Genomic DNA, 57,671 nt, shown 5'->3' on the forward strand with positions numbered 1-57,671 from the left:
GTTCAACTAGTTTATCCATGCCTGTTCCTAATAAGATCGTTTTTTTCTTGGTCGAAAATTTTGATCTTGGAACAGGCACTTAGTTCCATTTTTTTATCCAGAGTTCAGGTTGATTAGGGAAGAGAGGAAGTTTTTTAGCATGATGTTTGGCTGTTTTTTAGACTGTTCAGATAACTATAGAAAAAATCAGCCCCTTGGGCAGGATTTTATCGACAATCTGTTTTATTATTTATTTATGGTATTTATACAGTAGTAATATCTCTGGAGTATATAAGATGCAAAAAAAAGCTGAGTTGTATCGTGGAAAGGCAAAAACGGTGTACACCACGGATGATCCTGATTTGTTAGTGTTGGAGTTCCGTAATGATACATCAGCATTGGATGGCGAGCGTATTGAACAGTTTGATCGTAAGGGGATGGTGAATAATAAATTCAACCATTTCATTATGAGCAAATTGGCAGAAGCAGGGATTCCGACGCAAATGGAACGACTGTTATCGGACACTGAGGTATTAGTTAAAAAGCTGGATATGGTGCCGGTTGAATGTGTTGTGCGTAATCGGGCTGCGGGTTCGTTGGTCAGACGCCTTGGTGTTGAGGAAGGTCTGGTATTGAATCCACCTCTGTTCGATCTGTTTCTGAAAAATGATGCTAAGCACGATCCAATGGTGAATGAGTCCTATTGTGAAACTTTTGGCTGGGTTAGCAAAGAGCATCTGGCTGAAATGAAAAAGTTAAGCTACAAGGCCAATGAAGTATTGAGAAAATTGTTTGATGATGCGGGTTTGATTTTGGTTGACTTTAAACTGGAATTTGGTTTGTTCAAAGGGCAGATAGTTCTAGGGGATGAATTCTCTCCTGATGGTAGCCGTTTGTGGGACAAAGAGACGTTGAACAAAATGGATAAAGATCGCTTCCGTCAAAGCCTTGGTGGCCTGATTGAAGCGTATGAGGAAGTCGCGCACCGTATCGGTGTTCTTTTGGACTAATTGCGCAAACGATTACTTGGGCCGAAAGGCCCTTTTATTGGTACCAGTGATTCTGGTTGTGATTTTTTCGCTGGCCTTTTATGATCAAATATTATCTGACAATATGAGTAGTTAATATGAATTAATTTGATATAGAATAGCCCCCTGCGTTGTAGTAATGAATTGTTTAAATTACGGGCAATTTAAGGTACGTTAATATTGAATAGGAATTCATTTATATAGTCGCTATATATTTGTAAAAATCATTATAATTCATTGGAATTATTGCTATTTTTCACTCTATTTATGATTTATCGTTTGGAATAAGTTATTTATTGTTCATTATTCATATTGAGAATGTATCTGACAATTAGGTTATTAAATGACCTGATATACCCTATAGATTTCAAGATGCATCGCGACGGCAAGGGAGTGAATCCCCGGGAGCATAGGTAACTATGTGACCGGGGTGAGCGAGTGCAGCCAACAAAGAGGCAACTTGAAAGATAACGGGTATAAAGGTATTGACATCGTAGAATAAGGTATCAAGTTTATTTTTCGGCTATTTTCTTGTGATAGCGTTTATAAACATTTCAATCAGATCGTGATAAATGCGGGTATTTTGCGATAATTGCATTTTGCTAAATGTGAACCAGATCTTGCTGTTGTGATTGATCTGTTATTAATAACCTTGATGTTGGCTGCATATACAGATGTTGCAAATAACATCGCTAATTTTAATGAGGTGCCATAACCTAAAGATGAAAAGCGTGATGTCAAAGAATTTAACTGTATGGCGGATATTGCTACAGAGTGCCATACCATTTAAGGGGACAGTTGTATGTGCGTTTTTGGCCTTAGCCGTTACATTATCGTGCGATCTAAGCGGTCCTTATATTATCAGGAATTATGTTGATAAGGCGACATCAGGAACGACTGTTGATCAACTCATCATGTTGGCCATCATTTATGTTTTTATTGCGTCGATTGGTGTTATCGGTAGTCTGGTAACCAGTTACATGAACACTAAGGCCGGTTGGGGCATTGCTGATATCATTAGATATAAGCTCTTTCACCATGTGATGACGGTTTTACCTGTATTGGAAATAGAACGACGATCACAGGGCGAGTTGCTGGAAAATATCGAAGGTAATGCTGATATTATAGGAAAAACGATTTCTAAAGCAGGTTTTAAGGCCATTGCTAATTTAGCGCTGACATTAGGGACATTGGTCATTATATTCAGCGTTATGCCTCAGGCTGGTATTGCCATAGGGGTTGTCGTCATACTGGTGGCGTATGTGCTGATTCAGTTAACCAGACTTTCTGTCCGTCGTTGGCTAATTGCGCGAAATGAAAAAGCCCGGATTTTTGGTTTTGTCGGTGATTCATTACATGCAATGGATGATTTACAGCCATTATCGCAGGCACATTGGCCTGCCGTTGCGTTTCGTAGGAAGCTGTCAATGTTGCTTAAATTTGAACGCAGCGCTTATATTGGTGGCAGGGTTTTTTGGCCAATTACTCAGCTCTTCTTTGCACTCTGTTTCGGTATAGGTTTTGGTTTTGGGCTTCAATTACTTGGTGAAAATAGCTTAAGCATCGGTACATTAACGATGGTTTATCTCTACGTTGATAAACTTCGGGAGCCGGTGGAGGATATGTCATCAGAAATAGAGCTGATACAGAAATTATTTGCTGCGTTGTCACTTTCGGCAAAAATGTTAAGTGAAGGTACCCCTGATAAATCATTAGATAATTTATTGCCTGATGGTCCTCTCTCTATTCATTTCGATAATGTTGATTTCAGTTATAACGGAGAAGAAACGCAGGTTTTGCATGGTGTTAATTTTTACGTCGCTCCGGGGAGTAAAATTGGCATCATTGGTAGAACGGGAGCGGGAAAAAGTACCATTCTTAATTTGATGTGTGGATTTGCGCGACCTGATTCAGGAAGAGTGACAATTGGCAATGTCGATGTCTCAACGATTAAACCGGAAGAATTTGCAAAAAAGATTGCTGTTCTTAGTCAACGTACTCATCTGTTTTCTGCAACGCTACGGGAAAATTTAACGCTTTTCAGTAATGAAATATCTGACGATCAAATTTGGGAGGTTCTCCAGGAATTAGATGCGCTTGAATGGGTTAGGGCATTACCTGATGGCCTTGATACACAGGTTGGTACTAATGGTCTGATGCTATCAGCAGGAGAAATTCAAATGATAGCGGGTGCCAGAGTGATGCTACAGCATTGTTCGTTAGTGATTATTGATGAAGGAACTTCTCAACTTGATCCCCGAACGGAAAAGAGTTGGCTGAAATTGCTTGAAAAGTTAAGCCACAATTGCACTGTCGTGATGGTTGCACATTGCCTTCACACGCTTTCGGTTGTTGATGAAATTATCATTATCGATGATGGGCGGATTCAACAACGAATCCCTGAAACAGAAATCGCAATGTTAACGAGTAATCATGGGCTCATGGTATGACTATATCCAATGTATCAACTAAACTTAAAATGTTACCGGCCTTGACTGAACTGATAAAAAAGTTTGCTCCTCTCTATTTCGTTACCATGTTTGTGTGGACACTGATGCATGGTTTTCCTCTGTTGATTGGTTACCAAATCAGCAAATTACTTGATAGAGCGATGAATGAGCCAACTAACCCTGTCGTCTGGTGGTTGCTTGCCTCTGCGATTGCCACAATGGTCTTGCGATCGCTGTTTTTGTTCCTGGGATTAACCTTTGACTTTACGTTAATCTTCAAAGTCAGTGCTTACCTGAAAGAGCGGGTTTTGTGGGGAGTGAGCCATTGTTCCCGTAATCAGAGACAGACTTTTTCTCAAGGCGATATTCTGAACCGTATTCGTGATGATAGTGATGAAATTGCGGAATTTCTGAGTTGGACCTCTGATTTTATTTACCGCGCATTACTTTTAATTATCGCATTAGTTGTGCTTATCAACACTGACATAATAACCACACTTGCTCTTATGCCTATGATTGTGGGCCTTTGGGTCGGGGCGATACTTAAACGCAAGGTAGGGAATTTACAGAAGAGTAAACGTCAATCGCAAGGGGATATTGCTGGCAAGATTACTGACGTCTTAACGGGGATACGCGACCTGCGCCTTGGCAACAAAATGGAGGGGCAGATTGAGAATCTATCACGGAAATTTGTCAATCGACGGGCGATTCAAGCCAAACATCAGGTATTTACTGACCTTCTTTCTGGGCTGTTCAAAAATATTGTCATACTTGGAACGTCGGCTGTTTTACTGATAGTCAGTAAACGGATCGTTGATGGCAGTTTTACTGTAGGGAATCTGGCACTATTTTTAACCTATATCGGTTGGATCAGTGAACAGATACTCTTCTTTGGTCGGTCGGTTGCCTATTATAAAAATGCTGATGTGTGTTATGGACGAATCAGACAGTTTCTGGCAAATAAAGTAGATAAAAAAGAGACCAAAGAATATGAGCAAGGTGAAATTCTGCATAAACTGAGCGTTAATCATCTGACATATTCAAAAAACCAACCCCCTGTTTCGTTTGAAGCAACAGCTAATCAGGTTATTGGCATTGTTGGTGATATAGGTTCGGGTAAAACCACCTTTTTGCGTTATCTGATTGGTCTGGAAAAATCCAGTTCTGGCAGTGTACTGTGGAATAACCGAGAGGTTCTGGGAAATGAAAATTGGTGGCGGAATCCACGTATCGGATATGCCAGACAGAAAGCGGGTTTTTTTGGTGGCACCGTCAGACAAAACCTCGCGTTGGGTGATAAGGATATTGATGATGATGTCATGGTACAGGCGTTGGAGGCGGTAGGTTTAACGCCCGGCTCATATGAATTGCCAGAGGGACTTGATACCGTCATTAATTCTGGCAGTGCCGGTCAATTATCTGGCGGCCAGCGTCAACGTTTGGCATTGGCCAGGATGCTATGTCGTCCCGCTGACGTTTATATTGTTGATAACTGCGATTCGTCATTAGATACGGATACAGCCCGTCGTTTATGGACTGTTTTACCTAAGCGCTGGCCAGGTTTATGGATTGTTGTTTCACAGAATGCTGATCTTCTCGCTAAGGCGGACCATATTGTTACCGTTCAACAGCGGAGAGAGTTAGCATAATCTACTTGATATCCACTCCTGGCTAAGTTGGTAGGAGTGGGTTTCAATAATGAAATGGTATATACTTTTTTATATCAAACGAGGAGGGATTATGGGTAAACAGTCTGTTTTTACTATGAAACTTGAATCAGATCTGCATGACTACTTCGTGGTTGCTACTGCGATGAACATGTGGGCATTTGCAATATGGTTGAGTTGGCAGTTCACTCTGCTATATTGTAAATATGAAAAGAGAGGTTGTTATGGTGAAAATTGCTGATTATCCACAAATGAAAAATTGTGCCTGGTATCTGGTTGAGGATACGGAGCTAACTGATCGTGATGCGCTTGCGTTTTACGAACGCAATTGGAAATATGTCGAAGAAGATAAGCTTGAACCTCAAGAGCGTCAGTTGATTGAACGACTCATCCATGAACAGGGGCATGGTTTTTTGAATGTCTAATTTTCGTCTTGAGCATCATAATCGTATTGCGAAAGTATTAAGTTCTTTATCACATGGATTTCTTGATGGCGCAAATTGCTATTTTGCAGGGGGTACTGCAATAGTTATGATGCTTTCTGAATATAGGGAATCGGTCGATATTGATTTTTTGTGTTCTTCACGTGAAGGTTACAGTAAGCTTCGTTCAGCCCTTTATGGGACAGATTTTTCCCCACTTTTTACATCACCTATGCCCACCATTGGAGAGATTAAAAAAGATCAATATGGTGTTAGAGGACGCATCAATGTTGATGGTGTTCCTATTAGGCTTGAATTTGTTAGTGAATCCCGACTGGATCTTTCGTTTGGCTCCCGTATTCTTGGTGTGCCAACGCTAGGTAAAGTAGATCTATTGGCAGCTAAACTCTTGGCTAACGCTGATCGTGGCCTTGATAAAGCTTCGCAGAGTAAAGATCTCATCGATCTCAGCATGATGCAGTCCGAATGGGGATGTATCCCCGTTGAAGCTTGGAATAAAGCGCGCTCTGCATATGGTATTACGGTTGATAAAGCTTACGATTCTGCCATTCAAATGCTGAATAATAATCAAGCTTATTTTGATAGGTGCATGAAGAATTTGGTTATTTCTGCTGAAAATCAGGAGAAGATAGTTAATACCCTGAAGTTGGAATTTGTTCCTCCTGAGCTAGATAGTTATTATCGCGATTATTAATCTAAGATAGTACTAGTATGAAGCAGAGCTAAATGAATTTTAAGTAAATATGGTCAGATTTGAGTAATTACATGCTTATTAAGAATTTAATTGTCACATTGGAAGGTGAAATACAGATATTAATAACCACATTGCTTAATGAGCAATGGGAAGCAGCCAGGGAATTAATGAATGAATCATTGCGTATGGCTGCTGATGATTTAGCTTTAACTGTATTGGCAGACAGTTTGTATAACTCAGATATCGATATTATTTATCAGCAGCAAGGTGCTTGTCATTTACGGCTAAATACTCTCAATGGAAAGTTTAATCTTTATATTGGGATTAAAGATCGGCAAATTGATTCTCTCACGTTATCTCGATGCCCAATACCTGATGCGTATGCAAAACAGGGTATTTTTATCGAAAAAACGTTAAAGACGTTTGGTCTTAGAGATGTCCCGGATGGTTTGGTATGTTTGCCATCACCATATAATGATGCCAAAGCACTTGTACTATTGCTTGCGGGTTCTGGTCCGCATTCGATGGATTATGATGTTGGGCCTAATCCACTGTTTCGTATGTTGGCACATGAATTAAGTCAATATGGAATTGCGAGTGTACGTTTTGACAAACGTTATTACCGTATCCGGCAGAGAAATATGAACCCTGAGGTTGTCGATCTCAATACGGAAATTGTTGATGATGCTTGTAATATTCTGACTGGTTTGATGGGACATGTTGAATTTCACGATGTGCCAGTATTTCTGGTTGGGCACAGTTTCGGCGGATATGTCAGCCCATTAATTGCAAAGAACTTACAGCAAAAATCGGGTTTAAATGTTACGGGTATTGCGATGTTGGCGGCGCCTTTCCGTAATTTACTCCGGGTGATTTTATCCCAATTACCTAGTGGGAAAGAGCAAGATACAGTATCTCTTGAGCGCTTTTTGTCAGTGCCGGATAGTTATCTCAAACAGATTGAGAATTATCATGCATTTGACTGCTTAAACAGCTTGCCTGCAATGCCGTTATTTTTTGCCCAGGGAGATCAGGATTTCCAGATTTTGCATAATGTTGATTTCACGATGTGGAAAACTGCACTGCAAAATAATAGGCAGGCAGAGTTCAAACTCTACACTGGATTGAATCATATTTTATTGCCTACAACAGGATGTGATGGTGGAGAGGATTATTTGCAACCAGGTCAGATACCGGAGCAGGTAATTGCGGATCTGTCTGCGTGGATCATCCACCATTCATCATGAAATAATGAAAGCGCTATTTATCTTTTGCCAGCAGTTTGACCCAATCGTTAATTGTCGGCCATCGCGCTAAATCTGCAAAGTTGACTGGATACCCCGCACATTTTAGCTGATCAACCAGCATCAGCATTTTTATCGAATCGAAACCGATATCAAAAAGATTTTCATCCTCCGGTATTATTTCTGCTTCCGGGTGAAGCGCTCTGATTTCTCGATGTAAAATTTCATAGATAAGCTGATTTTTCATTGTGTCTCCAAAAAGTTTTATGAAACAAAACAAGTTACAATTCTCTGATACCTTCGATTGGCGCTGATGCGGCTGCGCGATGTGATGGATATACACCAAATACTACGGTAATAAAGCAGGCTGCGAGGGAAGCGAGTAAAAAGGAGTAGAAAGAGAAACCAACCGCAATATCAAATAGTAATAAAATTCTGAAACCGATAAATGAGAATAACAATCCTAATAATGTTCCCAATAGTGAAATTAAAAATGCTTCGGTAAGAAACTGGTAAAAAATATCGGAATAACTTGCCCCTACAGCAAGCCGTATACCAATTTCTCTTCTACGTTCTTTAACACTGATTAAAATCGTATTCATCACACTGACGCCCGCAACAAAGAGGGTCACTGATGATATTGACAGTAGGAAAAGATTAATTTTTGACTGGGTCTCATGCAACGTTTTCAACAACTCGGTGGTATTACGTACCTCATAGCTTTGTTGATGTTTAAACCGTGACAACCGTTGTTCAAGAGCGTATTTAACCGGCTCAATATGAGAGGCATCTTTGGCTTTCAACACCATACCGCCAGGAGGTGTATGGCCGAACAGCCGTACCAAATAGCTGTTGCCTGGCAAAAATGCGGCATCATCGACGCCTGCATCCATGCCTTCGCCTTTCTGTGTCAGGATACCGATAACTTGCATTGAGATATCGTTGATCTTGATGCTCTGCTCAAATGCGGTTTCTTTTTGTGGAAAGAGTCGCTCGGCCAGAGATGCTCCCAAAACCACGACATTTGCCAAGGCAGCATCGTCTTGTGGTGTGTAAAAACGTCCACGATCAATCACCAGATTACGGATAATCGCGATATTTGCATTAGCGCCAATCAATTGAGCATCAGCAGAGCCTTGTGGCGAAACTATTGTTCCTGGCGCAGTATAAAATAGAGTGCTGTGGCTAATATGGGGGTTACCTGAAAGTGACGTTATATCCTCTTGCGTCAGATAATTATTATGGGAATCGAAAGCGCCGTTTTTTTGTCCCTTGTATTTTACTGAAATGATATTACTTCCCATTGAAGAAACCATCTTAACAATATGATGCTTGGTTTCTGTACCAATTGCTTGCATGATCACAATCGAAGCTACCCCGATGGCAATGCATAATAGAGTTAAGAAGACTCGTGTTTTATGAGCGGTAAGAGAGCGTACCGCCATTTTGAGGTTGAACAGGATAACGGTTAAATAAGCATTAAATCTTAAGGTTATTTTACTCATGCTCATTGAGCCACCAAACAACCACTGTCCAGATATAGCCGGCGTTTGGCATATTCAGCAACAACTTGGTCATGTGTTACTAGAATGATGCCGCATCCATTATGATGTAATTCAGTAAAAAGCTGCATGAGGTTGGTCGCATTAGTGGTATCTAACGCGCCGGTAGGTTCATCAGCAATAATAAACTTTGGATTGTTGATCAAAGCGCGAGCGACAGCAACGCGTTGCTGTTCTCCCCCTGATAGATGGCGCGGGTATTTATCTAATAAATTGTCGAGCTGGAGACGATCGATTAAGTAACGGAAATGTTCTCTGTCATAATTGAAGTTTCTTTTTAAGTAGTACATGGGCATCAAGATATTTTCATCAATACGGTAGTTTTCCAGCAGGTTATAATTTTGAAAGACAAAGCCAAAATATTTTCGCCGTAAAAGCGCCAATGAATGAATCTTTTGCTGAGTTACCGTGAGATCGTTAATAAGATATTCTCCCGCACTGGCGATATCCAAAAGCCCTATTATATTCAATAAGGTACTTTTCCCTGAACCGGAGCGACCAAGAATAGCAACATAATCATTCTGGTCTATGGTTAAGCAAATATCTTTCAGGACAAGATGCTGTTTACTCTCATTGCCGTAGGTTTTGCAGATATTATTTAGCGTTATCATTGTTACTACCTCCAAGATTATCTTGTTTGGAAAGTACAATGATCTGCTCGTTATTCTGCAATCCGCTGACAACGACTGAACGTCTTCCATTGTTATGACCGATCAATAATTTTCTTACTACGATGTTTCCATCTTTCATTTCACGTAAAAAATAGGTAGTTAGATCATCGTTCAAAGGTTGATGCCGTTTATTATTCAGTATGTCACTGGGTATGGTCACTACGCCGGTGCTTTCGTGGGTCACAATAGTGACATCCGCACTCATACTGGGTTTGAGCAGGAAATTATCATTAGGGACATCAAATAGCACGGTATAATAAACGGCATTATTAATGAGATCGGGCTTATACATAATCTTCTTAACATTACCGTGCCATATATGCTGATTTGTACTATAGATCTTGAAGGAAGCTTTTTGCCCCGTCACGATTTGGTTAATATCTGCTTCGGAAACTTTTGCATAAACAGTCATATTTTTGAGGTCGGCAATTTGCATGAGAACCGGTGTCTGTTGATTGACATTTAGCGTTTGCCCGGGGTCAACATGAATTGCAGTCACTACGCCAGCAATCGGCGAATAGATTTGGGTATAACTGAGGCTGACTTCTTCACTATGCAAAATATGTTCATTTTGCCTGATGTCTGCTTGGAGGCTTTCAATTCTGGCCTGGCTTTTTTTGACGCCAAAAGCAGCCTCATCCAGTAGCTGCTGGCTGGTTGCGGAGTGCAGGTTAAGCTCTCTTTGGCGCTTTTCCGTGATGACCAGAAGCTGATAAGCATATTGTTCCTCCTGCAACATGGCTCGCAATTTTTCTAATCGCGCTCGGCTTGCCTCAACTTTAGTACGATAAAAAGTATCATCAATGCTAGCGACCAGCTTACCTGCTTCAACGCTATCCCCGACTTCAACATATAACTTGGTTAACTGGCCTGAGATTTGGCTACCAACATTGACCTGACTGGTTGGTTGTACAACACCGGCAGCATTTACCGTAGTAATAACATCACCTAACGTTCCGGTGATGATTTGTTCTGTCATCACCGTAGATGTCTCTTTTTGGCTAAAGTTGTTATAAGCCACGGCAAGAAAAGCGATCATGATGATGGTGATAACAACCCATTTCTTTTTTTTGACCAGCACAATCAGCATCCATTTTACTATTTGTTATCGTTCCATATTGCCAGGCATCAGGTCATGCTGAGTGCCTATGCAATCCAATAAATCAATCAAAAACAGCCCCATGTCGCTGATGATATCTTCAGAGAAAATATCATCATCGTAGAGCCATTCCAGACCTATCCCAGTTGGCAAATTGATCAGTTCGAGCGCGATATCTCCTTTAGGCTTGAGTCCCTTGATTTTTTCTTTGGTGCAACGGGTTTCACCAAGATATAAACCGGTTTCAAACCCTATTTGAGAAGAGAAATAATAAGTGACTTCCGGCAATTGCATACCGTGGTGGTGATGGAGATGTTGTTTCAAATAGGCCAGTGAGACATTGGAATGAGTATTCGCGTCTGCCAGAAAATCGCGGACATACCTGGATACGTTAATCAGCGAAGTTTCCGCAGTAACGTAGGGCAGCAGTAGAGTGGTTGCGAAGCTACCAACACTGTCAAACGGTATGGGAGGAGCGCGGTTGGCACAAGGAATACCTATGATAATCTCATCTTTATTGAGTAATGAGTTAATGGTCATCAGAAATGCGCCAATCACAATATGTTCCAGAGTCACCGCATATTTTTTCTGCGTGCTGGATAGTGCGGCAATTAATTGTGGAGACAACGGCATTGAATAACGTCGGCCTCGGACCCTAAGATGAGCTTCCGATGAATCATTATCTTGTCGGGCAACCGAAAGGACGTTGAACAATTTTTCTGTCCAAAAATTTAATGTTTCGTCTGACATGCGCTGATTAATGAGATTAATGCTTGTTTCCGTCGTGGCTTCAATCTTTGGTACATTATCTGCGTAAGCGGAAGATAATTTTTGCAACACATGAGCAATCGACATCCCGTCACAGAATGCATGATGAAAATTTAATAAAAGGTAGTGCTTATGTTCTGCTATTTTTAACAACTTAAAATATACCGGTGGATTATCCTGTAACGCCATCGGTTTAAATGCCATATCATTTAAGATCTTGCGGAATGAAATCTCAATATTGATGCCGGTAGCATGAGTTAAATCGATATATTCGAAAGGCAGATTCTCTTCAATAACAGGTGAAAGGGTTAAAGAGAGTTGCCCATCTATTATGGTGACTCTTTGGCAGAGGGCAGGGAAATATTGCATGATATACAGCAAAGCGTAACGTAATTTCTTTAAATCAATCTCGCCGGTCAGATGATAATATAGTGGGATATTATGAGCGCCGGAACGATTAGAGATAGTATCGATGATCCAATAATACTGGTCGTGTTGTTCTGTCAGGCAAGTGTTATTTTTATCGATTAAAACCGGTATTTGCCCTTGTTGAATGACAGATTGTAATAGATAACCTAATCTAGGGGCGTGATAGAAATCTTCCAGGTGAATAGAACAATTAAAACGTTGCTGGATCTTGTTAATTAATAATAATGCCTTAAGCGAAGTACCACCTGCGTCAAAGAAATTAGTCTCTTCATCAACAATGCCATCGCTATCGCCAAAAACTTCCCGCCATAAAGTAAAAAATATTTCTCGTTTTTCGCCTTTAATCTGCGAAATATTATCTTCTTTATTCAACTCTGATATTGTAACAGAATTGTTGGGTGATGATAATTCGACAATAAAAGGTACCTGCAATTTTGGATAACATCCACGCAAAAATGAGACGATTTCGTGACGTGTGATTGAGCATGATCTATCAGGTATAAATATATTAATATATTGGTACCCCGTTTCATTTTCTTTTATCGTTAAATGAATGTCATCAATATTAATCGCCGCTGTAAGTAATTTTTGCATTTCATCCAGATCGACACGTTTCCCGTCAATTTTATGCTCTTTATCCAGACGGCCAATGAAATTTAAATTACCTTGGGCATCGTAAAATCCACGGTCTCCGGTTAAATAATAGATTTCTCCATCGTTCAACTGTAAGAATTTACGTGAAGTTGACTGATTATCGTTAATATATCCGGTACAGATAGAATCGCCACGGATGCATATTTCTCCACTACTGCCATTAATGATCTTATTAGTTCCATATTCCCGAATAACGATAGTGGTATTTGCTAGCGCTTTACCAATGATATTACCGGGTTGAAATTTATCATCTATTTTGTGACTGCTAGCCACAACGCAACATTCTGTTGGGCCATAAGAGTTAATCAAGGAGATACCGCATCCTACTTTTTCCAACCAATGATGAATGGCTTTATCCATTGCTAGATCGCCACCGATAATTGTCATTCTAATCGAAGGTGCGAGTTCTTTAATGGCTGAATGTAGGAAAAAGACAATTTGATGCCAATAATTGGTAGGAAAATTAACTATAGTGACCGATTGTGCATGGCAGAATGAAAATAGTGTCTCCAGTTCAACGATCATATTATCATTGGCAATGGCTAATGTAGCGCCTTGATAAAAACATCCGAACACCTCTTCAATATAAGCATCGAAGACGGGTGTGCTGAAATTGAGAATAACGTCATCTTGTTTAATATCATACTGCTCTGTCATTGCCGCCAAATAGGCATAAAGCCCCTTAAACGTTATCGGTACTGCTTTCGGTACACCTGTGGTGCCTGATGTGAAAAAGATATAGGCTTCGTCTTCTTGAGTTGTGGGACGTTTTATATCATGCCCCAGAAATATCTCGGAAGGGCGAGTTTCTATATCTTCGATAAAGAGAATGTGCGTATTATTAACACCGTTTACTTTTTCATGGTAATGACGAGCAGTGATTAATAAAGAAATATTCAGGCTACTTAATATATTATTTATCTCTTCTTGCCCAAATGTCATATTGATTGGGACAAAACATAATCCCGCAGTATGGATGGATAATATAGATAATAAGGAATCCACCCCTCTGGGCAATAATACGGCTACCCTTCGGTTTTGTAGTGGGCAGGATAATAACAATTGACTGAAAGTGGATAATTTGCGGTAAAGTTCACGGTAATTAAGGCAATGCACGGCGTTTATTTCTGCTTGATCCCCATAAATGACTGATTTTTTGTCCGGTGACACTGCAAATATTTGTGCTATTCGACCAATAATATTCTCTTTGATAGGGTGATTAACGACAATATTTTCTGGGTTATCTAGGCTAGATATAATATTATCCGTTGGTTCAATTTCTTTATATTTCCCCCAATATGTCTCAACCGTTTCATTAATATTTTCTGCAATCGTACTATAAATACGTAAATAATCGTCGATCAGAGTATGGGCGGCAAAATGACTATACAGGCGGCTCCCCACATCCAATTCAACTAATGCTGATTTCCCATCAGGAGAAAACCGGATGTTAATACCATAATTATTGACTGCGCCGGAAGTCATACAACCGCGAATGGCGCGATTATCTTTCATAAGATCATGTTCAAGCTCATGTAGCAGATTAACATAGGGAGCGGCAGTAAATTGATCTGCTCGACTGATTGCTTCATCATTTAAATCATTTATATCAATACGGCTATGTTTGCTATGCAGACTAATTTGCAACTGCATTGCTACGAGGATCTGTTTTATTGTTGCCTGCGGGGCCAAAGAAACCATCAGAGGCAAGGTGTTCATTGCCGGGCGATAATAGCGGTACTCTCCTTTATCATGTCGGTTAGAGAAGGGTAAATTGATGATACTTGTTGATAAGCAACCTCGTTTGGTCATTTGCAGACATAGAGCCAGTATCATCATTAATTTATCATTAAAGGTAAAACCACCGTTATTTGCGGTGAGCGGCCGGCTTACTTTAATTGCTTTTGAGGGAAATAGGCGTTTACGGGCATAATCCTCTAATTTGGGCAGTTGGTTGAGGTAATTATTCCAATACTCTTTGTTGTTGGCATAATGCACGTTTGCTTTATATTTAACTTCGTCAAGGTAAGCCTGATAGGTAAAAATAGGCGCTGATGTTGGGTGGAATGTTTGTTGTTCATAGCAAGACAAAACATCATGAATCAACTGACCTATGCCCCAATAATCTGTGGCAATATGGTGAGCGATGATTCCCCAGAAATAGCACCCAACATCATTAAAGTAAAGATAATGCCTTATCGTCACACCCTTTTCAGGCGCTAGCGGTTGAGTTGTTCTCTTTGCAAAATCCGCTTTTGCCGCTGGTTCTACTATTGGCTCTGACAGTTTTATTGGTATCACTTCGACCAGTGTAGATCCCTTCTCCTGAAAAATATTGTGTTCAGCAATACGGTAACGTAAGGAAAAACCATCATTGAAGTGATGAATGGTTATAATGGCCTGCTTCAATCTTGCCAAACTAATATTATCACTGAAACTGACGAATTCACCGACATTGAAGACAGACTTATCGTCAGCAACAGTGTTAGCAATAGCTAAACGGAGCTGTGTATAATTCAACGGCCAATAATTGTCACTATATTCCATTATTTTACGGCTCCACGCTATATTTTACCTTGTAACTCGCCCTTTATTTTTTCAAAAATAGATTCATCTATGCATAACCCAATATTACCTTCTGAGCTAAAGCAGATCAGAGGGCGTTTACTTACACGTAGAATAAAATATTTGTTTTGTCCCTTGTGGTAGTATCCAGACGAATAATGGATAATATGTATACCATTACTTCGACTAAAATCTTCCAAGGAAACGCCTTCTTCCTGGTGTAATGAGGAAATAACCCATTCGTGTGAATATACCCCGGACTTCATCAATAATTTTCCTTCCTTGACCACGGTTTTATTTGATAACAGTTGATAGCCTATAAATAAGGTAATGATGACAAAGAGCGTTGTCGCAATACTTGCCGCCAGCTTATTGGGATTGCTGTTACTGAGCCAGTATGGTACAGGCAGAAAAACTAAAGCGATCAGGACGAGCATAGCGACATTCATTAATATGACTTTGAAGTCTGGATTTAATCCCACGATATTATTCATGCTGCTGCCATTCCTAAAGATAATTCGGTAAAGAGATGAATCACTTCTTTGCGTTCTTCGCGGGTTGCGGGCAGATTGATATAACCACATTTTTGCGCCGCAAACAGACAAGCGGTGATTTCCCTTCTGACAGCTTCTTTGACCAGTGTATCCACCATTTCTTGGTTGTTATAGAGTCTGGCAAGATGAAGAGAAGCCGTGCCGGTTGAAAGATCGCTATGATCAATTTTGGGTAAATAATTTGCCATACATACAGTAACCGCTACTTGTACCGCCAGGCTCAAGTAAGCTGCTACGTTAACTGCCGCCGCCGCGTTCACCGCTGCGACAACTCGGGTGCCAACAGCTACGTTAACCGCCGCAACGACATTTGCCCCTACCACAAGGCGAGCAATCTCAATACTGGTATCATCTTCACGGTTTAAGGGTTCCAGAATTTCCTTCAGCCGGATAAGAGGAGGAGTGTCTGTATCTTGGAGCTGATAGGATTCGATGTGTTCTTTAAAATGCGCGACAAGACTGGCATCTTGATTGAGATGGTGATTGATTCGGCTTCTCAGACTTGAGCCCCTTTCGTTTAAACCATAGGTTTTTAAGTGGGAAAAGAGCGCTTCATAGTCGTTGGTTTTTACCGCATTCATTAAGTCTTTGTCATAAGTGATGAATAGCAGTAATTCCTCTGCGGAACCGGGGCTAACGATATCTTTGTCCATGCCAAATTCAGCCAGCACTTTTTCCGGTGATTCCCGGTATTCTAATGCTAAATTGGGCTGTTGCTGTAGGGTTTCCCAGAATCGGTTATAGGTGATGATCTCTTCCCAAACTTCAACCGGGAGTTTGGCGTTTGACATTGACAGCCTTAGCTTATTTTCTTCAACCTCCCCCGGAGAGAGTAATGAACGTGGCACGCCAAACAGGCGGTTGCTATCAGTGCTAGCGTTGACGGTGGGTATGACACTGCCAATAGCTGCACCGGCAGCCACGCCAATAAATGTACGTCTTTTCATAATTCGTTCCTTTATAAGTTAACGGAATTCTTTTTTTATTGAGCGTTATACCCGTCATCTTTCAAGTTGCCTCTTTGTTGGCTGCACTCACTCACCCCGGTCACATAGTTATCTATGCTCCCGGGGATTCGCTCCCTTGCCGCCGCGATGCATCTTGAAATCCATACGGTATATATAAGATAATATGTAACCTTTCCTTATTAAGCTTCTTCATTACTGAGATAATTTCATGAAATAATTATCTAACTGATATTTCTTGCCTGCGATATTAATTGTAAGTATATATTGTGATTACCATAACAGTATTTGGGTATAGCATCTAATACTCAATGGGAAAACATAGAATAATTTACCCTCCGTTCGATTAAAGGTTAGACGGTACTAACTATTAGCTGGATGGTGACATTTTGCAATAGATTAGTTGATTAAATTTATATTTTGAGCGTTTAGACTAAATATATCTTGCGACAAAATGTCCTTATTTAGAGTCCGATCACAAAATAACAAGTAAAAATATTCCTAAAGAAGAATAAAGTATTTCCTTTCCTTGATTACCACTATATTCAATAAAAATTTGCTAGCCGGAAAAGGAGTGTTTTCGCAATATTCGTTAGTAGTAACATTAAAGCTCCAACTCGATCCTGTTATACCCGTTATCTTTCAAGTTGCCTCTTTGTTGGCTGCACTCGCTCACCTCGGTCACATAGTTATCTATGTTCCCGGGGATTCACTCCCTTGCCGTCGCGATCTATCTTGAAATCCATAGGGTATATATTTTTCATTCCTCAGTTAAATTAATGGCATTTTTTTCTGCTGAGTAGTAGATGAGATCCAGCCGTTCTTTAGCGTTAAATTTCTTTATTACCGGAATAATTTCTTTGTGATAATTATCTAACAGATTCCGGCGTGTCCTTTCGTCTTTATGCAAATAAGCACAAGCTTGGCAAGGATGAACGATTTTTTCCAGATCAATGCTGCTATTCTGTGGGCGATATTTTTTTAGGATCTTGTACGGCCCCTCAATTCTTAACCATACTTTCATAAAGTCTTCTTCTTGACCTTTAAAAAGCTGAGATACATCGCCTCCTTGCAAACGGCCAAGTTTCATTTCGGGGATATGCTCTAATGTCAGCCCACAGCAAGCGGAAATTTCACCGTGTGGTGTCAGTACAATATTTTCAAAGACCTGATCGCACCCTTTTGCCAGTTGCTGATCCCGGTTTGGAACATCTTTTCGTTCTTCGCTGGTGTCATAGAACGGCATCCAGGTATTTCGCTGTAAGTTAATTTTGTTTTTTTCTTTCAGTCGCTTAATAACAGGATTCTGGGTGATTTGCGTTGCAATGGCGGAATCAAAGGTATCCTGTTCTACTGTAATCAGTGTTGTAATATTTTGTTCGGCCAATGCTTCTGCCGCGGTCACTACGCTGTCAAGGGGAATCCATTCACTGTGATCTTTCCCTGTACTGATGTTCATCTCTGTGATGCCAGCATCTATTAAGTCTTGGGCGATTTTTTGCGCCTTTTCTCTATTTTTTCCCCAATAACCGTTAGTCACGCAACGAGTTAATAAGCCGTGATCTGAGGCAAAGCGAATGGCTTCAATCAGATCTTTACCTAGCAGGAAACACTCCCCACCACTGAAAACAACTAACTTTAGCCCTGGAAAATTAGCTTTTGAGTGTGCAATAAATTGTTTAATTTCATCCAGGCTTAAACGCGCTTTTACCGAGGGGTTACATTCAAAACAACATTCTTTGCAAGCAGCATTGCAAGTATATGTTGTGATCACGGTAGCAGTGTTCGGATATTGTTCCCAATATCCAGGAGGAAAGCATGACATAATTTACCCCTGTTGGATTAAAGGTTATACGTTACTAACTATTAGCAATATGATTTTATTTTGCAATATATTAGGTAATTAAATTTGTATTTTGAGTGCTTGCACGAAGTATGATTTGTTACGAAATGAATTTATTTAGAAGCAGCTCACAAAATAGGGTTAGAAATATTTCTGGTTGAGGATAAAGTAAATAGGTATAAACAGTAATCGACGATTTTTCAAGGTATTGAATATTATTGTAAGGAATAAAATCATGTCTATTGAATTTACACCCTGGCCGGTTGAATTAGCAGAACGTTATCGTGAAAAGGGGTATTGGCTTGGTAAACCCTTGACTGACATACTTTATAAACAATGTCAGAGACAACCTGAAGCAATAGCTATTATCTGTGGTGACCGTAAATTTAGTTATCATCAACTTGATCAACAATCATCTGCATTAGCTAAAAATTTAACGTCAGTGGGAATAAAGAGAGGTGATACTGCTATCGTACAATTGCCAAATATAGCTGAATTTTATATTACATTTTTTGCGCTACTGAAAATGGGGGTAGTACCTATTAATGCATTATTTAGCCATAATAAATTAGAGTTACTTGCTTATGCGCAACAAATTGATCCAAGTCTAATTGTATTTTCGTCAGAGCATTCACTTTTACAGAATAATGATTTCCTGGAGCAATTAAAAACACATTGTCCACGGTTAAGGAATATCGTCGTTGATGGTGGCAAAATACAATATACTAATGAATTATATACCAATGAATTAAAGCCGTGGTTAGAGCCAATAAATTTACCTTTGAATTTTGAGGCGACACGTTCAGATGAAGTCGCTTTTTTTCAACTTTCAGGCGGGAGTACAGGGACACCTAAATTAATTCCAAGGACGCATGACGATTACTATTATAGTGTGAGACGCAGTGTTGAAATTTGTGAGTTGACACAACAGACCCGTTATCTTTGTGCTTTGCCGGCGCAACATAATTATCCATTGAGTTCTCCGGGGGCGCTTGGCGTATTTTATGCTGGTGGTTGTGTCATATTAGCAACAGATCCTGGACCTACGACCTGCTTTCCACTCATACGTGAACATAAAGTAACAATGACCTCACTGGTGCCATCGGCTGTTGCGTTATGGATTCAGACGATGAGGAAATACGAATATTCACTAGAAAGTCTTCGGCTATTACAAGTCGGTGGAGCAAAGTTAAGTGAAAGTGTGGCGCGAGTGATACCGAAATTTTTTTCATGTAAGTTGCAACAGATTTTTGGTATGGCCGAAGGGTTGGTATGTTATACCCGGCTTAATGACGATGATGAACGTATATTTACCACTCAGGGGCGCCCAATGAGTGAAGATGATGAGATACGTATCGTTGATGATCAAGGCAATATCCAAGCGCCAGGTTCGGCGGGTATGTTAATCATTCGTGGGCCATATACATTCCGGGGATATTATAAAAGTCCAGAGCACAATGCGAAGGTGTTCGATAAAGAAGGTTTTTATTATTCCGGTGATTTAGCCTATATGACGAAAGAGGGTTATGTGTGTATTGTCGGACGTGAGAAAGATCAAATTAATCGCGGTGGTGAAAAAATTGCTTCGGAAGAAATTGAATCTTTGTTACTCAAACATGAAGGTGTTATCCATAGCGCTTTGGTTTCGATGCCTGATCCTCTGATGGGAGAAAAAAGTTGTGCTTTTATTGTAGTGGCTGATCCGAATATGAACACGTTGCAACTGAGGAAATATTTAAGAGGTATGGGGATTGCTGAATATAAATTGCCTGATCGTTTCGAGATTATTGATGTTATGCCTGTTACACCAGTCGGAAAGATTGATAAATTATTATTAAGAAAAATTATTCGAGACAAATTAGAAAGTTAATTAATGACATGAAGGTATTAAAATGACCATTCCATCATTGAAAAATTATACACTACCTCAGCCAAAAGATTTTCCAAGCAATAAAGCATCTTGGTTATTCGAACCCCATAGGGCAATTTTACTTATTCATGATATGCAGGATTATTTCTTGCAGTTTTTCGGTGATAATAGCTCTCTAATCAATAAATTAATTGAAAATATCCATTTATTGAGAATGTTTTGTAAAGAAAAAGAGATTCCCATTATATATACAGCACAACCTAAAGTACAAAGTGATGAAGAGCGTGCATTACTTAATGATATATGGGGGGCTGGCTTGAATAGATCACCCCATTTACAGAATATTAGCCGTGCATTGGCCCCTAATAATGATGATATTGTAATAGTTAAGTGGCGTTATAGTGCATTTCAACGCTCTTCGTTAGAAAAAAATATAAAAGACTTAGGTCGGAATCAATTAATTATTTGTGGGGTGTATGGACATATTGGTTGCATGATTACTGCGGTTGATGCATTTATGAGAGATATCAAGCCTTTTTTAGTGGGTGATGCGATAGCTGATTTTACGCTTGAAGATCACCTCATGGCTTTAAAATATGTTGCCGAAAAATCAGGAATGGTTGTGAGTACTGAGGAAATAATTTCATCAGTAAATTTCGATAAATAGAATTTATAAAAAATGCGTAATAAATCGCTATCAAAGAAGAAATAAAATGAGAAATAAACAGAATTTACAAATGGATTTTAACCATAAAACCGTCTGGGTAACTGGGGCGGCACGTGGCATTGGTGAACAAATTGCCCGTGATTTTACCGCGCTTGGCGCTGACGTAATAGGTTTCGATCGCGTATTTGAGCAAGATAATTTGCCTTATAAATGTATACAACTCGATATCAGTGATCCAGAAAAGGTCGAAATGATTTGTTCCCAACAACTGTCTATCTCAGCCAAATTAGATATTCTGGTTAATGCTGCCGGTATATTGCAATTGGGAAATATTGATGAGCTAAATATTAGTGACTGGCATCGTTGTATTAATGTTAATGCTTCTGGGGCTTTTTATCTATTTCGTACAGTGATTCCCCATTTTAAACGTCAGCGCAGTGGCACTATTATCAGCGTCAGCTCTAATGCGGCACATGTTCCACGTATGCAAATGGCGGCTTATTGTGCATCAAAATCAGCACTGACAAGTTTAACGCATTGTGTTGGGTTGGAACTCGCGCCGTTTGGTGTACGTTGTAATGTTGTATCCCCTGGTTCGACAGATACACCTATGCAGCGTTCCATGTGGAAAACTGATGATGATGAAAAAAATATGATTAACGGGTATCCTGAGCAATATAAATTAGGTATTCCCCTCGGAAAGATTGCAAATGTTAATGAAATTTCACACACCGTACTTTTCTTGTCTTCTGATTTGGCAAGCCATATAACGCTACAGGATATTGTGGTCGATGGTGGTGCGACGTTAGCTTGTTAATTGTTTGAATTGATACGAAAATACCCGTCATTTCTGTAACATAAGGAAAAATTACCCTAGCCTAAATAGGATTAGGCTGTTGTAGGGTATTGAAATCAAATCTATGAGCCATCTCGATCCTACTTTACTGGTGCTGCTAGTGTTGGCCGCACTGGGCATCATCAGCCACAACATGACCGTCACGCTTGCAATGCTGCTCTTGCTGGTTATCCGTATAACGCCACTGAATCATTTTTTCCCGTGGGTGGAAAAATATGGGCTGACTATTGGTGTACTTATTTTGACTGTGGGAGTCATGGCGCCTATCGCCAGTGGAAAAATTACGGTACAAGCTGTCCTCAGCTCGTTTATGAATTGGAAATCGTTACTCGCGATAGTGATAGGTGTATTAGTGTCATGGTTGGGTAGCCGGGGGGTTTCATTGATGTCTAATCAGCCATCGACAGTCGCTGGTTTGCTGGTGGGGACGGTATTGGGTGTTGCCCTGTTTAAAGGTGTTCCTGTGGGGCCGCTGATTGCTGCGGGGATTTTGTCATTATTGATTGGTAAATCATAGCCGTTATGTTGCCGGAACTGAGTGTGATACAGACAGAAATGCAGCAGCAAGGGTTACGTCGTTTGTTGGTGTTGAGTGGAGATGATCATTGGTGCTATTTGCAGGCTAATGAATTACAGCAAAGATTTATTGGTGATTGGTTATGGATCTCTTATCATAAACAGCACGCTGTGCTGCCAGAAAAGGCGGCCAGTTTATTAGGCCAGGAATATCTGCATGGAATATTTGATGCTACCGCAGGTTTTAATGCGGAAGCACTGGCGATATTGGCAGGCACATTGAAAGCTGGAAGCTGGTTGGTGATGATGGTTCCATCTTGGTACCAATGGCATTATCAACCAGATAAGGATAGTGCGCGTTGGAACGAACAGTTAGATGCTATGCCAACGCCGCATTTTGTTCAGCATATTCAGCAGCAAATTGTTAGCGATCCCCAAGTTTTGCTATGGCGGCAAAATGATCCCTTGTGCATCCTTGAATTTCCACAATCTGAATTTCCACAATATAGTGCGTGGCAACTGCCTGATGGCAACCCAACGGCCAGCCAGCATGCCATTTTGACTCGACTTTTGCGGGCAAATCAGGGGGTATGGGTCATTACTGCGCCAAGAGGGCGAGGTAAATCGACACTTGCAGGTATGTTAATGCAGCAATGGCAAGGAAATTGCTGGTTAACTGCACCAGCAAAAGCGGCAACCGAAGTTATTAGGTGTTATGCGGAGGAAAAGGGAAAATTCTGGGCCGTAGATAATTTGCTGAAATATTGTAGACAAAATAGCGTGTCAGATATTGATTGGTTGCTTATCGATGAAGCTGCTGCTATTCCAATGCCTCAATTATCTGAGTTGATCAGCTATTTTCCCCGAATATTGTTGACCACAACTGTGCAAGGATATGAAGGTACAGGACGCGGATTTTTACTTAAATTTTGTGTTGGAATCCCTGATAGTCATATTCTAAACCTGACGGCTCCTGTGCGTTGGGCTGAAAATGATCCGCTGGAAAACTGGTTGGAAAAAGCTTTACTGTTTGAGGATGCAATTCCTGTCAACAATTCTGATAAGGCTATTAGTTATCACGTTTGTCATCAGCAACAATGGATTAAACAACCTGAATTGCTGAGGCAGTTTTACGGCATATTGACCAGCGCTCACTACAAAACTTCACCTTTAGATTTACGGCGTTTACTTGATGCCAAAGGCATGCAATTTGTTGCGGCTTTTGGAAATAATGCCTTAATGGGGGCTTTGTGGATGGTTGAAGAGGGGGGATTGGCGCTTGAGTTAGCCCATGAAATATGGGCAGGTAGGCGTCGTCCAAGAGGAAATTTGGTTGCTCAATCGTTAGCTGCCCATAGCGGTTTACCGCAGGCGGCGGTTTTGAAATCTCAACGGATCAGCAGGGTTGCTGTACAGGCTAATAATCGCAGACAAGGTATTGCTCAGGGAATGATCGCGTATCAACGGGAAAGGGCAGAAAAACAGGGAGTGGATTTTATTTCCGTTAGCTTTGGTTATACTGCGGAGCTTTGGGCATTATGGCAGAAATGTGGCTTCCAATTAGTGCGAATGGGAACTCATTTAGAAGCCAGCAGCGGTTGTTATACGGCAATGGCTATTTTTCCCCTGAGTGAACAAGGGATTGTGCTGGGGATTCAAGCTGAGCAACAGCTTGCCCGTGATGCACATTGGCTGGAATCGCAGATTGGATTTAGCTTGCCTGTTGATTACCAAACTGACCATCATCTCAATCAGCATGATTGGCAGGAACTGTCAGGTTTTGCATTTGCTCACCGACCATTTTCTGCTTCATTACCGGCCTTGCAACGATTGTTGCTGAACAGTGATTTGCCGTTGATTGCGCTAAGAAATCATCTCCAGCAAGAAATGAGTGTTGAGCAATGCATCACCGTATTAAAGTTGAGTGGATATAAGGCATTAATGCGACTCTGGCGGCAAGAAACCGCACAGGCGTTGTCAAGTCTCAATCGGAAACTTACCAGAGAGTGGCAAGAGTGGACTATGGCTTTTTCTGTGGCCAATCATCTTCATCATCCCACTTGCTATTAAGATCCCGATGAGGAGGTAGTTCCGGTTTATTGTCCAGAAATTTTTTAACATCCAGTCGGCGTAACTCTTTAATGGCATTGAGAAGAACGCCAACTAATAAAACTAAAATAATCCACCAGTAATCAGCTAACCATTGCATGAGGTTGTCTCCTGCGCAACATGGAGGTAATTTTCAAATACATAAGGTAAGTTAGTAGATAACCAGTCAATGCCGGCGATGTCATGCTGTTGCCATACATCCAGTAACATCTGCTGAGTCAGCAATTTTTCCAATTGCTTGGCTAATGGTTGGTAGCTGATATGCCACGGTTCATCAGCGACACTGCCACGGTTACCGACAAAAGGACGGTAAAAACCGAAATGAGCCATATTCTCGGTCAACCAATGAGTTAATGGTGCGAAATAACCACCATTTTCATATTCCCAAGGTTCGAGTAATAACGTCTGGTTATCCGGTAGCATCGTTGGATCATAGATATCCAAATCTGTTCCCCAATGATGACGGCTGGCACCGGGCAGGGCGGACCAACGAAGAATTGCCTTACAGCGTTCTCCTTCTGATAATTGGGTGATGTCCATGGGTTGGCTGTTTTCATCCAACACCGGGCGTTCACCACGGAATTTTCCATTCCAGATAGCTTGCTGACGTTGAAAATCACGGAACGTGCTGGCCGGTTGCAGATGAATTCCGGCCTTTTCAGCGGCTTGTTGCATGGAAAGAAAAGCATTGGCGGCTTCTGGTTGTAATCGGTGATTGCCAAAGAGAGAAATCAAGTGGCCAGTAGCCAGGCCGGTTAACATATTTGCTGTGATCACTGGATTAATTGCTCCATAACACGTTGATAAATCCGGCTGAGTTGTTGCAGATCGGCGGCGCTAACGGACTCATTAACTTTATGAATTGTTGAGTTCAGTGGCCCCAGTTCGACAACTTGAGCACCCATCGGAGCAATAAATCGTCCATCGGATGTACCACCACTGGTAGATAATTCAGGTTGATAGCCGCAATATTGGTCTATTGCCTGAATGACGGCATTGACTAACTCACCTTTGGCTGTTAGGAAAGGCTGACCTGCCAGTATCCACTCAATCGTGTAATTGAGATTGTGATTTTTGAGGATAGTTTCAACCTGTTCACGGATTTGGCTGTCAGTCAGTTCTGTACTGAAACGGAAATTGAATTGAACTTGCACATTCCCAGGGATCACGTTATGACTGCCTGTTCCCGCGTGGATATTGGCAATTTGCATACTGGTCGCCGGGAAAAATTCATTCCCTTTATCCCAATGTGTATTGATCAATGTCTGTAAAGCAGGAAGGAGACGGTGGATTGGGTTATCAGCTAAATGCGGATAGGCAACGTGGCCTTGAATACCGTGAACAGTGAGATTCGCAGTAAGGGAACCTCGACGGCCGTTTTTCACCATATCGCCAAGATGATGCTGGCTAGAAGGTTCACCTATCAGGCAATAATCCAAACGTTCATTGCGGGACATCAAGGTTTCAACCACTTTAATGGTGCCGTGGGTGGCTTTCGCTTCCTCGTCTGAAGTAATAAGAAAGGCCAGACGTCCATTATGGTTGGGATAGGCGGCAACGAAACGTTCAGCCGCGACAATCATGGCAGCTAATGAGCCTTTCATATCTGCCGCACCCCGGCCATATAGCATGCCATTACGGATAGTTGGCTCAAATGGGGGATATTCCCACTGAGATTCATCGCCCGCAGGGACGACATCGGTGTGCCCGGCAAAGGCTAATGTCGGGCCTATGCCGCGATAGGCCCAAAAATTGTTTGTATCGCCAAAGGGCATTCGTTCAATGGTAAAGCCAATTGCTTGCAAATGAGCGATCATAATATTTTGGCAACCTTTATCGTCCGGGCTGATAGAGGGTTGTCTGATGAGTTGTTGTGCAAGTTCAATTACAGGGCAAGTCATTTCAGAGTGCCTCAGCAAAAAATTGCTGATACTCATCCACTCTATAGCCTAATAGGCAATCACCTTTTGCAGAAATTAATAGTGGACGTTTGATAATAGCGGGTTGTTCCAACATCAACGCTTTTGCTGCGTCAGCATTATTAATTGTTGTTCGTTGTTGATCGGTCAGTTTACGCCAGGTTGTACCACGGGTGTTAATTAATGATTCCCAACCCAGTTTGTCAATAAATGACTGCAAAAGTGTTGCATTGAGTCCATCAACACGATAATCATGAAACAGGTAAGTAATTTCCTGTTCTTCCAGCCAACGACGGGCTTTTTTTATCGTGTCACAATTCTTGATCCCATAGAGAGTAAAAGCGGGTTGAGAAGATTTATCCAATATCATTTAACAGATCCTTAAAAAAATTTAAATACCTAAACATAATGCTGGAAAATGCCTGTTTTATCTAGATGATATCCTGATTTTTATTATCGGAGATACCAAAACAGGAGACTCAATTTTATTGGCCTGTTCTCATAGGGGGTATTTGCTACATAACAGCGATAAGAGCCGACCCTCGGTAATAAGCTCAAGGAGCGGCTCGGAAGAAGTATTAGGCTACTCCATTTTTCCTATGTTGCAAATACATGATTGTTGCAGCCAGACGGGAACGTACATTCAGTTTTTTTAACAAGTTTCTGATGTGTACCTTCACTGTCTCTTCAGAAATAAATAAGACATCAGCAACTTCCTTATTGGTCATGCCACTGGAAACTTCTTTTAATACATCTAACTCACGTTTGGTCAATTCAGATAAAGGATCAACATGTTTATGACGGTTAGCGAGATGTTGGTATATTTTTTCACTAAATACAGTTTGTCCACGAGCAGCATGGCGAATACTGCTTAATAACGAATCTAAGTCGCTATCTTTAAGCAAGTAGCCATTAGCTCCTGCGTCAATGGCTGCGTAAACATCATTTCGATCATCTGAAACGGATAATACCAGTACATAGGAATTGATCCCTTTTCTACGGATAGATTTAATCGTGTCCACGCCTGAAAGGCCATTCATATTGAGATCTATCATAATGACATCAGGTTTCAGCTTGCATGCAATATTTATTGCTTCTTCACCATTGTCAGCTTCCGCTGTTACGGTAAGAGCCCGATCGAGCTCTACAATCTGTTTCAAGCCATGGCGAATGAGAGGGTGGTCATCAACTATCATCACTGAATGGTTATACATTTTCCTTCTCCCTTAAATAAGTAAAGCCACGAAATGCAGACTTTGAATTTGATTAAAAGGCAGTAATGAATGGGTCTGCCCTAAATTAAATTGCTATGAAAAAATTTTATCAAAACCGATTGATTTACAAAGTTGATAGCTCTGTAAGTCCAGAAAGCACATCCTGATATAAAAATATAAATAGCGCAAATTAGTTTGATAAGTAAAAAAAGAAGATGAGTAATTTTCACAAAAAATACATAACTTAACTTCTTTTAATGGTGTTAAAAATCAATATGTTAAATGTATGATTATTAGATTTGTTTTCTTTTATAAAATTTATTTTAATTGAATTTATATTGAGAGTTTTTCTGAGTTATAGTTATTATTGTTACTATAACTTCAATGATATTGTATAAATGGTAATGTTTCTTTCTTTATTTTCCTATATTAAGTAGGGCATTAGTGGATAAATTGGGTAGTATTTTTCATGAACAAAAAAGTGCTACTTTATTGATAAGATGCTGTCAATGTTATGATTTGACACACAGTACCTATTATACTGCTCCTGCTTTTACTCCAGATTGTATATAAAGGATCCGACGATGGATGAAAAATTAAAACAGAGTGCATTGGATTTTCACCAGTTTCCACAACCAGGGAAAATCACGATTACTCCTACTAAGCCTCTGATAACTCAGCGAGATTTGGCCTTAGCTTATTCACCAGGTGTTGCTGCGCCTTGCTTGGAAATTGCAGAAGATCCATTAGCGGCTTACAAATATACTGCGCGTGGCAATCTTGTGGCAGTGATATCTAATGGTAGTGCGGTCTTAGGATTGGGGAATATTGGTGCACTGGCAGGTAAGCCAGTGATGGAAGGAAAAGGTGTCCTATTTAAAAAGTTCTCAGGTATTGATGTATTTGATATTGAAGTTGATGAGTCTGATCCTGACAAATTGATTGATATCATTGCGGCACTGGAGCCGACGTTTGGGGGAATTAACCTCGAAGATATCAAAGCACCGGAATGTTTCTATATTGAGAAAAAACTTCGGGAAAAAATGAACATTCCGGTATTCCATGATGACCAGCATGGTACAGCGATAATTTGTACTGCTGCTGTTTTGAATGGTTTACGGATTATGAAAAAAGAGATTTCAGCGGTTCGCTTAGTCGTTTCTGGTGCCGGTGCTGCCTCTATTGCTTGTATGAACTTGCTGGTTGCGCTTGGGTTGCAACGCAAGAATATCGTGGTATGTGACTCTAAAGGGGTGATTTATCGTGGTCGCGATAAAAATATGGAAGAAACTAAAGCTGCCTATGCGATTGAAGACAATGGCAGCCGCACATTAGGTGATGTTATCCCTGGTGCAGATATTTTCCTCGGATGTTCCGGTCCTGGCGTGTTGACTCAAGACATGGTGAAAATGATGGCTAAAGATCCCCTCATCATGGCATTGGCAAACCCTGAACCAGAAATTTTGCCGCCATTGGCAAAACAAGTTCGCCCTGATGCAATCATTTGTACTGGTCGTTCTGATTATCCGAATCAGGTTAATAATGTGCTCTGTTTCCCGTTTATTTTCCGTGGTGCGCTGGATGTTGGTGCAACAACCATTAACGAGGAGATGAAGCTCGCCTGTGTTCATGCGATTGCGGATTTAGCGCTGGCGGAACAGAGTGAAGAAGTGGCTTCCGCTTATGATGATCAGGATCTGTTTTTTGGCCCGGAATATATTATTCCTAAACCATTTGATCCGCGCCTGATTGTAAAAATTGCCCCGGCAGTTGCCAAAGCAGCAATGGATTCCGGCGTAGCAACCCGCCCGATTAAAGACTTTGGCGCGTATATCGAGAAGCTGAATGAGTTTGTCTATAAAACAAACTTGTTTATGAAACCTATTTTTTCTCAGGCTAAGAAAGCGAAAAAGCGTATCGTTTTGGCCGAAGGGGAAGAAGTACGTGTATTGCATGCGACTCAGGAGCTGATCTCTCTTGAGCTGGCTTACCCGATTCTAATTGGTCGCCCCAGTGTTATCGAAATGCGTATCCAGAAACTGGGATTGCATATTGAAGCGGGTAAAGATTTTGAAGTCGTCAATAATGAGAATGATCCGCGCTTCAAAAAATACTGGCAGGAATATCATCACATTATGAAACGTCGAGGTGTTTCTGCTGAACAAGCTCGTCGTGCAGTTATCGGTAATCCCACCCTGATTGGGGCGATTATGGTACTGCGTGGTGAAGCTGATGGCCTGATTTGTGGCACCGTTGGCAGTTACAGTGAACATTACGATGTCGTGAGAAATGTGTTTGGTTTCCGTGATGGGGTTCATACTGCTGGTGCAATGAATGCATTGATGTTGCCAAGTGGTAATACTTTTATTGCGGATACTTATGTCAATAATGATCCAACGCCTGAACAATTGGCCGAGATTACCCTTATGGCCGCAGAGACAATCCGCCGTTTCGGTATTGAACCAAAAGTTGCTTTGCTTTCTCATTCAAGTTTTGGTTCCACAGATTGCCTCTCAGCACAGAAGATGCGCCAGACGCTGGAATTGGTGAATAAAATGTCACCTTCGCTTGAAATTGATGGTGAAATGCATGGTGATGCCGCATTGGTTGAAAGTATTCGCCGTGACATTATGCCAGATAGCCCATTGAAAGGGGCTGCCAATCTGTTAATTATGCCGAATATGGAATCTGCCCGTATCAGTTATAACTTGCTACGTGTCACCAGTTCTGAAGGCGTTACCGTTGGCCCAGTTCTGATGGGGGTTTCCAAACCGGTACACATTCTGACACCAATTTCTTCTGTACGTCGTATCGTTAATATGGTCGCTCTGGCGGCAGTTGAAGCGCAAACTCATCCGCTGTAATACCCATCGCCCCTGTTTCCTATAGGCAGGGGCGGTTTGTTGTAAACGATTCTTATTATCTATATGATGCGCAAAACATTAATATGGATAATGGGCATAATGAAATTTCTCACGGTTGTAAAATCTTTTCTGATTATCTGTGGCTTACTGGTCTTATCTGGGTGTGTATTTGTACAACAGAAACCAACTCTCCAAGCGCTTTCACCGGAACTGACTCAACAAGGGGCTATTATCGATCTTAAAACAGGTCATGCCCTGACCCCTGAGGAATTGATCAATCGGCTGGCATCACATCAGCGGGTAGTTGTGGGTGAAAAACATGATAATCCATATCATCATCAGATAGAGCTTTGGTTGGTTCAGCAACTTCCGCTTAAAAGAGAGCAGGGTTCAGTCCTGTTAGAGATGATTAATCCTGATCAGCAGCAAAAAGTGAATAAGGTTAAGAGTTGGTTGCAAACTAAGCCTATCGTACGTGAAAGTCGCATAAAAGAGCTTCTTGCATGGCAAGATGGGTGGCGGTGGGAGTTGTATGGAGGATTGGTCATGGAGCTTATGTATCAGCCTTATCCGTTGCTGTCTGCAAACTTAGATCGCAGTGAAATTAAAGCAGTTTACAGTAACCCTCCGACCCTCCAGGGGAATATTTCTGTTGCTGAAAATGTTAAAGCGCAGATTAAAGCGGTGATTAAAGATGTTCACGGTGGTGAAATAACGGAACAACAGTTATCTGCCATGACAGCTATTCAGCAAATGCGGGATCGCAGAATGGCGGAACAGTTACTTAAAGCGCCGGCTCCTGCCACACTGATTGCGGGTGGATATCATGCAACAAAAGTAATAGGTGTTCCTCTGCATGTTAAAGACTTATCTCCCCAAGAGGATCTTGTTGTGTTGATCATCGCTGAAAAAAGCAATGTACTGGATAGCCAATATGCTGATTATGTCTGGTATACACCAGTAAAAAAACCGTAGATATTTTAAACAAATGGTAATCTTTTCCCCGTATATAAGGGGCCTTGGCACAGGGATGTGCTCAAGTTAACGATACAGGGAAAAATAATTTTCATTAGCATATGAAATTAATTATCATTACTAAATGATAATTAAAATTATGCGCTATCATCCATGTTGACGCTGACACACCCGGCCTTTCAAACGGGGCATTTTAAAAAATGGCTCATTTCTGCTATTGCTGCTCACCTCATTTTGGTTGGTTGGATTATCTACCAGCCAGACGAAATTGCTATTGATGAACTGATGCCGCCGCCGGCGGTGATGATGGAGCTTTCATTGTTAACAGAAGCGACACATCGGGTACAAAAACAGCCTATCGGTATTGAACAGCAACTTGCTGTTGCCAGCTGGCAGCAGGAAAGCGAGATTAATGAGATTAAGACGCCTGAGCTTATTAAAGATGAACAGGCGCAGATTCTGGTGCATAAACCTAAAAAACAGAAAAAACACCATGAGGAGCTTGAAAAAACACCACCGGTGAAGCGCCAGCAGGTAGAAGAGCAAGAGAGTGAAAAATCTCAAAGTAGTGCTGCTATGGTGAGCAGTACGGCTATATCTACGAATGTTACTTCGCGGGTTGCTGCTTCTTATGACAGTGATTCAAAGGCTATCGCTGATGCGGATGCACTATGGCGAGCCGAAGTTATCGGGCATTTGAACCGTTATAAACGCTATCCAGAGGATGCACAGAGAAGAAATCGCACGGGTCGGCCTACAGTCAGATTCACTATTGATAAACAGGGCTATGTTACTAACAGTGACTTAGTTCGTCGTTCAGGAACTCATTCTTTAGACAGGGAAGCGAAGCAAGTTCTGGCAAGAGCGCAACCGTTGCCAGCTCCCCCCGATACCGTTTTAAGCGGTAATGGAATTACGATAGAACTTCCGATTGATTTTAGTTTAACTAATTAATACTTTGAGCGACTTAAGGACAGCAAATATGTTAAGGCAGCAAGCGCGGTTTGCCCTGAAAACTAAAGGGCTGTTATTGATGTTTTTATTAAGCGGCTGGTTGAATCCTGTCGCCGCAGAGGAAGAAATTATGCCACCAAAGGCAATGAAACAACCACACCATATAACTACCCACGGTGATACTCGTATAGATGATTATTACTGGATGCGGGATGATAATCGTAAAGATCAAAAAGTCATTGATTATCTGACAGCCGAAAATAAATATACCGAACAGATGCTAAAACCCGGTGAACAGCTACGGGATACGTTATACGAAGAAATGGTTGGCAGGGTGAAGCAGGATGATCAATCGGTACCCTATACTTATAATGGGTATATTTATCGGACAACCTATGAAACGGGCAAAGATTTCCCGATTTATCAGCGTAAACCTGTTGATGGCTCATCAGATTGGCAGGTATTGGTCGATGGTAATGAAAGAGCTAAAGGGCACGAATATTACCAACTGAGTAATTTTGCCATCTCTCTGGATAATAAACGTATTGCGATTGCGGAAGATACGCAAGGGCGCCGTAATTATCAGATATCTTTTAAAGATATTGCGGATAAACAGTGGAATAACGATGTAATAAAAAATACTTCTGGCAACATGGTTTGGGCTAATGACAATAATACGTTGTTTTATGTGCGCAGACATTCACAGACCTTATTGCCATATCAGGTATTTCGTCACCAATATGGTAGCAATACCAGCGAAGATCAGAAAATATATCAGGAAGACGATGAGCGTTTTTATTTAAACGTGTCTAAAAGCACTTCCCGTGATTATATTATGTTGTCGATAACCAGTAATTCGACTTCTGAATATTTGCTGATTGATGCCAATAAACCCCAAGCTGAACTTCAGGTATTTTCTCCTCGTCAGGAAGGCAGAGAGTATTATATTGACCATTTCCGCGATCACTTCTACATCCGGTCAAATCATGAGAATGAAACTTATGGGCTTTATCAGACGGATGCCATTAATACACCGTGGAAAATAGTCATTGCTCCGCAACAAGATAGTGATCTTGAAGATTTCGACCTGTTTAATGACTGGTTGGTTGTACAGGAGCGAACAAAAGGATTACCGACAATTCGTCAGATTAATTGGCAAACACAGCAAGAAAAACAGATTAAGTTTGACGATCCAAGTTATATGGCATGGATTGATTACAACCCCGAACCTAATACTGATTTTGTCCGTTATGGTTATTCGTCCATGACGACACCAAGCTCAACATTCCAATGGAATATGAGAACAGGCGAGCGGGAATTACTTAAGCAGCAGGAAGTAAAAGGTTTTGATAAACATCATTATGAGAGCCAGCGTATTTGGGTGAAGGCCCGTGATGGCATTGAAGTTCCGGTATCTCTGGTATATCGCAAATCACTGTTTAAAAAAGGTCATAACCCAATACTGATTTATGGATATGGGGCTTATGGTATCAGCATGGACCCTTCATTTAGTTCACCACGATTGAGTTTATTAGATCGGGGCTTTGTTTACGCCTTGGTGCATGTGCGTGGTGGCGGTGAATTGGGTAAGAAATGGTATCTACAAGGTAAAGTCGAAAATAAAATGAATAGTTTTAATGACTTTATTGATGTGACTAAGGCTCTGATTGCTCAGAAATATGGTAACAGTAAACGTGTTTATGCGATGGGAGGGAGTGCGGGTGGTTTGCTAATGGGCGCTGTGATTAATCAGGCACCGGAATTATATCGCGGTGTGGTTGCTCAGGTTCCATTTGTTGATGCCGTGACAACCATGCTTGATCCTTCTATTCCTTTGACAGTAGGTGAATATGAAGAATGGGGTAATCCCGAAAATAAAGAGGATTATTTCCGGATTAAATCATATAGTCCGTACGACAATATAAAACACCAACGTTATCCAAACTTATTGGTTACGAGTGGATTTTATGATTCCCAAGTACAATATTGGGAACCGACTAAATGGGTAGCAAAATTACGGGATATGAAGGAAGGTAACTCTATTTTGCTATTAGAAACCAATATGAGTGCCGGGCATGGTGGTAAATCAGGCCGATTTAATCGATTAAAAGATACTGCGCTGGATTACAGTTTTATTTTGATGCTGGATAATGCTAATAAATATTTTCCACAATTAAAAGATAACTGAAATAAATTATAAATAGTATAAGTTTGTTATTTAAAGCACTGATAAATCATTATCAGTGCTAAACATTTTTATTTTCTAAAGACGGGCATGTGAGCAAATATTGATTTGTATGCATTTGGGATGATTGAAATGAAAATAATGACAAAGATAGCAGGGGCTGGTGTGGTTTTCATTGGGCTTCAAGGGTTTGCTTATGGCGAGGAAAAGCAAGAGAAAAAATCAGATAAGGTGATGAAATTCAGTAGCCTTAAGGTTTCTGGTTCACAGGATGATGCGGAAGTGAGGGCAATGGAAAGGCCCGGTTCATACAGTTCTAAAGGAGAAGATACAAAACTTCAATCAACGGATAGTATATTACGTAGTATGCCTGGGACCTATACGCAAATAGATCCGGGGCAGGGAACCGTGAGTGTGAATATTCGTGGATTAAGTGGATTTGGGAGAGTAAATATGATGGTTGATGGTGTTAGCCAGAGTTTTTATGGTACATCACCTACCAGCGTAACCCACGGTAATAGTCTTCAGAGTCAGTTTGGTTCATTAATTGATCCTAACTTTATTGTCGGTGTGGATATTAGCCGGGGACAATCTGATGGTTCAGATAGTGTCAACGCATTAGCAGGTAGTGCTAATTTCCGTACGATTGGTATTGATGATGTGATATTCAGTGGTAATACACTGGGAATACGTACAAAAATGCTCTATGGCGATAATGGCATTGGTCATAATGGCATGATAGCCGTCGCTGGTAAAACTCAGGTTTTTAGTTCTGAAGGATCAGTTGGCGCTATGTTGGCCGTCAGTGGACATTCAATTGATGCAAATTATAAAAATGGGGATGGAATATCAAGTGATGAATTTGGTACCAATAAATATTTTAAACAGAAACCAAATTCGCAATTAATGAAATTAAATATTAAGTCAAATGAATTTCATGATATGGAATTAAGTGGTCGATTGTATCACAATAAATTTACCCATCGTCATATTGATAGCGAGGATTTTTATCTGAAATACAACTATAAGCCATTCAGTGAATTGGTTGATATGAAATTGTTAGTTAGCACTAGTGGAAGTGATCAAATATATAATACTGCACTTAATGCATTGACAAAAAGCAAAACTAAAAATAAGTCAAACGCTATTAATCTCAGTAACATCAGCCGTTTTAATTACGGCGATACAGATTTTGATCTGATATTCGGTGGTAAGTTGATGAAAACTGAATATAGTAAGACGACTGATAGTATTTACTCTGATATAGAAGAGGAAGATGAAGAGAAAAAGAAGGAATATAAAAAGAAAGATGGCGAAGCAAAAGAAAATAATAGTTTCGCACCAAGTGGTAAACAAAATATTGCCAGTATTTATAGCGGATTGAAAATTACTCGTGATATTTACCAAGCTAATATTAATCTTAATTATATTGATTATAGTGTAAAGGGCCATAAACCAGCCTGTGAGCCACGAGTTAACTGTTTCCCGCAAGGTAAAGCCGAATTGAATTTGAAAGAGCGTGGATTTAATCCAAGCTTTCTGCTATCAGCGGAAATCATTCCTGAATTCCAGCCTTTTGTGAGTTATACTCATTCAATGAGAGCGCCGAACGTACAGGAAATCTTCTATGGCAATGAAGGTGGCCCATCAATTAATCCATTCCTGAAAGGAGAAAAATCGGATACTTATCAAATCGGCTTTAATAGTTACCGTCCAGACATGATTGTAAAAGGAGATACTTTCCGTCTGAAAGCAGCCTGGTATCATACTAAGATAAAGAATTACATCAGTAGTGATTTATATGCTCTGTGTAAAGATGGTAGGGTATGCCAATCTTCGAAATTATCAGAAGAAGATTGGAAGCATGTTGACTCAAATTTCGGTATACATATTTATAGCAATAGCATAACTCCGGTAAGAATGCGCGGCTATGAAGTCTCTGCTGATTATGATGCCGGTGTATTTTATAGCAAATTGGCTTATAGTCGACAAAAAACAAGCCAACCGACTTCTATTTCTACATCGATTTTTGGGGCAGATCCTGTATCACAATTACCTGAAAGTTTTATGACTTTGGATACAGGGGTTCGCTTATTAGGCGAAAAACTTCGTATTGGAGCGATAGTTAAATATGCCGGTAATTCCTATAAGCTAGATTCAGATCCTTATAATCAGGACAGTGATGGACGAACGGTGATGGAAAAGGAGAAAAAAATTCCAACCGTGGTCGATTTTTACAGTGATTATAAAATAAATAAAAATGTGCTACTTAAATTCTTGGTACAGAATTTGACAAACAAAAACTATTCTGAAGCACTTAATCGTATGAATAATACGGCTGCATTAATGAATGAATCCACTTCTGCTAATCAAACCGCTCGGGGCCGGACTTATATTGTCGGCGCAGAAATTCGTTTCTGACTTGTAGGAGAAATAAGTGGCAAAGGAAGGCCACTATTTCAGATTTGCAGATCGTTTTTTCCGTTCTTTCTTGATTTTCAACACCTCACTTTCAATCCAGCCATCTTGTAAACGGGTATTCAGGACATCACCAACACGTACCTGTTTGGTTTGTTTCAGTAATTTTCCATCCGATGTTTGACTGATGCTGTAACCACGGGCCAGTGTTGCCAGAGGGCTAACGGCTTCCATCCGTGAACAGGAAATGGCAAATTTTTCTCTGGAACGGCTGATTTGCCTTTCAATCGCTTGTCTTAACCGAAAATCTTGTTGCTGAATCTGTTGGCTATACTGGTGGATTTGCGAGCTAGGTTCCACGTACCAGAGCCGTTGCTGCAATTTCTCATAAGCCAGGCTGCTTTGCTTTAAGTACCGTTGCAAGCTGTCAGTGAGTCGCTGGCGTAAATTGACCAGTAAGTTTTGCTGACGCGCTAGTCGTAAATGAGGGTGTTGTTGCTGTAAACGATGAGATAACAGACTGAAAACACGTTGTTTCTGGGCAAAGAAATAATCCATTGCCATTTCCAACCGCTGTTGTTGCGACTGAATTTGACGTAATAATTCGAGCTGATTACGGCTAACTAACTCAGCGGCCGCTGATGGCGTCGGGGCGCGTAAATCTGCCACAAAATCAGCAATGGTGACATCTGTTTCATGACCGACCGCACTGACTATCGGAATATCACTGTGAAAAATGGCTCTGGCGACATGTTCATCGTTGAAACTCCATAAGTCTTCCAGCGAGCCACCACCGCGCCCAACAATCAATACATCACACTCCCGACGCTCATTAGCTAATTCAATAGCCCGGATAATCTGTAACGGTGCTTCTGTGCCCTGAACTGCTGTTGGATAAATGATGATGGGTAATGATGGATCACGGCGCTTTAAAATATTCAAAATATCATGCAGGGCTGCGCCACTGGTTGAAGTAATGACACCAAGCTGTTGAGCAGGGGATGGCAGGGGCTTCTTGTGGCTTTGGTCAAATAATCCTTCGGCATCAAGTTTTTGTTTCAATAATTCAAACTGTTGCTGTAACAGGCCATCACCGGCGGGTTGCATATTTTCAACAATAAGCTGGTAATCTCCTCTTGGTTCATAAAGCGTGATTGTCGCGCGAACCAAAACTTGCTGACCATTTTGTGGCCTGAATGTTACCCGTTGATTGCTACTGCGAAACATTGCCGCCCGCACTTGGGCACGCTCATCTTTCAGCGTGAAATACCAGTGCCCGGAGGCGGGGTGAGAGAAATTGGATATTTCAGCGCTTAGCCAAATTCTGCCCATTTCCATTTCGAGCAGTTGCCGAACCGTCTGATTGAGACGGCTGACAGAAAAAATTCCAGTATTAAAAGGTAGTGACATGTGAGAAAGATCAAATTTCAAAACAATAACTTAATATGCTGATACTAACCTTCATCACGAAGTAAGCAAGAAATTTTTTAATAAAATGCTGGAGGCAACCGATTACGTTCTGTATAATGCCGCGGCAATATTTTATTCCTTAAATTTTCAGCAGCTTGGTGAGATATTGCTTATGTTACGAATTAAAAAAGAAGCTTTAACCTTTGATGATGTTCTGTTAGTTCCTGCCCACTCTACTGTTTTACCTAACACTGCTGACCTGTCTACTCAACTGACTTCCTCCATTCGTTTGAAAGTTCCTATGTTGTCTGCCGCTATGGATACCGTCACCGAATCCGGTTTGGCTATTGCGTTGGCTCAGGAAGGTGGAATGGGTTTTATCCATAAAAATATGTCCATTGAGCGTCAGGCAGAAGAAGTTAGCCGAGTCAAAAAACATGAGAGTGGGGTAGTGACAGATCCAGTCACTGTGGCACCTAAAACAACGCTGCGTGAAGTTAAGGAATTGACAGAACGTAATGGTTTTGCGGGTTATCCGGTTGTCACTGAAGGAAACGAGTTGGTTGGTATTATTACTGGCCGTGATGTGCGTTTCGTTACCGATTTGGATCAGCCTGTTACTGCGGTAATGACGCCTAAAGAGCGTCTGGTGACAGTAAAAGAAGGTGAAGCCCGTGAAGTTGTGTTGCAAAAAATGCACGAAAAACGTGTCGAAAAAGCGCTGGTAGTTGATGAAAACTTTCATCTACTTGGCATGATCACGGTTAAAGATTTTCAGAAAGCAGAACGTAAACCGAACGCCTGTAAGGATGAACGTGGTCGTTTACGTGTTGGTGCTGCGGTTGGTGCCGGTGCTGGCAATGAAGCGCGTATTGATGCATTGGTTACCGCCGGTGTTGATGTTCTGCTTATTGATTCCTCGCATGGTCATTCTGAAGGGGTACTGCAACGTATTCGTGAAACCCGCGCTAAATACCCGAATCTACAAATTATTGGTGGTAACGTGGCGACTGGGGAAGGCGCAAAAGCGCTGGTAGAGGCTGGCGTCAATGCGGTTAAAGTCGGTATTGGTCCCGGTTCTATCTGCACTACCCGTATTGTTACCGGTGTAGGGGTGCCACAAATTACGGCTATCTCTGATGCTGTTGAAGCGTTGGAAGGCACCGGTATTCCAGTTATTGCTGATGGTGGTATTCGTTTCTCTGGAGATATTGCCAAAGCCATCGCCGCAGGAGCGTCATGTGTTATGGTGGGCTCTATGCTGGCAGGGACAGAAGAATCACCAGGAGAAATTGAGCTCTACCAGGGGCGTTCATTTAAATCTTATCGCGGCATGGGATCATTGGGGGCGATGTCCAAAGGTTCTTCTGATCGATATTTCCAAACTGATAATGCCGCAGACAAGCTGGTACCGGAAGGTATTGAAGGCCGTGTAGCCTATAAAGGTTTGCTGAAAAACATTGTCCATCAGCAAATGGGAGGCTTGCGTTCCTGTATGGGGCTGACTGGCTGTGCAACTATTGATGAATTGAGAACCAAAGCAGAATTTGTTCGCATTAGTAATGCCGGTATTCAGGAAAGCCACGTTCACGATGTCACCATTATCAAAGAGTCTCCAAACTACCGGTTAGGTTTGTAATCCATATTTATTGTGGCCCATATAAGGGCCACTTATCTTTTATTTGTTACTTGTTTTTTTGGAATTCACCGCACATGACAACTAATATCCATCAACACCGCATTCTTATCCTTGATTTTGGTTCGCAATATACTCAATTGATTGCTCGCCGTATCCGTGAAATCGGGGTTTATTGTGAACTTTGGGCATGGGATGTCACTGAAGAGCAAATCCGCGAATTCAACCCAAGCGGTATTATTCTTTCCGGTGGTCCGGAAAGTACCACAGCACAAGGAAGTCCACGTGCACCTGAATATGTTTTTAACGCTGGCGTTCCGGTTCTGGGCGTTTGCTATGGTATGCAAACGATGTCAGTACAGTTTGGTGGTAAGGTAGAAGATTCTACTGAGCGTGAATTTGGTTATGCCCAGGTTGAGATTAAAGCGGAGAGTGCATTATTCCGTGGGATTCAAGATTCATTAAATGAGCAAGGTAAACCATTATTGGATGTATGGATGAGTCACGGTGATAAAGTTACTGCAATTCCCGAGGACTTTGTCACTATCGCCAGCACTGATACCTGTCCATTTGCCATCATAGCAAATGAAGAAAAACGTTTTTATGGCGTGCAATTCCACCCGGAAGTCACCCATACCCATCAGGGGCAGCGTATATTGGAACGTTTTGTACTGGATGTATGCCAATGTGAAGCGCTGTGGACACCTGCTTCTATTATCGAAGATACCGTTGTACGTCTGCGTGAACAGGTTGGTGAAGATCACGTTATTTTGGGGCTGTCCGGTGGTGTTGATTCCTCTGTCACCGCATTGTTACTGCATCGCGCAATTGGTAACCGCCTGACCTGTGTATTTGTTGATAATGGTTTACTGCGTTTGAATGAAGCTGAGCAGGTGATGGAAATGTTTGCCGGTAAATTTGGGCTGAATATTATTCATGTCCCAGCAGAAGACCGCTTCCTTACTGCACTGGCTGGCATCAATGATCCTGAAGAGAAGCGTAAAACAATTGGTCGTGTATTTGTTGAAGTCTTTGATGAAGAGGCGAGCAAACAGGCTCAGGTTAAATGGCTGGCACAGGGCACTATATATCCGGATGTCATCGAATCAGCAGCATCTGCGACAGGCAAAGCACACGTTATCAAATCTCATCATAACGTAGGTGGTTTGCCGGAAGAGATGAAATTGGGTTTGGTGGAACCGCTGAAAGAGTTATTCAAAGATGAAGTGCGTAAGATTGGCTTGGAATTGGGATTGCCTTATGACATGTTGAACCGTCATCCATTCCCAGGCCCTGGCTTGGGTGTTCGTGTACTGGGTGAAGTGAAGAAAGAGTACTGCGATCTGCTGCGTCTGGCTGATGCTATTTTCATCGAAGAGCTGCACAAGGCTGATTTGTACAATAAAGTCAGCCAGGCGTTTACCGTATTCTTGCCAGTTCGCTCCGTGGGCGTGATGGGGGATGGTCGTAAATATGACTGGGTTGTTTCGTTACGGGCAGTAGAAACGATTGATTTTATGACCGCACATTGGGCGCATTTACCATACGATTTCTTAGGCCGGGTTTCTAACCGGATCATCAATGAAGTCAATGGGATATCAAGAGTTGTCTATGATGTCAGCGGTAAACCACCTGCGACTATTGAGTGGGAATAAGTCCTCAGAGTCTATAGACGTCAGTTGAAGCCTAAACTAAAAACGCCAATAAAACTAAAACGTTTTTTGGTGTTTTTATCTATGGTATGCACTGAACTATATTCGCCTGTTGAATGTAATTGAGATTGGATTGAATAGGCTTTAACTCATGAGCAACGTATGTCATAGCGGCCCATTAACAAAGTTGGATGTGTTAAACAAGAAAATAGCTTCTACGGTGCTGGTTAACAAGTTGATTGAAGAATATTAAGAGTAAACTTGATATTCATTTTGGCTTACTGTTAAGACTTGGTTTTTTCTGCTTTATTTTGTCTACAATCTGGGCTGGATCTAGTGACAACAAACGGGCTATGCGCACAAATTCCACGACATCTAGTCTTCTTTCACCATTTTCAACTTTGGCTATAAATGATTGAGGGCGGTCAAATGCTTGTGCCAGTTTTTCCTGTGTATACCCGTTATCTTTCAAGTTGCCTCTTTGTTGGCTGCACTCACTCACCCCGGTCACATAGTTTGCTATGCTCCCGGGGATTCACTCTCTTGCCACCGCGATGCATCTTGAAATCCATAGGGTATAATGCCTTTTTCCAAGCGTGTTTCGCGTAATAATCGGATAACATGCTGGTATTCCTCTGAGTAAATCGAGCTCATTCATTTTGCCTTAATAAAAAATCCTAAGATAGAATATCTCTCATTTGTAAAAATATCGAAAATAAGAAAAAAACTTCATGGGTTGAATTATCAAGAAACTTAGGTTTGAGGTCTTTATGGCGGTAATAAAAGCACAATAAGATAAAGATATTAAAGTGGTTTTACAATTAGCTCGCAGTTGGAAAGAGCAATATGATGAATGAACAGTTTACCCGTTGAGATTCAGCAGAACATCTGAAAGATAAAGCTAGCATGGCTATGTATTTGAATGCCTATATTGAAGAAGCGGGGGATGATCCTGCCTTTATTGTGTGTGCGTTAGGTACAATAGCGCGTACACGTGGTATGACTCAGGTAGCGAAGGATGCAGGTCTATCTCGTGAGAGTTTATACCGGGTGCTATCTGGTGAGGGAAACCCGGAGTTTGGTGCCATTTTGAAAGTCGTTAAAGCATTAGGTTTAAAACTCCATGTAATAGAGGAATAATATTGACATAGATAAGTAATGAATAACGTGTTGTTTGCAGGTTTGTTGGGGAGAAAAGGGAAAATTGAAAGGAGTGAACTAATACCGGTTAAAGTTCAGGCTCATTCCTTTCAGTTAATGCCATATGCAAAGCTATAGATTCAGAAAAACTGTTTATTAGTGTCTAACGAAACTCCCACTTATATTTAAGCTCAACGAATTTGCTATCAGAACCTAAGCTGGCATCAGCTTTTTCCATTTTTTCAAGCCATTTCTCAAAATCATAAGGCCATTTTTTTACATCCTCAGGTAAAGTATTGGATAAAACCGCTATTGTTTCTTTAGGGAATTTTTTAACTATTTCTTCGTTTTTAATATAATACATCAAGGATTCACCATTGTTCGTGCATGTTAAGAAAGGCATAACAATATCTACTAACTCTGGAAACATAGTTTCTTGAGAAAATAAAAGACGGGAAATATTTTCTGTTGTTTTTGGTGATTTTATTGCCTTTTGACGAGGCCAAACATGGGTAAAAAATTGAATTATTAAAACTCGCCATTGTAAAAAAAATTTATTATCAGGTTCATCTTTTGAAGAACGCCTCCATAGCAACCATAGGATTTTATGGCGTAACTTCTCATCACCATAAACAAGAGCATCTCTAAATTCAGAATCGGAAATAAATTGCTTTGATTTCTCATACAATTCACTAGCCCAACCAAATAATAAAAAATTTGCTATTGAATTTGTTTGAAACTCAGGGTGAAAAGACACGCTATTACGTAAAAAGCCTAGTAAAAATGGTTTCAAAGTATCATACAACTGAGAGCTTTCGGGGAAGTTTCCTCCCCAGAAATAGCCATGCCAGAATGCTTCCTTCTCTTCTGGCTCACCATTTTCGATAACATGTAACAAATTATTATTAGTCCATACTGGAATATGGTGATGTAACCAAATTAGTTGTTTGGCTAAATATACTAAAGCATATTTCCTGGAATCACCTGATAAAGCATTCAAACGTTCAATATTAGAAAGCCATTGTTGAGATAATTTGTCTTCCAAATGGAAATTTTTTAGACGAGAGTCTTTAAACAATATATGTGCGATTGATGATATGGGAGAGTTATCAGCTTCTGTAATCCAATCGCGCCGTTCTCTTTTAATTTCGATGGTAGTAATAGGAGTTGGCATTATCCCTATAGTATCAATAAGATGCTTTAATAATGCATCATAGATATCAATATCTATAGAAGCTAATTTTTCATTTATAGACGAAATCCAACATAAAGCAGGATCAATAATTGAGACTAAATCTTCGTTAGAATAAGACATCATTTGTCTTGCAATAAAACAAATGAACTTTGTTTTATCATCTTTTCGCGATTCAGACGACAGGAACTTTTTCCATATTTTTTTAGGATACTCTTTTTTCTCTTTAGCCCAATGCCTTAGTGCAGAAAAAGCCCTTAATGGATATTGCTTTGATAATCCTTTAAAAGGGTCGTTCCTCTCTGAAACGATCTGTTCAACAGAATTAAATTCTAAGGCTTGCGGAATAATATCCCTTATAGGAATATGTAATAATTCATTGCAGTTAGATTCAATACTTATATATCCGCCTTTGGGTTCCATAGAGGTAATGGCATTATCTGCTAGCCCAATCTCCCATTCGGGATATATATTTTGAAGTTCTCTAACTCGCTCTTTTATATCAATATAAAAATTACAACCTTTATTTTCAAGCCAGAATATTCGATTTAGTCTATTATAAGCTTGGTATTTATCAATTTGATCTTTATTTGTCCATGCAGAACTTGATAGGCGCTTAACAATTTCAATGCACTCATTCTCTCTTAATTCATCCCATCTATCTGCAAGTGTTAGCATCAGGTCTCTTTGATTATGTTCATTCCAAAATTCATCATCGCTTAATGCATTGATAAGTGGGTAAAAATCGGAAGAGGGGACGATTTCAGGCTTACATGCAATCCATATACGAAGTTGTGAAAATATAGGATTATTTCTGGGCCAACTCAAGAATTCGTTTCTTGCTTCATACAGGTCTAGTTGAATTAACCTTTCATACAAATGTACGTATCGCAATACGTATCCTTCCAGTCCGACATCTCTTATACTTAAACCTAGTTCTATACTGCTATCCTCTCTAATTGGTGATAACAAACGCATTGAGTGAGGTGTCCTTTTCTCTGATTCTAACGAATAAGCGTATTCAATATTTTTTCTCAGTTCTGGAATCACTTTAATTAGTAAAGAATTTGGAATATTAATTGCATCAAAATGGTGTTTTTCTATATACCGTACATCTAATTGCAGAAATTTACGAAGCTCAGTTATCGTATTAATTGGAGGAAGGAGGCTATCTATTTTGCTAGATACAGCTAAATATGGACGTGTCAGTTTTACATATTGACGGAACATCACCTCATTCCAACCATACGTATTAATTTCGTGTGATAGGCCATACCAATGGCGATCAAAATCTTTATTTTTATACTCATATTGCCAAGACTCGATCAGATATTGCCAGATTTTGCGAATTTCACTATCTATTTTATTCTCTTTAAGTTTCTGTAAAATGTAATGTTGGATAGCTGGTTCAAGATAATTTTGTTTCGTTGCCCACCATATGGCTGTCGGCTGATGAGCTACTTTTGCAATCCAGGCACCAAGATACCATTGTCTACTAGATAACTTTGAGTTTCCATATTCAGATGTTGTTCTGAATGAAGCAAAATGTTTCTCGCTTAACTCTTTAACATCATCATGATGTGGTTGAAACGCATCCCATACCTTTTTAGCTATTTCTCTATCTATATCGTCATTATTCTTTTGATAAATATCAGGTGTTTTATCAAAGTCTAAACCGTATAAAGTGAGAGGTTCAGGGGAAGTATTACATCTCAAAGGCCAGCGGTTAGAGTGTGTAGCAAGTCGTATACGAGGATCAAAAACACATAACCATTCTGCGGAAGGTGGATTATCGACAAGTGCAAACTTCTCCATACCTTTTGAAGTAGATACAATATGAGCAACTTGTCCACGTTCGTGGGGGAAGAGATTGGTTGGGCCACGTCGAGCCATCTCTATAGTTTCGCTATACCATTGCTCTACGTTCTTCGCTCTTTTCGCCCAAGCATCTAATGTCTCCCAAAGAGCGGTATGTTTATCTTCAGGACTGTAAGCAATTGCTTGAACACCCTTATGTTCCCATAGTTTTCTTGCTTCTTCTATGGTTCCAGATTGAAATGCATATACATTTTTTGCTTTTATCAGGTTTTTATTAAGTCCTTCGAGCAAATATTGTATTGGGGGATCATTTGCAGAATAGCCAATAAATACAACTATATATTTAGAAAAAATCTCTCGAATAAAGTTCGTGGCCCAACCATCAGAAAGATAGGCTCTTCCAAACCCTGAACCTGATAAAACAAAACCATTGCCTTCTGCACCAATGTAATCGGAATTAGATCTTCCATGAAGATATACCAGTCCATCAATTAATTTATTTTTGGATAAATCTGGTAAATTTGGAGGTAGAAAACACGGAATCTCTGTCAAGGAACAATCATTGAATAAGCGATCAAAGTTAGTTGTAATTAATTGCACTCGACCTTCGGATGTAGTGGCAAGGTCTAACAATAATTTATGTGCAGATGTGTCAACTATGTCCGATGGTTTCAGTACTTGAGCTACAGTTTTTTCAATTAAATTCGTTTCGAACTCTTGTTCTAATAAGCTAAATATCCGATCTGTTGAAATAAGGGTTGATGCATAAGAAGGTAATTCAACTTCATTTCCTTCCTTATCTTTTAACCCTTTATTCAAAAAATCATAAAGTTGACGAGCTTGGCTATCATTAGTCGTTCCGAGTAAATCAATAACTTTCTGTGCCAATTGAAAAAAACTAGGAAGCTTAGCTTTAGCAAGAGATACCCCTGCGCCACAAAAGAAAACCACGCGCCCTTGATCACGGGCAAGTAATAATTCATCAGGAATAAGTGGCCCATCTTGAATAAACCGCAATTTTCTCTCCTTATATTGCAAATAATTTCATTATACTTTTTTATCATTTACCTTGGAATAAGGCAACTTTTTTCCATCCCATGTTTGTGTTTCTGATGTTGTTCATAGAGCGTTAATATCTCTGAATCAGGCAATAGATTGATATCACCTTGATTAGATTGCTTAGCTATTTTGGAATGTTTTCCGGTGACTCTTTGGCTCATATATCGTCTCTTTCCCTGTAGATAATATAATTTCATCATTGAATTGCTTTAATACCGCAGCAAAGTCTGCACGGACTTTATCCAGATCATCTGCTAAAGTATCAACATCACTTTTCTGTGGGATAAAATCGAAATAGTTTGTATTGGGAATAATATCGAATTTCGGTGAAATTGATCTTAATTTATTAAAATATTGTATGATAATATTCATTATATTACCCGCATTATTAGTTGTTTCTATTAGTTAAATAATTTATTAGCAATAATGTTTTCTTAAGTTTTGATTGAAGAATCATACCTGATAAATAGATTTATGCCATAGAAATATTGCGAGCCGTTTCAAAAAAAGGACTGAAAATAATGGAATATAATTTCATTCAAGATAATGATTAATCGTTTATATAGAATTATTAATTAGTATGATTTACGACGAAAAGTATCAGAATATGCTATAGTGCTGGCTGGTTTTTGCTTATATTTTTGGAATCTTATGTCTTATCAATGCCCCTTATGTCATCAATCTTTATTGCTCACTCGACAACAATGGCGCTGTGAGAATAATCATCAGTTTGATTGTGCTAAAGAAGGGTATGTTAATTTGATGCCCGTTCAGCATAAAAAATCCAAGGAACCGGGGGATAGCCCGGAGATGATGCAATCAAGAAGAGCATTTTTGGATTCAGGACATTATCAACCATTACAACAACGGGTTTCGGAATTACTGGAAAAGTATCTGCCAGAAAATGCAGGGAGTTTGCTGGATATAGGATGCGGTGAAGGTTATTACACCGCTGCGGTTGAAGCACAGTTAGGCAAGAGACGTAATCTTAAAATCTATGGGTTAGATGTTGCTAAGATCGCGGTTCGTTATGGCGCTAAGCGCTATCCTGCTGTCAGCTTTTGTGTTGCGTCGAGTCATCGTTTGCCATTTGCCGATAAATCGCTTGCCGGGGTGTTAAGAATTTATGCGCCTTGTAAAGCGGAGGAATTGGCAAGGGTGGTTAAGCCACAGGGAATTGTTTTGACAGTTACTCCCGGTCCTCGCCATCTTTATCAGCTCAAAGAGTTGATTTATCAAAATATTCATCTTCATCCATTGAAGGCAGAACCATTGGAAGGATTTGAATTGATAACCGATGAATCGTTATCTTACCCAATGAAATTAGATGGCGTGCAAGCGTATCATTTATTACAGATGACACCATTTGCCTGGCGAGCAATAGAAGATGTGAAAAAAGAATTGGCAGATAGAGCGCTGTTTGAATGTGAAACTGATTTTATACTGCGGGTCTATCAACGCCTTAATTGATCAAGATTTCAGCCCAAAATATAGTGTTTAACAGATAGATATTTTGGGCTGGTAGAGTTATTTCGCGTACATAAATAATTCGAGATGTTCAAATAAGATATTGAAGCCAATTGCAATCAGAATCAGTCCACCAATAAGCTCAGCGCATTTGCCTAGCAGTGGGCCAATATAACGGCCAATTAATATTCCCAATGTTGCCATAATCATTGTCACCATTCCGATAGCCATCGCAGTGTGTACGATATTGACTTCAAGAAACGCGAGCCCAATACCAATTGCCATTGCATCCAGGCTGGTGGCAATGGCTGTTGTTATCAACACTATTGAGTTATTGCGGCAGGGTGATTCACACTTTTTTTCCTGATTTGCTTTAAAACTCTCTGTTATCATTCTACAACCTAGAACAAATAACAGAGTGAAAGCAATCCAGTGATCCCACTCCATAATATACTGGCTGGCGTAAAGCCCTATCGACCAGCCAATCAATGGGGTACAGGCTTCTACTAAGCCAAATATCAAACCTGTACGGATTGCTTCACGAAAATGTGGTCTATGTAGTGCGGCCCCTTTACAAATTGCAGCAGCAAAGGCATCCATTGAGAGTGCTAAAGCCAGGATAAGGGTTGCGTACATATTCATTAATATAGCCTCGGTTGGGTGTTTCCATATACATATAATCCACCCCCAACCAATGATGGTGTTATATGCAATGGTCTTGCCAACCGAATTAATAGCTATCCCATTAGGCTATTTTTTTGCTATTTTGAGCAACAATAATGCCTGTTAGGATAGCAATAAGGCTACCCGCACCACGTTTATTTTGTAACGAGCGTGTTGATACGGGCTTTTCAGAGAAATTAACTAAATCGTTTCTCTGAAACAGGCTACTCCCCATGACAATTTAAAAGATAGCACAATAATTCAAAAAGGGAAAATAATATTATTTTTAGGGTTAAGGCACGATATTGATAATAATTATCATTATCTGTTTTATAGGGAAAATAAAAGTCAGCGTAAGGCTGACTGTTTATTATTTGCTTTTTTATTTATTATTTTTTCTTATCTATCTGTTTTCGATGAGAAATTTATAAATTCTTTCCAAATCATCAATTTGGCTTACTGATATATATAATTTCTTGTTTTCTAAACCAATAACCAGAATGCCATCTTCAGATAAATTCATAGTTTTTATCCGGTTATAGGAAATAAAGGTATTTACATAGAAGAAACAGTTATTTTTAAAAAATAATTTAGGCGAACGTATATAGGCAATATAAATAGTCATCAAGATAGTAAACAGCAATAAATATGTGGTTAAACGGCTACCATAAGCAGTAATATTATTATAAACAACAATAAGTATCAGGATAATAAAGATGAGTGCATCAATTTTATGTTTTCTTTTTAGCTTTATTTGTAAGTAAGTTTTCCCTTTTAGAAAATTAACCACGAATTCGTCATAAACAGCAAAAGCTAGCATTAGTACGATTAAACCAGCTAATACTATATCATTAAGGCTCATTCCTTATCCTTGCATTGTTATGAAAAAGAAAATATGGGGAGGAGTTCCTCCCCGAATGATATTGTACTAGAGACCAAGGAAACCAAATCTGGCGCCAATAATTCCCAGAATAAAGAAACCAATAATGATCCACAGGGCATTGACTTTATGTCGTAATAACCACATACAAGCAAATGTCAGCAAAAGTGGTACCAAGCCTGGCATCAATTGATCGAGGATATTTTGAACCGTGGTTATTGTCTTTTCTCCTGTCTGTTGGTTAGGAATTTCTGATACAACCAGCGGGATATTGACTTTCGTCCATTTATTAACTAATGCCCCCATAACAAATAGACCAAGGATTGACGCTCCTTCCGTCATTTTTTGCAAGAAGCCACCACCCATATCTTGAACGATATTGATCCCTTTCTTATAACCATAAGAGATACCTGAATAGAGAACTAATAGGCGTACTAGATTGAATAAGAAGAAGAACAAGACAGGCCCAAGCCAGCTACCACTCATTGCCAGGCCAGCACCCAAAGCAGCAAATACTGGGCGGACTGTCCCCCAGAAAATAGGGTCACCAACACCGGCCAATGGCCCCATCAGACCGACTTTGATACCGTTAATCGCACCATCATCAATCGTTGCGCCATTAGCACGCTGTTCCTCCATTGCCAGCGTGACACCCAGTACAGGTGCGACAACGTAAGGGTGAGTGTTAAAGAATTCAAGGTGGCGTTTGAGTGCCTGTTTACGCTCATCGGTATTTTCTGGATACAAACGACGAAGAGCTGGCACCATAGAGAAACAGAAACCCAAAGCCTGCATACGTTCAAAGTTCCATGAACCTTGAAATACATTAGAACGGAGAAATACACCACGGATATCACTGGGTGTCAGTTTTTTCTGGTCTGCTGTCTGAGCAGTCGTTTTTGTTGTATCTAACATGTTGCTCATCCTTTTAATCTAATTCGTTATCAAGGTCGTTATTGGTGTGTCCAGGGGTAGCCACTACCTGAGATTTGTTATATTTAGGGCTTAGCTGGATGTACAGCACAGCCATAACAATACCAATAATGCCTAATGCAACCAGGTTAAAATCAGTGAATGCCGCTGTGACGAAACCGAGATAGAAGAAGGGCATTAGGTAACCGGCACGCATCATGTTGATAACCATTGCGTAACCCACAACGACGATCATACCCCCAGCAATGTTCAAGCCATCTGTTACCACTTTTGGAATAGAAGCAAGTAACTGCTGGACTTCGTTGGTACCAACCGATAGTGCAACGATCAGGGCAGGGATGGCGATACGCATAGCCTGGAGCAGTAATGCGGATAGATGGATCAAGCTAATCGCACGCAGGCTGCCACGTTCTGCCGCGTTGTCAGCAGCATGCTGAAAGGCGACTGTGATGGTACGTACAATGATAGTCAGCACTTGCCCTGCTGCTGCCAGTGGAATGGCCAAAGCGATACCTTCACCGATATCACGACCACCCGCGATGACCAGAATCGTTGAGATGATTGATGCTAAGGCCGCATCCGGGGCAATTGCAGCACCGATATTCATCCAGCCAAGAGCGATCATCTCTAGCGTACCACCGATAATGATACCGGTTGTCATGTCACCAAGAATGATCCCGATTAAGGTGCAGGCCACGAGTGGGCGGTGGAATTGAAATTCATCAAGAATGGAATCCATTCCGGCTATACAAGCTACGATGAATATCAATGCAATTTGAACAACGGTAATTTCCATTGTTTGTCTCCTGTAACCAAATTAAATTTGGTGAGAAATTTTTGTCATTGAGTGATTTTTGTCGTTGAGTAATAGTTAAATTGCTCTGTTCTGATTTTCGTTTTTAACCTTCTGGAGTAGATCCATCATTTGTAAGCGGCTGTCACTGGCAACCTTACGGGCTTCAAGTTCAATGCCTCGTTCATTTAGTTTTTTGAAAGCTGCAATATCGGTTTCATCAACGGATATTGCGTTGTTAACTTGCGTTTTTCCCTGACGGAAAGCCATTCCACCAATGTTGACAGAAGTGATATCGACACCATCTTCGATTAAACGCAAAACATCTGTTGGGTTTGTAAACAGTAACATGACACGTTCATTGGCATATTTCGGGTTGTTATAAACGCGAACACATTTTGCAACATCAACAACGTGAGCACTGAGCCCCGGTGGAGCAACTTGTTTTAGCAAGGTGGTACGGACAGTATCAGCAGCAACTTCATCGCTGACGACAATGATCCGTTTGACATTGGTTTCTTTTGTCCAACGTGTAGCAACCTGACCATGAATGAGGCGGTCATCAATTCGAGCCAGTGCAATTTTCATATGACTACCGGTTGATGGTGCAAATGAAGGTGCCGCAACGGATGCCACGGGCTTGGCTGGTTCAGCTTTTTGAGGTTCTTCTGTTTTCAGGGCCCGGATGCCTTCTTTCCCGGTTTCCAGAGCAACAGAAACCAGTTCTGCCAGAGATGGGTCATCATCTCGACACATAAAGGTTTCAACCAGCATTGGAACGTTAACTCCGGTGATGATCTCATAATTCTCTTTATCTACGGCGATACGGCTAGCCGCATTGAATGGACTTCCTCCCCATGTATCGACAAGAAACAGTACACCTTGCGCTGTATTAAGCGTTTCCAGTTTACTGTTGTATTTTTCAAATAAGGTATCGGCATTTTCACCAGGAACGAAGTCAATGTAAGAAACATTTTCTTGCTCTCCAATTAACATCTCTGCGGTACGAAGCAGTTGCTCAGCCGCAGCCCCGTGTGTGCCAATCATAATGGCTATACTCACCTGTTTTCCCCTCTGTTAACAATATAAACGCAGGATTATTACAAAGTTACTGCAATAATTTTGATGAATCATTCCTCCAATAAAAATCTTATTTGTATGAATAGTGACCTTTTATCAATATGATACCTAAATATTTGACTTGATTTAGACTTTATCTCTTATTGACTGAAAAAATCGGCTGTTAGATTAACATTAGAAATACCAGAGGAAAATTGCTGTCAGTCAGAAAAAATGAAATAGATAAAAATGTTAACCACAAAACAATTTAATAAGCTAAAAATCGCAAAATTAATTTATAATTATCTATAATTTGCTTATTGTTAGATATTTATTCTGTTTTCGATAACATCTTATTAGTTTAAAATGGAAAACATATTCATCTTTTTAGATCAAAAGATGATCATTCCACGTTTTGGTCAAAAAATATCCCAACCATAGGGTAGGGATATTTTCATTACAGAAGCATTTACTGATTAAAAAATAAGTTATTTATTTGATTAATCACACTGAACCTTAATTGCTAACCCACCGCGGGATGTTTCACGATATTTAGCGTTCATGTCTTTACCTGTTTCGTACATGGTTTCAATAACTTTATCGAGAGAAACGCGCGGTTCACTGGTACGGCGCAAAGCCATGCGTGCAGCATTGATTGCTTTTACTGACGCAATGGCATTTCGTTCAATACAAGGTACTTGTACCTGGCCTGCTACCGGGTCACAGGTAAGGCCGAGGTTATGTTCCATACCGATTTCAGCCGCAACACAGACCTGTTCAGCGCTGCCACCGAGCAGTTCAGCAAGGCCGGCTGCTGCCATCGAGCAGGCAACGCCTACTTCCCCTTGGCAACCCACTTCAGCTCCAGATATCGATGCATTCATTTTATATAGGATGCCAATAGCGCCAGAAGCCAGGAAATAGCGGATATAGAGCTCTGGTGTTACAGGTTCAATGCAATGGTTGTAATAAGCGAGTACGGCAGGAACAATGCCACAAGCGCCATTGGTTGGTGCGGTAACAACACGCCCACCCGCAGCATTTTCTTCATTGACTGCCAAGGCAAACATATTCACCAAATCCACGACATTCATTGGATCATTAGATAAATTATTTGATGAGGTTAGCATACGATGTAATGCCGCTGCCCGGCGTGGTACACGCAGTGGGCCAGGTAAAACCCCTTCGGTGTTCAAACCACGTTCAATGCAAGCCTGCATGGTATCCCAGACATCGGCAAAATAGGCATTAATTTCTTCTTTGCTGTGGAGATCCAGTTCGTTTTTCATCATTAAACCGGAAATAGATAACCCGGTTTTATTACAATTCATCAGTAATTCTTTTGCTGAATTGAATGGATATGAAACTGGTTTGGTATCCTGAGAGGGTTTACCAAAGTGTTCTTCATCAACAATAAAACCACCACCAATCGAGTAGTAGGTTTTGCTATAAACTTTTTTGTCCCCCGAGAATGCGTGAATTTGCATGCCGTTTTCATGTAATGACAGATTATCACTTCGGAAAACCATGCCGCTATCACGTGGGAAATCGACTTCATGTAAACCGTTGGCTAGTTTAATACGCTGTGTTTGCTCTACATCACGAATAAAACCGGGGATCGAATCAATATCAACGGTGGCGGGTAAATTACCTGCCAGACCCATGATAATGGCGATATCCGTATGATGACCCTTGCCGGTTAATGAGAGTGAGCCGTAAACATCGACGGCTACACGCGTGATAGAAGGCATTAATCCCTGGTTTACCAGATCGTCGACAAACTGTTTGCCGGCTTTCATCGGGCCAACCGTATGAGAGCTAGATGGGCCAATACCGACCTTAAACATGTCGAAAACGCTAATCACGCCAGACTCCTTAAAAAAGATAGAGATATAGTTATATATATTGAGGTACGCTACTTTACTGTGATTTAGTAGTGTTGATAAGGGAGTTTACAGGTTTTTTTGAATTATGATAGCAACAGCGATAAAGATGAGTAAAAAAAATACAAATTTGTTATCCTTAAATGATTTGGATCAAACCTGAATTTGTTGAGCTAATTGATGAATTATTGTCGCTGTCAATCCCCAAATGAGATGCTGCTGATACCAGTAAAAATAGATACGATGCCGCTGACCACGGCGACTAACGTCAAGATAATGATAACTCGAAAGTGAAAGCGCTTCAGATAGAGGAACTTCGAATATTTTGGCAACTTCCGCCGGGTTGCTGTGGAGGGATAATCCGGGAGGCAATAATCCGACAATAGGCGTCACCAGATAGCCACTGATGCTATTTAAAGGAGCGAGTTGTCCCAGAACCTGAACTTTCTGATGAGGTATGTTAACTTCTTCTTCCGCTTCTCGTAGTGCTGTCGCGATTATTGATTTATCTTTAGGATCAGCAGCCCCCCCTGGAAAGGCGACTTGACCGGCATGTGATCGTAAAGTGGCGGAGCGTCGGGTCAATAATAACGTTGGCTTCGGTTTGCAGATGATTGGTAATAACACCGCAGCATGGCGGTTGTTATCTGAAAGCCGTTTAGGTGGTGGTGGAAGTTGTAACTGAAATCTGTTAACGAAATCAGACAGTGATATCATATTACTTTTATTTTCCCTAGTTGCGGCAAGATACGATTCAACTTATCAAATGTTTCCTGATACTCTTTTTCAGCAATGCTGTCGGCAACGATTCCGCCACCGGCCCAGCAATATATTTTTTCTTTCTCAGTTAAGAGGGTACGAATGTTGATATTGCTGTCCATTGTGCCACAGAAACTAATATAGCCAATTGAACCACAATATCCATGTCGGCGGTGAGGTTCAAGCTCTTCTATTATTTCCATTGTTCTGATTTTAGGCGCTCCGGTAATAGAACCACCGGGAAAGCAGGCACGTAATAAATCCGTAGTATGTTGTTCATTTGGCAGTGTTGCGGTGATTGTGCTAACCAGATGATGAACGGCAGGGAATTGTTCAACTACAAATAATTCAGGAACTTTAACTGACCCGGGTGTGGCTACCCGGCCAATATCATTACGCAATAAATCGACGATCATCAAATTTTCAGCCTGATCTTTTTTCGAGGCTGCCAGTTTTACAGCTTGCAATATGTCCTTTTCTGTATCACTTAAGCGCGGTAATGTTCCCTTAATCGGGCGAGTTTGAATTTGTTTATTTTCCAAGAGTAAAAAACGTTCAGGAGAGACGCTGATAACGCTGTTTTCCGGTAAACGAATAAAGGCGGAAAAAGGTGCGCGGTTGTTCTCATTAAGTTTTATGAATGCTTGCCATTCATCTCCTTGGTAATCAGCGCAAAATCGTTGTGCCAGGTTAACTTGATAACAGTCACCACTTAACAGATAGTGATGAATGCAGTTAATTTTCTCATGATATTGTTTGGCACTCATATTTGATTGCCACTCACTGGTCAACGTAAAAGCCATTTTTGGCGAAACTGGGTGAGAAGTAAGCCAGTTCAGACGCGTGTCAACATCACTGTAGCTGAATAAAATCACCTCTTTTTTGTGATGATCAACAATTAGCGCCCAGTCATAAATACCTATTGCCATATCTGGAAATGACAGCTCATTTTTGGCTTGTGATGGTAACTCTTCAATATAACGCCCAAGATCATATCCCCATAGACCTAGCGTACCGCCCTGAAATGGCAAATCAGGATCAAGCTTTGCTGTAATATTTAATTTCTCTAGTTGTCTTTTTAGCAGGTAAAAGGGATCTTCCTCAGTAATATAGCTATTGCCATCTTCATTTATTTCAGTTGATTTATTATGACTGAACAGTGTTATCCGTGGTTCTGCAACCAAAATATCGAACCGGTTATGGGGATGGTTGGCAGCACCAGAATGGAACAGCATCGCCCAAGACTGATTTGAAATCGGCGCGAAATAGTTGATGGCAGCGTCTGGTTGATAGGGTAATTGCCGTTTTTGTAGTGAAATGCTCATTATATACCCGTTATCTTTCAAGTTGCCTCTTTGTTGGCTGCACTCGCTCACCCCGGTCACATAGTTACCTATGCTCCCGGGGATTCACTCCCTTGCCGTCGCGATGCATCTTGAAATCCATTGGGTATAGTGTTGGTTTAGCAATTGTAATGCAAAAGTTAGTCTTGATTTTAATCCTTACAGATTAACATAGAAATCCATTCCTTACTTGAGTTAAAAATCGCTATACTCTTCGGCATAGATCACTTTATAGAGGTTATTATCATGTTTTCAGAGATGCCAACTTTATCCCATGAGGAACAGCAACGAGCGGTAGAAAAAATTCAGCAATTGATGGTTGAAGGAATGAGCAGTGGCGAAGCGATTGCGTTGGTTGCACAAGAACTTCGTGAGCGGCATCGAGGAAAAGAGCAGGTTAATGTGGTGTTTGATGATGAAAAATCAACATAATTAAATTATTTATTTAACAATAATCACACATTTATTTTACCTGACATGTTAGGTTAGCTCCATATTTAATCTCTTACTTTGAGATATTAACGGGAGGTAGTATGAAAGCATGTCATATCATTAACAGAGTTGGCCTATCAGGTGCTGCACTTTTGCTCACGGTTTCATTCACAGTATCTGCTGTGTCGGAGAACAAACGTGTTGATAAATTTATTTCTTGTGACAATTTAACTAAATCGCAAATTGCCGCTCAAGTAAAGCGTGATTTTCTGCAAAACCGCATTAACCATTGGTCAGAAGATAGAAAGCAATTGGGAACGTCTAAACCAGTGGTATGGGTAAAAGCGGAAAATATCACTGGCGATAAAGATGTATTAAAAATTCCGCTGA

Annotated in this window: 46 protein-coding genes and 2 pseudogenes (1 of these 48 running past the window's edge); 22 read left to right on the forward strand and 26 right to left on the reverse strand. The window is 40.6% G+C overall.

All coding sequences use genetic code 11. The annotated features are described in order from the left end of the window. Positions 1-275: 275 nt before the first annotated feature. The 6 genes from purC to ACGF5R_RS09335 all read left to right on the forward strand — a co-directional run bounded on the left by purC (position 276) and on the right by ACGF5R_RS09335 (position 7,508). Complete coding sequence (gene purC, locus ACGF5R_RS09310; RefSeq protein WP_387690575.1) at positions 276-989, forward strand: phosphoribosylaminoimidazolesuccinocarboxamide synthase; 714 nt, start codon at positions 276-278, stop codon at positions 987-989. Positions 990-1,741: 752 nt separating this feature from the next. Then, positions 1,742-3,457: an ABC transporter ATP-binding protein gene (locus tag ACGF5R_RS09315; RefSeq protein WP_387690577.1), complete on the forward strand. Its 1,716-nt coding sequence runs from the start codon at positions 1,742-1,744 to the stop codon at positions 3,455-3,457. Further along, positions 3,454-5,106 (forward strand): ABC transporter ATP-binding protein, encoded by a 1,653-nt coding sequence (locus ACGF5R_RS09320; RefSeq protein ID WP_112877690.1) that lies wholly within the window; start codon positions 3,454-3,456, stop codon positions 5,104-5,106. Before ACGF5R_RS09315 ends, ACGF5R_RS09320 begins: the two co-directional genes overlap by 4 nt. 224 nt (positions 5,107-5,330) lie before the next feature. After that, entirely contained in the window at positions 5,331-5,549 is a 219-nt protein-coding gene (locus ACGF5R_RS09325; RefSeq protein ID WP_387690579.1) for a hypothetical protein, read from the forward strand. Beyond that, positions 5,542-6,261, forward strand: coding sequence for a nucleotidyl transferase AbiEii/AbiGii toxin family protein (locus ACGF5R_RS09330; RefSeq protein WP_112877686.1), 720 nt, complete (start codon positions 5,542-5,544; stop codon positions 6,259-6,261). Before ACGF5R_RS09325 ends, ACGF5R_RS09330 begins: the two co-directional genes overlap by 8 nt. 71 nt (positions 6,262-6,332) lie before the next feature. After that, on the forward strand, positions 6,333-7,508 hold the full coding sequence (locus ACGF5R_RS09335) for an alpha/beta hydrolase (RefSeq protein ID WP_262979941.1): 1,176 nt from the start codon (positions 6,333-6,335) through the stop codon (positions 7,506-7,508). Positions 7,509-7,521: 13 nt separating this feature from the next. Here ACGF5R_RS09335 and ACGF5R_RS09340 read toward each other — a convergent pair whose 3' ends face one another. The 8 genes from ACGF5R_RS09340 to ACGF5R_RS09375 form a co-directional block, all read right to left on the reverse strand. Further along, complete coding sequence (locus ACGF5R_RS09340; RefSeq protein WP_262979942.1) at positions 7,522-7,752, reverse strand: phosphopantetheine-binding protein; 231 nt, start codon at positions 7,750-7,752, stop codon at positions 7,522-7,524. A 34-nt stretch (positions 7,753-7,786) separates the two neighbouring features. Continuing rightward, positions 7,787-9,010 carry an ABC transporter permease gene (locus ACGF5R_RS09345; protein ID WP_262979943.1) on the reverse strand — a complete coding sequence of 408 codons (1,224 nt, stop codon included), beginning with the start codon at positions 9,008-9,010 and terminating at the stop codon, positions 7,787-7,789. 2 nt (positions 9,011-9,012) lie between these two features. Continuing rightward, positions 9,013-9,678 carry an ABC transporter ATP-binding protein gene (locus ACGF5R_RS09350; RefSeq protein WP_112877681.1) on the reverse strand — a complete coding sequence of 222 codons (666 nt, stop codon included), beginning with the start codon at positions 9,676-9,678 and terminating at the stop codon, positions 9,013-9,015. Further along, the gene (locus tag ACGF5R_RS09355) at positions 9,662-10,819 is read right to left on the reverse strand and encodes an efflux RND transporter periplasmic adaptor subunit (protein WP_112877763.1); all 1,158 of its coding nucleotides are present in this window, start codon (positions 10,817-10,819) and stop codon (positions 9,662-9,664) included. The genes ACGF5R_RS09350 and ACGF5R_RS09355 overlap by 17 nt, the downstream gene beginning before the upstream one ends. A 24-nt stretch (positions 10,820-10,843) precedes the next feature. Then, complete coding sequence (locus tag ACGF5R_RS09360) at positions 10,844-15,235, reverse strand: condensation domain-containing protein (RefSeq protein WP_387690583.1); 4,392 nt, start codon at positions 15,233-15,235, stop codon at positions 10,844-10,846. A 17-nt stretch (positions 15,236-15,252) separates the two neighbouring features. Further along, positions 15,253-15,747 (reverse strand): hypothetical protein, encoded by a 495-nt coding sequence (locus ACGF5R_RS09365; RefSeq protein ID WP_387690585.1) that lies wholly within the window; start codon positions 15,745-15,747, stop codon positions 15,253-15,255. Then, positions 15,744-16,754, reverse strand: coding sequence for a hypothetical protein (locus ACGF5R_RS09370; RefSeq protein ID WP_112877675.1), 1,011 nt, complete (start codon positions 16,752-16,754; stop codon positions 15,744-15,746). The genes ACGF5R_RS09365 and ACGF5R_RS09370 overlap by 4 nt, the downstream gene beginning before the upstream one ends. Before the next feature lie 778 nt (positions 16,755-17,532). Then, a complete protein-coding gene (locus ACGF5R_RS09375; protein WP_262979947.1) occupies positions 17,533-18,597 on the reverse strand; it encodes a radical SAM protein in 1,065 nt (354 codons plus the stop codon). A gap of 253 nt (positions 18,598-18,850) precedes the next feature. Here ACGF5R_RS09375 and ACGF5R_RS09380 point away from each other — a divergent pair, with 253 nt between their 5' ends. The 5 genes and pseudogenes from ACGF5R_RS09380 (at position 18,851) to ACGF5R_RS09400 (ending at position 24,594) form a co-directional block, all read left to right on the forward strand. Further along, positions 18,851-20,485 carry a (2,3-dihydroxybenzoyl)adenylate synthase gene (locus ACGF5R_RS09380; RefSeq protein ID WP_387690588.1) on the forward strand — a complete coding sequence of 545 codons (1,635 nt, stop codon included), beginning with the start codon at positions 18,851-18,853 and terminating at the stop codon, positions 20,483-20,485. A 22-nt stretch (positions 20,486-20,507) separates the two neighbouring features. Then, positions 20,508-21,128, forward strand: a pseudogene (locus ACGF5R_RS09385) (isochorismatase family protein); the annotation flags it as partial. Between the two features lie 70 nt (positions 21,129-21,198). Beyond that, on the forward strand, positions 21,199-21,969 hold the full coding sequence (gene dhbA, locus ACGF5R_RS09390; RefSeq protein WP_112877667.1) for a 2,3-dihydro-2,3-dihydroxybenzoate dehydrogenase: 771 nt from the start codon (positions 21,199-21,201) through the stop codon (positions 21,967-21,969). Between the two features lie 103 nt (positions 21,970-22,072). Continuing rightward, on the forward strand, positions 22,073-22,525 hold the full coding sequence (locus tag ACGF5R_RS09395) for a DUF441 domain-containing protein (protein WP_387690590.1): 453 nt from the start codon (positions 22,073-22,075) through the stop codon (positions 22,523-22,525). Positions 22,526-22,530: 5 nt separating this feature from the next. After that, positions 22,531-24,594, forward strand: a complete 2,064-nt coding sequence (locus ACGF5R_RS09400) for a tRNA(Met) cytidine acetyltransferase TmcA (RefSeq protein ID WP_387690592.1) — start codon at positions 22,531-22,533, stop codon at positions 24,592-24,594. Here ACGF5R_RS09400 and ACGF5R_RS09405 read toward each other — a convergent pair. From ACGF5R_RS09405 to ACGF5R_RS09425, 5 genes are all read right to left on the reverse strand, one after another. Then, entirely contained in the window at positions 24,545-24,733 is a 189-nt protein-coding gene (locus ACGF5R_RS09405) for a YpfN family protein (protein ID WP_112877663.1), read from the reverse strand. The two genes, ACGF5R_RS09400 and ACGF5R_RS09405, sit on opposite strands and share 50 nt — an antisense overlap. Then, positions 24,721-25,410: a M15 family metallopeptidase gene (locus ACGF5R_RS09410; RefSeq protein WP_112877661.1), complete on the reverse strand. Its 690-nt coding sequence runs from the start codon at positions 25,408-25,410 to the stop codon at positions 24,721-24,723. Before ACGF5R_RS09410 ends, ACGF5R_RS09405 begins: the two co-directional genes overlap by 13 nt. Further along, positions 25,407-26,534 (reverse strand): succinyl-diaminopimelate desuccinylase, encoded by a 1,128-nt coding sequence (gene dapE / locus ACGF5R_RS09415; protein WP_112877659.1) that lies wholly within the window; start codon positions 26,532-26,534, stop codon positions 25,407-25,409. The genes ACGF5R_RS09410 and dapE overlap by 4 nt, the downstream gene beginning before the upstream one ends. Position 26,535: 1 nt before the next feature. Beyond that, positions 26,536-26,919, reverse strand: a complete 384-nt coding sequence (locus ACGF5R_RS09420; protein ID WP_387690635.1) for an ArsC family reductase — start codon at positions 26,917-26,919, stop codon at positions 26,536-26,538. Between the two features lie 211 nt (positions 26,920-27,130). Then, on the reverse strand, positions 27,131-27,766 hold the full coding sequence (locus tag ACGF5R_RS09425; RefSeq protein ID WP_011146941.1) for a response regulator: 636 nt from the start codon (positions 27,764-27,766) through the stop codon (positions 27,131-27,133). A gap of 584 nt (positions 27,767-28,350) precedes the next feature. Between ACGF5R_RS09425 and maeB the strand changes: the two genes are divergently transcribed. The 5 genes from maeB (at position 28,351) to ACGF5R_RS09450 (ending at position 37,165) form a co-directional block, all read left to right on the forward strand. Next, positions 28,351-30,630 carry an NADP-dependent oxaloacetate-decarboxylating malate dehydrogenase gene (gene maeB, locus ACGF5R_RS09430; protein ID WP_112877657.1) on the forward strand — a complete coding sequence of 760 codons (2,280 nt, stop codon included), beginning with the start codon at positions 28,351-28,353 and terminating at the stop codon, positions 30,628-30,630. A 99-nt stretch (positions 30,631-30,729) separates the two neighbouring features. Further along, positions 30,730-31,605 (forward strand): ChaN family lipoprotein, encoded by an 876-nt coding sequence (locus ACGF5R_RS09435; protein WP_262979950.1) that lies wholly within the window; start codon positions 30,730-30,732, stop codon positions 31,603-31,605. A gap of 153 nt (positions 31,606-31,758) precedes the next feature. Continuing rightward, entirely contained in the window at positions 31,759-32,559 is an 801-nt protein-coding gene (locus ACGF5R_RS09440; protein WP_387690594.1) for an energy transducer TonB, read from the forward strand. Positions 32,560-32,638: 79 nt separating this feature from the next. Further along, positions 32,639-34,747: a S9 family peptidase gene (locus ACGF5R_RS09445; RefSeq protein ID WP_387690637.1), complete on the forward strand. Its 2,109-nt coding sequence runs from the start codon at positions 32,639-32,641 to the stop codon at positions 34,745-34,747. A 129-nt stretch (positions 34,748-34,876) separates the two neighbouring features. Beyond that, the gene (locus ACGF5R_RS09450) at positions 34,877-37,165 is read left to right on the forward strand and encodes a TonB-dependent receptor domain-containing protein (RefSeq protein ID WP_387690596.1); all 2,289 of its coding nucleotides are present in this window, start codon (positions 34,877-34,879) and stop codon (positions 37,163-37,165) included. 33 nt (positions 37,166-37,198) lie between these two features. Here the strand turns inward: ACGF5R_RS09450 and xseA are convergent, their stop codons facing one another. Continuing rightward, complete coding sequence (gene xseA / locus ACGF5R_RS09455; RefSeq protein ID WP_387690598.1) at positions 37,199-38,572, reverse strand: exodeoxyribonuclease VII large subunit; 1,374 nt, start codon at positions 38,570-38,572, stop codon at positions 37,199-37,201. A gap of 172 nt (positions 38,573-38,744) precedes the next feature. On the opposite strand from xseA, the gene guaB reads away from it, so the two are divergent. Together guaB and guaA are read left to right on the forward strand one after the other, a co-directional pair. Continuing rightward, positions 38,745-40,211 carry an IMP dehydrogenase gene (gene guaB / locus ACGF5R_RS09460; protein WP_387690600.1) on the forward strand — a complete coding sequence of 489 codons (1,467 nt, stop codon included), beginning with the start codon at positions 38,745-38,747 and terminating at the stop codon, positions 40,209-40,211. A gap of 74 nt (positions 40,212-40,285) precedes the next feature. After that, on the forward strand, positions 40,286-41,863 hold the full coding sequence (gene guaA, locus ACGF5R_RS09465; RefSeq protein ID WP_387690602.1) for a glutamine-hydrolyzing GMP synthase: 1,578 nt from the start codon (positions 40,286-40,288) through the stop codon (positions 41,861-41,863). Between the two features lie 265 nt (positions 41,864-42,128). Here the strand turns inward: guaA and ACGF5R_RS09470 are convergent, their stop codons facing one another. Then, positions 42,129-42,371, reverse strand: a complete 243-nt coding sequence (locus ACGF5R_RS09470) for a helix-turn-helix domain-containing protein (protein ID WP_387690604.1) — start codon at positions 42,369-42,371, stop codon at positions 42,129-42,131. An 8-nt stretch (positions 42,372-42,379) separates the two neighbouring features. Next, positions 42,380-42,514: a hypothetical protein gene (locus ACGF5R_RS09475; RefSeq protein WP_387690606.1), complete on the reverse strand. Its 135-nt coding sequence runs from the start codon at positions 42,512-42,514 to the stop codon at positions 42,380-42,382. A gap of 231 nt (positions 42,515-42,745) precedes the next feature. Here ACGF5R_RS09475 and ACGF5R_RS09480 point away from each other — a divergent pair. Next, positions 42,746-43,000, forward strand: a pseudogene (locus ACGF5R_RS09480) (addiction module antidote protein); the annotation flags it as partial. A gap of 163 nt (positions 43,001-43,163) precedes the next feature. Here the strand turns inward: ACGF5R_RS09480 and ACGF5R_RS09485 are convergent. Continuing rightward, positions 43,164-47,027: an SIR2 family protein gene (locus tag ACGF5R_RS09485; RefSeq protein ID WP_387690608.1), complete on the reverse strand. Its 3,864-nt coding sequence runs from the start codon at positions 47,025-47,027 to the stop codon at positions 43,164-43,166. 162 nt (positions 47,028-47,189) lie between these two features. Further along, complete coding sequence (locus tag ACGF5R_RS09490; protein WP_387690610.1) at positions 47,190-47,441, reverse strand: hypothetical protein; 252 nt, start codon at positions 47,439-47,441, stop codon at positions 47,190-47,192. A gap of 279 nt (positions 47,442-47,720) precedes the next feature. Between ACGF5R_RS09490 and rlmA the strand changes: the two genes are divergently transcribed. Further along, entirely contained in the window at positions 47,721-48,539 is an 819-nt protein-coding gene (gene rlmA / locus ACGF5R_RS09495) for a 23S rRNA (guanine(745)-N(1))-methyltransferase (RefSeq protein ID WP_112875693.1), read from the forward strand. Between the two features lie 57 nt (positions 48,540-48,596). Here the strand turns inward: rlmA and mntP are convergent, their stop codons facing one another. The 8 genes from mntP to pabB all read right to left on the reverse strand — a co-directional run bounded on the left by mntP (position 48,597) and on the right by pabB (position 56,831). After that, positions 48,597-49,178 (reverse strand): manganese efflux pump MntP, encoded by a 582-nt coding sequence (gene mntP, locus ACGF5R_RS09500; RefSeq protein ID WP_146747879.1) that lies wholly within the window; start codon positions 49,176-49,178, stop codon positions 48,597-48,599. Positions 49,179-49,602: 424 nt separating this feature from the next. Further along, the gene (locus ACGF5R_RS09505) at positions 49,603-50,061 is read right to left on the reverse strand and encodes a DUF986 family protein (RefSeq protein ID WP_387690612.1); all 459 of its coding nucleotides are present in this window, start codon (positions 50,059-50,061) and stop codon (positions 49,603-49,605) included. A 66-nt stretch (positions 50,062-50,127) separates the two neighbouring features. After that, positions 50,128-50,994, reverse strand: coding sequence for a PTS mannose transporter subunit IID (locus ACGF5R_RS09510; RefSeq protein WP_192880952.1), 867 nt, complete (start codon positions 50,992-50,994; stop codon positions 50,128-50,130). Positions 50,995-51,007: 13 nt separating this feature from the next. After that, on the reverse strand, positions 51,008-51,808 hold the full coding sequence (locus ACGF5R_RS09515; protein WP_112894000.1) for a PTS mannose/fructose/sorbose transporter subunit IIC: 801 nt from the start codon (positions 51,806-51,808) through the stop codon (positions 51,008-51,010). 75 nt (positions 51,809-51,883) lie between these two features. Beyond that, the gene (gene manX / locus ACGF5R_RS09520) at positions 51,884-52,867 is read right to left on the reverse strand and encodes a PTS mannose transporter subunit IIAB (RefSeq protein WP_387690614.1); all 984 of its coding nucleotides are present in this window, start codon (positions 52,865-52,867) and stop codon (positions 51,884-51,886) included. A 497-nt stretch (positions 52,868-53,364) separates the two neighbouring features. Next, positions 53,365-54,729, reverse strand: a complete 1,365-nt coding sequence (locus ACGF5R_RS09525) for an L-serine ammonia-lyase (protein WP_112875699.1) — start codon at positions 54,727-54,729, stop codon at positions 53,365-53,367. Positions 54,730-54,900: 171 nt separating this feature from the next. Then, a complete protein-coding gene (locus tag ACGF5R_RS09530; RefSeq protein WP_112875700.1) occupies positions 54,901-55,464 on the reverse strand; it encodes a CoA pyrophosphatase in 564 nt (187 codons plus the stop codon). Then, positions 55,461-56,831, reverse strand: a complete 1,371-nt coding sequence (gene pabB, locus ACGF5R_RS09535; protein ID WP_387690616.1) for an aminodeoxychorismate synthase component 1 — start codon at positions 56,829-56,831, stop codon at positions 55,461-55,463. Before pabB ends, ACGF5R_RS09530 begins: the two co-directional genes overlap by 4 nt. Positions 56,832-57,095: 264 nt before the next feature. Here pabB and ACGF5R_RS09540 point away from each other — a divergent pair, with 264 nt between their 5' ends. After that, positions 57,096-57,281 (forward strand): YoaH family protein, encoded by a 186-nt coding sequence (locus ACGF5R_RS09540; RefSeq protein WP_112875701.1) that lies wholly within the window; start codon positions 57,096-57,098, stop codon positions 57,279-57,281. A gap of 101 nt (positions 57,282-57,382) precedes the next feature. Then, positions 57,383-57,671 carry the 5' portion of a protein YebF gene (gene yebF / locus ACGF5R_RS09545; protein WP_112875702.1) on the forward strand. It continues 86 nt past the right edge of the window, so only the first 289 of its 375 coding nucleotides appear in the window; its start codon is at positions 57,383-57,385; its stop codon lies beyond the right edge, outside the window.

The organism is Photorhabdus sp. RM71S, assembly GCF_042879355.1.
Lineage (GTDB): Bacteria > Pseudomonadota > Gammaproteobacteria > Enterobacterales > Enterobacteriaceae > Photorhabdus > Photorhabdus kayaii.

What these genes read in the sequence shown, in the direction of transcription:
- pabB (WP_387690616.1), bottom strand. Translation starts at nt 56,831, where the DNA reads ATGAGCATTTCACTACAAAAACGGCAATTACCCTATCAACCAGACGCT.
- ACGF5R_RS09425 (WP_011146941.1), bottom strand. Translation starts at nt 27,766, where the DNA reads ATGTATAACCATTCAGTGATGATAGTTGATGACCACCCTCTCATTCGC.
- ACGF5R_RS09350 (WP_112877681.1), bottom strand. Translation starts at nt 9,678, where the DNA reads ATGATAACGCTAAATAATATCTGCAAAACCTACGGCAATGAGAGTAAA.
- ACGF5R_RS09445 (WP_387690637.1), top strand. Translation starts at nt 32,639, where the DNA reads ATGTTTTTATTAAGCGGCTGGTTGAATCCTGTCGCCGCAGAGGAAGAA.
- ACGF5R_RS09375 (WP_262979947.1), bottom strand. Translation starts at nt 18,597, where the DNA reads ATGTCATGCTTTCCTCCTGGATATTGGGAACAATATCCGAACACTGCT.
- ACGF5R_RS09475 (WP_387690606.1), bottom strand. Translation starts at nt 42,514, where the DNA reads ATGAGCTCGATTTACTCAGAGGAATACCAGCATGTTATCCGATTATTA.
- ACGF5R_RS09340 (WP_262979942.1), bottom strand. Translation starts at nt 7,752, where the DNA reads ATGAAAAATCAGCTTATCTATGAAATTTTACATCGAGAAATCAGAGCG.
- ACGF5R_RS09505 (WP_387690612.1), bottom strand. Translation starts at nt 50,061, where the DNA reads ATGAGCCTTAATGATATAGTATTAGCTGGTTTAATCGTACTAATGCTA.
- ACGF5R_RS09540 (WP_112875701.1), top strand. Translation starts at nt 57,096, where the DNA reads ATGTTTTCAGAGATGCCAACTTTATCCCATGAGGAACAGCAACGAGCG.
- ACGF5R_RS09325 (WP_387690579.1), top strand. Translation starts at nt 5,331, where the DNA reads ATGAAAAGAGAGGTTGTTATGGTGAAAATTGCTGATTATCCACAAATG.
- ACGF5R_RS09395 (WP_387690590.1), top strand. Translation starts at nt 22,073, where the DNA reads ATGAGCCATCTCGATCCTACTTTACTGGTGCTGCTAGTGTTGGCCGCA.
- xseA (WP_387690598.1), bottom strand. Translation starts at nt 38,572, where the DNA reads ATGTCACTACCTTTTAATACTGGAATTTTTTCTGTCAGCCGTCTCAAT.
- ACGF5R_RS09435 (WP_262979950.1), top strand. Translation starts at nt 30,730, where the DNA reads ATGAAATTTCTCACGGTTGTAAAATCTTTTCTGATTATCTGTGGCTTA.
- ACGF5R_RS09320 (WP_112877690.1), top strand. Translation starts at nt 3,454, where the DNA reads ATGACTATATCCAATGTATCAACTAAACTTAAAATGTTACCGGCCTTG.
- ACGF5R_RS09330 (WP_112877686.1), top strand. Translation starts at nt 5,542, where the DNA reads ATGTCTAATTTTCGTCTTGAGCATCATAATCGTATTGCGAAAGTATTA.
- ACGF5R_RS09400 (WP_387690592.1), top strand. Translation starts at nt 22,531, where the DNA reads ATGTTGCCGGAACTGAGTGTGATACAGACAGAAATGCAGCAGCAAGGG.
- ACGF5R_RS09405 (WP_112877663.1), bottom strand. Translation starts at nt 24,733, where the DNA reads ATGCAATGGTTAGCTGATTACTGGTGGATTATTTTAGTTTTATTAGTT.
- maeB (WP_112877657.1), top strand. Translation starts at nt 28,351, where the DNA reads ATGGATGAAAAATTAAAACAGAGTGCATTGGATTTTCACCAGTTTCCA.
- rlmA (WP_112875693.1), top strand. Translation starts at nt 47,721, where the DNA reads ATGTCTTATCAATGCCCCTTATGTCATCAATCTTTATTGCTCACTCGA.
- ACGF5R_RS09360 (WP_387690583.1), bottom strand. Translation starts at nt 15,235, where the DNA reads ATGGAATATAGTGACAATTATTGGCCGTTGAATTATACACAGCTCCGT.
- guaA (WP_387690602.1), top strand. Translation starts at nt 40,286, where the DNA reads ATGACAACTAATATCCATCAACACCGCATTCTTATCCTTGATTTTGGT.
- ACGF5R_RS09380 (WP_387690588.1), top strand. Translation starts at nt 18,851, where the DNA reads ATGTCTATTGAATTTACACCCTGGCCGGTTGAATTAGCAGAACGTTAT.
- ACGF5R_RS09450 (WP_387690596.1), top strand. Translation starts at nt 34,877, where the DNA reads ATGAAAATAATGACAAAGATAGCAGGGGCTGGTGTGGTTTTCATTGGG.
- purC (WP_387690575.1), top strand. Translation starts at nt 276, where the DNA reads ATGCAAAAAAAAGCTGAGTTGTATCGTGGAAAGGCAAAAACGGTGTAC.
- ACGF5R_RS09510 (WP_192880952.1), bottom strand. Translation starts at nt 50,994, where the DNA reads ATGTTAGATACAACAAAAACGACTGCTCAGACAGCAGACCAGAAAAAA.
- ACGF5R_RS09440 (WP_387690594.1), top strand. Translation starts at nt 31,759, where the DNA reads ATGTTGACGCTGACACACCCGGCCTTTCAAACGGGGCATTTTAAAAAA.
- ACGF5R_RS09335 (WP_262979941.1), top strand. Translation starts at nt 6,333, where the DNA reads ATGCTTATTAAGAATTTAATTGTCACATTGGAAGGTGAAATACAGATA.
- ACGF5R_RS09370 (WP_112877675.1), bottom strand. Translation starts at nt 16,754, where the DNA reads ATGAAAAGACGTACATTTATTGGCGTGGCTGCCGGTGCAGCTATTGGC.
- ACGF5R_RS09490 (WP_387690610.1), bottom strand. Translation starts at nt 47,441, where the DNA reads ATGAATATTATCATACAATATTTTAATAAATTAAGATCAATTTCACCG.
- ACGF5R_RS09345 (WP_262979943.1), bottom strand. Translation starts at nt 9,010, where the DNA reads ATGAGTAAAATAACCTTAAGATTTAATGCTTATTTAACCGTTATCCTG.
- ACGF5R_RS09530 (WP_112875700.1), bottom strand. Translation starts at nt 55,464, where the DNA reads ATGATATCACTGTCTGATTTCGTTAACAGATTTCAGTTACAACTTCCA.
- mntP (WP_146747879.1), bottom strand. Translation starts at nt 49,178, where the DNA reads ATGAATATGTACGCAACCCTTATCCTGGCTTTAGCACTCTCAATGGAT.
- guaB (WP_387690600.1), top strand. Translation starts at nt 38,745, where the DNA reads ATGTTACGAATTAAAAAAGAAGCTTTAACCTTTGATGATGTTCTGTTA.
- dhbA (WP_112877667.1), top strand. Translation starts at nt 21,199, where the DNA reads ATGAGAAATAAACAGAATTTACAAATGGATTTTAACCATAAAACCGTC.
- dapE (WP_112877659.1), bottom strand. Translation starts at nt 26,534, where the DNA reads ATGACTTGCCCTGTAATTGAACTTGCACAACAACTCATCAGACAACCC.
- ACGF5R_RS09515 (WP_112894000.1), bottom strand. Translation starts at nt 51,808, where the DNA reads ATGGAAATTACCGTTGTTCAAATTGCATTGATATTCATCGTAGCTTGT.
- ACGF5R_RS09365 (WP_387690585.1), bottom strand. Translation starts at nt 15,747, where the DNA reads ATGAATAATATCGTGGGATTAAATCCAGACTTCAAAGTCATATTAATG.
- ACGF5R_RS09315 (WP_387690577.1), top strand. Translation starts at nt 1,742, where the DNA reads ATGTCAAAGAATTTAACTGTATGGCGGATATTGCTACAGAGTGCCATA.